Origin of the sequence: Streptomyces sp. NPDC085931 (assembly GCF_044540565.1) — a bacterium.
Lineage (GTDB): Bacteria > Actinomycetota > Actinomycetes > Streptomycetales > Streptomycetaceae > Streptomyces.
In genome coordinates, this window is sequence record NZ_JBITSK010000019.1 from 68,575 (window position 1) to 126,245 (window position 57,671).

Below are 57,671 nucleotides of genomic sequence, written 5' to 3' on the forward strand. Positions count from 1 at the left end.
GTGGCTGTCCAGGGAGTCTTGGTGGCCGTGGCGAGTGTGAGTGCTGGGCTCGGGCCGGGGGTTTGAGCTGCAAGTTGCCGGCTGGCGGGCCATGGGGGGGGGGTCAGGTTGTGTCATCTGCACTGTGCATGTGCATCTCCGGTGATCATTGGTATGTGGCCGCGTTGAGACGAGCCGCCTGGTTCTGGGGCCGGGACACGGTCAGCGGGTGTGGGATTGGGGCTCGCCGGTGTTCAGGTGGCGTCAGGGAATGGGGGCTCGTCCCACGGCCGTGTTCAAGATGATCGTGCGGAGACCGCTGTCGAAGCTGTCCGCGCGACGGCGGAGGCGGGATCGGTCCTGGGCGACGCTCAGGAGTTCGGAGGGCTCCACGTCCTGTTTTGCCGGTGTGCCCGACGGCTGCGTGGTCTGTGGGTGACCGACCTCGACTACGTCCTGCTCGACGGAACACTCGCCGAGTGTGAACGGGCGGCGACAGCCGGGCCGACTTCTCCTGCAAGCACGCCGCCACGGTGTGAAGGTGCAGGTCGTGACCGGTCCCGCGGGCAGGCTGCTGTGGATGTCACCTGCTTTCCCGGCCGTGCCCATGACCACCGCCGCCCGCATCCACGAGATCTTTTGGATGTGTGAACGCTAGGCGTGCTCGTCTTCGCCGACCGCGCCTACGTCGGAGCTGGCCCTCTGGGTGACCACGCGGGTCGGACGCCCACCGCTCGGAGAGCTCACTCCCACACAGCGGACGGTCAGCTGAGCTGTGTCAGCAGGGCGGGCACCAGTCGAACGAGGTGTCGCAGGGCTGAAGTCCTGGCGGATGTTCCGCCGAGCCCGGTGCAGCCGGACTGCTTTTCGTCGATTGCTGCCGCCGTCCTCACTCTGGGGCGTCAGCGCGGAAATGGTTCAGTCCCTGTCGAGTGCCCTCAGGGCATGCCGCGCTGGAGGGAGTTCACGTCAGACGCGGGTCCAGGCCGAGTTGTTCCGGGAGGCCGAGATGGTTGCGCAGTCTCGTGCCCTGGTAGTCGTCGGGGCGTAGGCCGCGCTGACGCAGGACAGGTACGACTTGGCCGACGAAGGCGTCCATCCCGTCGTGCAAATCATCGATGACGATGGTGAAGCCGTCGGCGGCACCTGCCTCCACCCATTCCTGCAGCGTGTCGGCGATCTGTTCGGCGATTCCGACCAGGGAGAGGGCTTGGACGAGCACTCCGTGACCGAGGATTTCGTGCGGTGTCCGTCCTTGGCGGGCGAGTTCGAGGGCGTGGATGGCTTGGGGTGCTGCGGGGTGGGGGCGCAGGGCCGCGATCTGGGCGCAGGTGAGTGGTTTGTCGCGATCGTCTGGGTCCAGGCGCAGTCTGAGGATGGCCGACAGGTGAGCCAAGCGCTTTTCGATCCCAGCGGCTTCCTCCAGCACCCTGCGTCGCTCGACGGCTTCTTGCAGGGTGGTGCCGACGGTGAGGGCGAAGAAGGAGAGGAACATCACCTCGTCCGCTTCTCGGCCGGTTTCCACAGTCATCGGTCGCATCATGGCGCGTTGGGCCTTGGCGTCTTCCATGGAGGAGGCGTGGGCGATGATGCCGTTGGCGTACATGCTGGCGGCCTCCACTCCGAGGCCGCTGGCGAAGGGCATGAAGATCACCGGTTGTCCCTGTTCGGACGGCGGGATCTGCAGTGGTCCGCGTGATCCGACGCGCCGGCCCTGCAATTTGACGGGGCGGATGTGTGAGGTGTCTGCGAACCGTCCGGTGGCCTTGTCGGGGGGCCCGCGGCTCTGCCCCAGCTTCCCCACAGCGCCTGAGTGATCTGGGTGGCTTCGTTGAAGCGTTCGTATTTCTCTGTACGCGACGGAACGGGGCGTCCGTAGTTGGCGAGGGCTTCCGGTTCGTAGCTGGGGATGGCCAGCCGGCGCGGCCATGGCTCATGACGTCCAGCGCCCTGAGTTGGCGGGCGAGTGTGTACGGCTCGACGAACGAGGCCGACAGGGTGGTGACCAGGCCGATTCGTTGTGTGGCGGGGGCGATCGCGGCCAGTGTCAGGGTCGGCTCCATCGTCACGATGGGCGGTCGCGACAGGATGTCCCCTCAGATGAAGACCCGGTCGGGGATGAAGAGGTAGTCCAGTCCGCCGCGTGCGGCGGTCTGAGCGGCGCGCACGAAGGCCGTCACGTCGGTGTAGGCATTCGGATCAGCCGCCGGCGTCCGCCGCGCTCCCGGGTGGTTGCCGTGCATCTCTCCCAGTGCCGCTCCGAGCAGGAGCGACTTCTTACCCATGACAGTCATGTCCTTGCGACGTAGGTGATCGACCCGGGCGGGTCGCGATGGTGAACGTGCGGACGGCCAGTTCGCCGCCTCGCCGATGGTGCGTCCGCTTGGCTGCAGCGGCGGCAAGGATGCGGGTGCTGCCGCTGGCGCCGCCGCGCGGGATCCCGGACAGCGGCGTCTGAGGACCGGCGAGGGCTCACTGCCCCACCCGGTACCGCCGCGGCGGTACCGGGTGGGCGGGGGCCGGGACAGTGCGCCGACCGCGCCGGCCAGGATGATCGCGGCCAGGCGCAGCTGCTTGCGGGGCACCGGTCTACAGCCGTTCGTGGTGGAGTGCGCCGACGTGGCGGTCGTGATACGTCAGCGGAGCGGCTTCGTCGTCGCGTCGGTGGTCGACGACCTCGAACAGGACCAGTTCGTGGTCGCCGGCCGGGATGTGCCGGTAGGGCCTCACGATCAGGGTGGCTGCCCCCCGGGGGAGGGTGCGCGCCTGGGCGGTTGCGCGGTCCAGGGCGATGCCGTCGAGCCGGTCGGGCCCCGATCTGCGCAGTTGTGGCACCAGGGCCGCATGGGGCTCGCCCAGAATCGTGATGCCCAGTTCCTGCGCCTGGCGTAGCTGTGGCCAGGTGGTGGAGGTGTGGGGGAACGCCATGGAGTCCAGCGGCGGGTCGAGCGAGACGCTGGTGAAGGAGTTGGCGAGCATGGCTTCGTCGTGGCCGTCCACCTCGGCGGCGATCAGCGCCAGTCCGGTGGGACAGGCCGCGAAAGTGCGGCGTACGTCGGCGAGCGGTGGGGTCTGCGTGGAGCTTCTCTTCTGGTGCGCGATGGACATCATGAGCGGACCGCGCGGCACGGTTTGAGGACGCGGTGCCGCTGCTGTCTTCTGTGCTGCCCCGGCCGGCAAGAGGGCCGGGGCAGCGGCCGGCCCTCTTGTCGGCCGGGGCAGACGTCACCAGCCGCAGGGCGTGCGTCTGCCGGTGGAGGGGCTACTGCCGGTCGAGGACGCCGGGGGTGTCGTGCAGGACGACGCTCTCGTGCAGCGGGACGCGGCCCGCGCCGACGTTGTGCATGGGGGAGGTGCGGTCGTCGGTGCCGAAGGAGATGCCGAACAACAGCTTGAGGTCCTCGGGCACGCCCAGGGTCTGGCGGACGGTGTCGGCGTACATGCCGAGGATGGTCTGGGGGATGCCGCGGTATCCGCGGGCGGTCAGGAAGAGCAGGAAGTTCTGGGCGTACATGCCGATGTCGCCGGCCGTCCGTACGCCGTCGCCGAACAGTGGCATGAACAGCAGGGCCACGTGGGGGGCGTCGTAGAAGCGCAGGTTCTCGCGGATCACTTCCTTTCTGCCCTCATGGTCCTCGCGCGCTATGCCCCGGGTTCCGTTGAGCTTCGCGCCGAACTGGAAGGCCCGTTCGTAGTGGATGCCCTGGCCGTAGTCGGCGGTGAAGTCGGGGGAGGGTCGGTCTTCCTCGTAGGCCTTGAGCAGTTCCTTGCTCAGGGCGTCTCGCGCCGCGCCGGAGACGACGTGCACCGTCCACGGCTGGGTGTTGCTGTTGGAGGGGGCGCTCTGCGCGTCCTCCAGCACACCGCGGATGTCCGCGGCGGGCAGCGGGGTGGGCAGGAACTGCCGGGGGGAGTACCTGGCGCGCGCAAGGTCGGTGAAGAACGAAGCCGTGGGGGTGGACAAGACATTCCTTTCGAGGGTGTTCACTCGTCCCGGTCGCGGCCTTGCCGCACGGCTGCGGCGTGCAGCGCCAGAGGCTGGGCCGGGGGCCAGTGGTGGATGGGGCGGTTGAGCTTGACCGGCTCGTCCGGCACGGGCACGATCCGGAGGGCGGCGGAATGCTTCATCTGCCGGTCGCGGTGGCGCGGGGCCTCGCCCCGGCCGCTGTCGCGGAGGCCGGTGCCAGGTCCTTCCAGGTCAGCTCGGTGCAGAAGACGGGCGTCATCGGCTGCCGGCACCAGAAATCGGCCGGCACTCCGGCGTCATAAGCGTCAAGGCCTCTATCGTCCACCGGGCGCATGTCCGGCCGTCGTGCTTCCTCACAGTCGGGAACGACCGGGAGCGCGCGACGCGGCCCGGGGGCCGGCGTCACCCCTGTCCTCCTGCTCCGATAACGTAAAGTTTCATGCTTTGTCCCTCCAGGGGGTGCACCGTGTCACGGCGGCAGAGCGGTGAGGTGTGACAACCGGGGCGGGCACACCCGCAGAGGCGGCCAGGACGTACCCGGTGAGGGCGAGTGGTGTCGGCGGGACCGGGCCGCTGGTCTATTCCGCGTCGTCGCGCTGGCGGTATCCGCTTTCGACGAGCCCGCGCAGACGCCCCAGCGACTCCGCATCAGTGCCACCGGTGCCCATCAACCAGGCAACGGAAGACGCCGCGAGAAACAGATCGAAGCCCGTCACCGAGGGGCGTACCTGCCCCGCGCGCTGCGCCGCCCGCACGTACTCATCGGTGGTGGCGATGAGGTGGTCACACGGAAGAGTCAGCGGATTTCCCGGCTCCTGCGCCCTCGCGGCGGCGATGAGCGGTTCCGGCAGACCGTTGAAGGCGCTGAAGTACTCCTCGACGGCCCGCAGCCACTGCCGCAACGCCTCGCCGGCATCGCCGAGCCGGGCGATCTCCTCCCGGCGGGCGACCAGCTCCTCCGAGCGCGTCTGCAGCACGGCCGCCAGTAGAGCCTCCCGGGTGGGGAAGTGCCGGTACAGCGTGCCGGGCCCGACGCCCGCCTCCTTGGCCACCGCCTCCAAAGACGTGCCGACCCCGTACTTCAGGAAGTGGCGCTGCGCCGCTTCGAGAAGGGCCGCCCGGTTGCGCTGAACGTCCGCACGAGGCCTGCGGCCCTGACCCTCGACGCTCATACTCTTCTCCCCGACCACTGCGGCCCCTGGACTCGATCAAAACGGAGGCTACCTCCGTATGTATCCACATTAAAACGGAGGCAGCATCCGGTCAACCCGGCGCCTGAAACACGCAACAACAGACGGCCAGGACGACGTCCCATGGACATGCCCTGACCGACCCGAAGAGCCACGACGATCCTGGCCGCGCCACGCACGCGCACTGGCGCTCGCCGAGGAACGCAGCGCCCGCCGAGCGACCTCAGGGGGTGGCATCCCGACGACGGCCAACCGACAGCCGCGCCGCCTCGAAAGCACGATCAGGCGATCTGTCCACCCCGAGAACCGTCGTCGTCGATCAGGTCCGCGAGGACGCAGTAGTGCCGCTGCCAGTCCAGCGGCCACGAGCAGTTCCAGTCAGGGGCGATTGCTGCCAGCTGCTTGGCGCGCTCCGCCGCCCGCTCCGGGTCCTTCCCAAGGCCCCCCTTCCGGCGCAGGTTGGGCATGTGCTGCCCGACCAGGACTAGCTCACCTTCAGCGTCTCCCCACAGCGTCCTGCCTCGGAGCCAGGTGGCCGTGTGCACGGTGGTACGAGCGCAGCGCCGCCAGCTCGGTCTCCCAGGCTTCCTCGACCGGTTCCCACACCATCCCGGCTTCGTCCAGCAGCTCCTTGCGGTGCAAGTCGAGTTCGCCGGCGCGGTACGCGCGCCGCTGCTGGTGGATCCAGCGCCCCAGGGGAAAAACGGTGACGCCCAGCTCGGTCTCGGTGTCATAGGGAACGGCGCGCAGGCCGGTGATACCGTTCTCCTCCCGCCAGCGGAGCAGGGCTTGGTAGCCCTCCGGCCAGACCAGGGACTCTGGCCGGTAGACCCGGATGTGCAGGAACGCGGTGATGGTACCGGCGTCGCGCGGGCTGGAGAAGTGGAGCAGGGCGGACTTGGCAGCGGCCTGCGTGTCGTCGTGCTCCTGGTCCTCGTCATCGCCGCCGGCCCCGAGGATCCGGCCCTCCTCGTCCCGCTGGACGTGCATCCGTCGCTGCTCACGACCCCGGGACAGGGCGCGCGAGGCGAACTGTTCGATCAGGTGTTCGTCATGACTGCGCAGGCCTTGGAGGACGGCTACCAGGGGTGCGAACGAGACGTTCCCGTGCCGAGCGCGGTGATCTCCCACCTGCCCGCGCGAGCCGCGAGCGTGAACTCGTAGGCCAGCGGCCACCGGCCGTCCTCACCGCGGGCTTCCACCTGCGCCAGGACGCGGGCCTTGGTGCCATCGGCCGGCACAGTCACCGTGGCGGCCGTTTCCTCGACGGCGGAGATCTGCCGCACCGTGACCGCCCGGTAGGGAGCGGGAGTAACCGGGAGCAGCTTCACGCCGGGGGCGAGGTAACGGTCCACCTCTCCGGCACCGGTGAGGTAGGCAGCGAGGAACTCCCCCACGGCGGCGGACAGATCACCTTCCGGCACGCTCACCCGGTACGGCGATGCCGGCACCTCCCTCCGGGCCGGGCCGGCCACCACGCCCGGCGCCCCGGTGACCGTGAACGAGGCGCCCGTGCGGTCGGTGGCCACCGGCACGGCGTAATAGCGCACCGATGCGTCGGCGTACTGCGCAGCCACCGTCACCGACCACACCCCCTGCGCGCGCTGCGCAGTGCGCACCGCCGTCACCACCTGCGGCGCCGGCTGCGCACCGTCGGCCAGCTCGGGCAGATTGACGCCGGGCGCCATCGACTGCGCATGCCGGGTCTGCGCACTGGCCTCGTCGTTGATGCTGCTGCGCAGCCACGCGTGGAGGAACAGCTGCGCATAGCCGGCCGGGTCGGCTGTCACCGGCGTGACGCGTGCGGTGGTCGGCGTGGTCGAGGACGCTGTCTCGACCGTGGTGGAGGTGGAGGTGAGGCTGATGCCGAGGGCGAGGGGGCCGGCCGCGATGACGGTCCACACGGCCAGGCGTGATACGCGCACCCGGCGCCGCATCGCCTCCAGCCGGGCGCCTGCCGCCATCGGAGCAACGGCCTCGCCGCGCGGGACCGGCTTGCCAGGGGACATGGTCGAACTCCCAGGTCAGAACGGACGCTTACGCCCCCGAGACAAGCGAGTGGCCCCGACCCGACCACCGACCACGAGGCCCCGACCACGATCACGATGCGGACACGACATCCGCGGTCACCGTGGTGGACAGCCCGACCACAAGTCCGACCACCGGGCGCGGGCGTGCCGACCACAGCTCACCCGTGCGTCAAAACCGGTCTCCAGCCCTGCGGCGCGGCATGTGACCGGCAGCTGGGTGCGCACGCTGCGTGGCCCTCCTGTCGCGGCGGAGCCTGCGCAGCGGGCTCACGAACTGCGCACCACCAGAGGCGCCCTCGGTAGGTTTGTGCAGCCCTCGACACACACATGCGACTGCGCAGCCCGTTGCGCACGTCGTCCTTCGCCCTTCGTCGCGCCTACCGCGTGCGCGCCGCGTCGACGGGGTGCGTGCCTCGGTCCCGACCATGGGAGCGACCACGCCGGTGTGTCGACGGTGTTGCCCGATCGTGATCCATGGTCGGGAGCGGTGGCCGCCAAGGTGGTCAGGGGCGGCGGTTGGGCTGTCGGCATGGCACCCCTACGCATCTGCAGATCGTGCAGCAGCAGCAGCCTCGCCTTGGCCGGCCGGGTGCGCCGGCGTGAGTGGCGTAGGCGGTCATCGCCGGGGGAGTGGTGGTGAGCCGTTTCGGGGCGGGGATCCGCCGCGGCGTGATGAGCGCGGATCAGTTCACGCAGGTGGCCAATGCGCTCTTTCGCGATGGGCGGTTGTCGTTCAAGGCGAAGGGGATTTTCGGTTACCTCAGCACACATCGCAGCGGCTGGCAGGTAACCGTCGCTGACTTGGTGCGTGTGGGGCCGGACGGGCGTGAAGCGGTCCGCACCGGCCTGCAAGAGCTGGAAAGACACCGGTATCTGATCCGGGAACGTCTGCGGCGCCCCGACGGAACCCTGGGCGAGATCATCTACTGCATCACCGACCGCCCCGCCACGCTGCACCTTGCACCGGCGGCCGAGGCCGGCACGCAGGCCGCCTCCCCGCCCGCCGGTCACGCTGACGGGTGGTGGGCGGGGATCCGCCGTGGGGTGATGGCAGCCGATCAGTTCACTCAGATCGCCAACGCCTTGTTCCGCGACGGCACGTTGAGTTTCAAGGCCAAGGGGTTGTTCGGCTTGCTCTCCACCCACCGGGAGGGCTGGCGCATGACCGTCACCGATATCGCCCGCGCGGGCAGGGACGGCGAATCCGCCGTCAGAAGCGGTCTGAAGGAATTGCACAGCCACGGCTTCCTCGTGAGGGAACGCGAACGCGGCCCGGACGGCACTCTGGGCGCCGCCGCCTACGTCATCACCGACCTGCCCGCTGCGCGATTAAGCAGGTCACAGCCAGAGTCCGGTTATCCACGCGTGGATGACCCTACGTTGGCTGACCGGGCCCTTAAGAACACCAACAGAAAGAAGACCACTCAGCAGAAGACCAGAGCCCTCCCTCCCGCTGCCCGCCCTGCACGATCACGGATTCAAGCACCGCCGCCATCACGGACCGCGCCGGCGCCGGCGGACCTCACACCCGGAGTGCGCCTGCTGCTTCAGATCGGCGCACAGCGTCCCGAACTCCTGCTGACCGGCCGCGCACTGGCGGATCAGGGCGCGGCCGTGTCCGTGATGCTGAAGGCCGGCTGGACTCGCGAGCAGCTCAACCATGTCATCAGTGCTCGCCCTTTGCCGAGCCCGATCCGCACCACGGTCGGCGCGATCGTCGCCGCCCGGCTCCGTACGGCACAGGCGTACCCACCACCGGCCACTGTGGCCGGACACCACGCCACCCCGGCCAGTGACCCGGTGGGAGCACACTCAACCACCTCCGCCGCGGCACGCACGGTGTCCGAAGCACTCGCTTACCGGGCCCTGGTTGAATGCGCCGGCTGCGGCGTCCCCGGCACCGCACCAGGCGAAGACCTCTGCCCGGCCTGCCTCAACTGGCCGCCCTGTCGCACCTGCCCCGGCCCGACACCCCGGCGCGCACACCCGCATAGCGACGGCCGATGCACCACCTGCGCCTCCACCTCCACCCACCCCGAGGCAAGCCCTCCCACCGGCCGCCGAAGAAACGGCCCACCGACCGCACTCCACGCCGCACACACCACCGCTGAAGGGAAGTGACCCATGCCCGAGTCTGAGCCCGAGTTCGGCCCGGCCGCCCGCACCCGCGACGTCTACCTGCTCTTCGCCCACGAGCCGTACTACCCCGGCCCCGACACCCGCGAAATCAACACCACCGTGGTGGCCGCCGACTCACTGCTGCACCCGCACGTACGCCAGCCCGACGGCGTGAAGATCCACGACTTACTCACCCGGGGACGCCAGCCGGCCGAGATCATCCCCCTGGCCACCCTCACCCACGAACTCGACGGGGGCGCCGACTGGCCCAGGATCGGCGACTGGGAAGGTGTCACCACCGACCTGATCCAGCTCGTCCACACCGGCCGATGCGACGCCCTCAGCCTCGGCCTGCCCGAAATCCCGCGCGCCCTGCTCTGCACTGGGCCACACGGTCAGCTACGCGTCCACGACACCGCAGCCGACGGCCTCGTCACCTACGGCCCCGCCGAACGCGCTGCGGCCCTGGACAGGGTCAGCCTGTTTCTGAACAGCATCGCCACTGAGCGGCCTTTCTGGCCTGGCGACAGCCTCCTGCCCCCACTGGGCCGACTCACCCCTGGACGCTGAACGGTGTGGGAGATACGGCAGCGGTCCAATTCAGTCACGTCAACTGCGTATCGTGCGCGTCGTGAAAGATCGCCGTGCGGGCGGCCGAGGCCAGAATGCTCTGCCCGCGCAGGGACAGCCCGAGTCGGTAGCAGTGGAAGATCACGTGATAGTTGAGCACTTGCCTTAGCCCGCGATCGAGAGTGCCTTCCTCGACGGCGCGGTCGAGTATCTGCCCTGTCCTGCGGAACGCGGTGACCCGCTCTGCGAAGGCGGTTCCAGTGCCCGTCAGGGTGGAGCATGGCGTCGCTGTCGGCGAGGAGCAGGGGCCGAATCTCCTTGGCGCGCCCGTTGAGGTGCTCTGCGGGGACGTGGCTGACGGCCGAGCGGTGCTCGTTCGTGATGACCGCCCGTGTGGCGTTGCGCCGTGCGCGGAGTTCCTGCGCTGTCGCTCTACTCGCCGAGGATCGCTTCACGTGCGGCGCAAGACCAGATGGCTTGCTGGCGGACGGTGAAACCCATGCGGTTCCAGTGGAAGAGAACGTGTCGGGCGAGTACAGCGCGGAGCCCGAGCAGGAGGTTGTTGTTCTGCGCGGCGTTCTTGAGCGCCTGCCCTCCGCGTTCCATGCCGGTGACCCAGTCGCGGAGCGGTGAGAGCGGGCCGTCGGCGAGCAAGGGGGCGGTGTCCAGGGTGAGGAGTTGCCTCATCGTGTCCGCCAGGGCACTGATCTTCTCGGTGGGGACGTCGGAGGGCAGCACACGCTTGGCTTCGACCTGCCCCCACACGTCGCCTTGCTCACCCCATTCGAGCCCGGCTGCCCGCAGCAACGAGGTCAGTACGAGCAAGGAGGTGGCCTTGGCTTCCAGCAGCCTGTTTGGCTCCGCGCCGGCGAGCTGGTCGTAGGCGAGGACCCCGAGGCTGTCGGCGTGGAACAGGCGGTGGGTGATGTTCATGCCGGCCAGGCCGCCGAACGCGATGGTCTCCGGCTCGTAGCGGGTCGGCCGCCACTGGCTCACCACGTGCCAGGAGACAGCGGAGTCCAGGGATCGTGCCGTCTCGGTGACCAGATCCGTCATGGAGGTGTCTGGCGCCGGTTGGATGCGTAGTCGCCAGTGGGGGTGCTTGCGGATGAACCACCAGCAGCCGACAGCCTCCTGCCTCAGCTGAGGCAGGAGGTAGGCGCGGAACGCCTCGGGCGCGGTGGGGTAGTCGACGAAGCGGATGTTCGCCTGGAACCACTCCTCGGAGGAGTCGTGGAGCGCGGCGCGGCCGGCGGCGCGGTAGCGCTCGACGGCGGCAGTCAGCCGGGCGGGCGGCATCCCGGCTCGGCTGGCTGCCGCCCCGATCGGTGCGCCGCCGAGGACGGACAGGATCAGGTTTTCGGTGGGCGCGGGATCATGGTGGCGCACGTGGTGGTCTCCTCAGCTCAGCAGCAGGCAGGCGTCCCAGTCCGTGGCCGAGGAGGTGTCCGGCTCGGTGATCTGGAAGGCGAGGCTGGCCCCGGCGGTGCCCTCGAGGAACCCGGACGCCTGCGGTGTCTCGGCGGCGAGGAAGCGTTCGGGGGACCGCTGCAGCCAGTCGTTGAGCGCCTTGACGGCGTGGGGATGGTCCGCGTCTTCGGCAACGCGCTGGACGGTGTGGATCAGGCCGCCGACGCCATGGCAGAGGCCGCGGCCGACGAGGAGGTCGAGTTGCCGGGTGTCCGCCAGGCAGTACAGGAGGGCGCGTTCGGCCATGCGCTTGCGGTCGTCCTCTTTCAGGGCGATCGCGGCGAGCTGCTGGGCGCGGACGATGCCGGGCGTGCCGTAGCACCAGGACGGGGCCGCGGCGTGGGAGGGGGCGGGCCCGGCCAGGCTGACCCATCGGGGCCAGCGGGTCCCGTGGTGGTCGCTTTGCCGTATGCGGTCCAGCCACCGCAGGATCCGCCGGGTGGCTTCGGCGTGACCGCTCACGGTGACGCCGCGGCGTTTGGCCAGGGCGAGCAGGGCGAGGGGGCCGGTGATGCCGTGGGCGAGACCGGCGTTGGCGTGACCGCCAGGGGTCGCTGCCTTGTTGCTCGCGGGGGTATGGCCGACCCACCATCCGGGCCGGGGCTGTCCGTCCGGGCCGGCCACCGGTTCGGTGAGCCGCACCAGATACTCCAGTAAGCGCCGCAGTTCCGGGCTGTCGGGTTGTCGGCGCAGGAGAAGCGCTCCGATGCCGGTCAGGCCGCGGAACAAGTCGTACTCGGCGAAGCTTGTGTAGTGGCCCTGGTCGATGCGAGCGTGCGCGGCCGCCAGCCGGCGTCGTGTGTGCGCTGCCACGGCTGCGTCCAGGGTGTGCAGGGCCCCGGCGTAGCGGTCGCTTCCGGCCGCCGCCATGTGCAGGACGTAGGCCATGGCGGGTGCGCCGAGGAAGAGGTTGGCGTGGTTGCCGTCGATGAGCGGGCCTGAGACGGCGAGTTTGCGGTGTGCGGCGTGGAAGTCGGTGAGGCCGCGATGTGCGCGCTCGATGTCCAGCAGGGCGGTCCCGAGCGGCCCGTGCGCGAGGGACTGCCGGGTCACGGGGTTCGTGTCGAATGAGGCGGTGGTCACCGCGGAGCTCCTTCAGCGCGGGTGGTCCAGGACAGGGCGGCTGCGCGGGCGAGGCGGCGGCAGGTGGCCTCGGCGTCCGGGTCGATGCCTGCGGCCCGGTTGTGGTGCATGTGCAGCAGGGACGGCAGCACGCTGCGCGGGTCCTGCCCGGCGGCTTCGAGGGCCTGCCGGTAATCCACGAGGTGCTGGCGGCGCAGGGCCCACAGGCCCGTCAAGGCCTTGCTTCCGGGAATCTCACGCAGTGCGGCAGCGTCGGCGTGTGGGGCGGTGAGGCGGACGGCCAGGGCTTGCACATCCCGCGGGCAGGGTTTTCCTTCTGCCTTGAGCAGGTGGTCCTTCAGCCACGACCAGCAGGCTGCGGGCGAGCCGAGGAAGGCGGTCGCGATGTCGACCATGCTGGCGGCGGTGATGGCCGGCCGGGCGTGGTCTTTGAGGGGGAGGGTGAGTTGGGCGATGGCGGCAGCCGAGTCGGCGGCGAAGTACCGTTCGGCGGCCTCCAGCAGTGCCCCTGATCCGTAGCGGCCTGTCTCCGGCTCGTCGGTGTCCCACTGCACGCGTTGGAGCAGGCCCTCGCCGCGCAAGTCGGCGGCCCAGACTGCGACCTGCTCGGCGGCCTCGCCGAAGGCCTCCGGGGAAGGGAGGCGGAACCGCAGGCGCAGGTGGTCGTCGGGGTCCGCGTATCGGATGAACCACGCTTGCGGCGTCCCTCCCAGCTTCAGCAGCAGGCGCGGCAGGTGGTGGGTCAGCACTTCCGTTGCCCGGTCGGGGTTGCCGTACAGCTTGGCGTACGGCCGCGTGGTCGCGCCGGGGAGCCGGGCGGTGTCCCGGCTGTAGATGGCTGCTGGCCGGCAGCCGGGGGTGGCCGTGGGCTGGTCTGAGGCGAAGGCGAGAGTGACCTCGTGGGCGCGGCCGGCCCAGCCCAGGAGGTCGTCGGCGGGGGCTTCCTGCACGACCACCGTGCCGTGGCGTCGTAGGTCGGTGCGCAGGAGGTACTGGTGGGCGGGCTCCTCCAGGTTCAGCCGGAGGAGACGGTCATCGGAGCCGAGGGAGACGGTCGCTGGGACGCCGTAGCGGACGCGCCAGTTGAACAGGCTCTTCGTCCAGTCCGGTCCGTCTGCGAGGTCGCCCTGGCGTAGACGCCAGCGGGCCGGGGAAAGGATCGTGGGGCCGACGCGGACTTCAGGAAGAAACGGCAGGCGGGAGGCGGCGCCCCAGTGGAAGGGGAGCAGGGCGGCGCTGTGTGACCGGTGCAGTTCGCTGACGAACCTGGCCATGGGGTGCGTGGCGTTGCTCAGCTCAACTGCGTTCATCACTGAAGGCTCGATGAGCTGTCCGGTCGACAGCGTCACCAGGTACAGGCGCGCTGAGTCGGCCACAACGCCTAAGTCGTCGATGTTGAGGCTGGCGTTCGGGTTGTACTCGCCCACGGGCAGGACATCGGGGACGACGGCCGGGGCGCGGCTGACGTTGTACGTCGGGATCTTCAGCGGCGGCCCGGAGACCTGGGCTCGCGCAGCGCCTTGGGTGAGTGTGGGCAGTGCCGCGTAGATGGCGGCCATGCGAGCCTGGTCGGCCGGGTCCAGGGCGGTGAGGAACCGGCCCGCGGTCGTACCGGCCGCGAGGGACAGTCCCGCCACGGACAGGGTGAACCGTCCCTCGTCCAGGTCCTCAAGGGCCTGCGCGAGCACGGTGAAGCACAGCTCGACGTGAGCGGGCACCTGGGTCGGCTCTCCCACGGTGAGGGCCTGGATGTCCTCTTCGGTGAGGTCGATCTCCAGTTGCCGGTTGAGTGCAGCGTTCTGGGCGAGCGTCAGGAGATGTTCGTCGCGAGGCGTGGTGGCCAGGACCGGGCGCTTGAAGACGGTGCCGCGGTAGCCGACGGGGAAGCCGAGGCCCGTGTCGGGGTCGGTGAGATCGCGCAGGGGCACGACGGTGCCCATGCTGTAGCGCTCCAGGAAGCGCCCGCGGTAGTCCGTCCAGGCCGGTGTGCCGTGCGGGAAAGGGGTGAGGCGTGTGAGGGCCTCCAGGGCGGCAGCGGCCTCCCGGGCGATGGCGCGGGGGAGGACGACGTCGCAGTCGGGCCGGATGTTCACGGCGAGGCTGCGCTCGGCCGTTCCGGTCAGCTCGTTCATGGTTGCGGTCGCCTGGGCCCGCAGCGGCCGCTGCTCGGCGGGGGCCGCCTCATTGTGCCGGCTGAGGGTCTGGTGGATGCTGCGGAGCGTTGCGGCGGTGGGCACCAGAGCAGTGGCACCGGTGACGTCGAGTTCGGCAAGGAGGTGGCCGAGGGGGTCGGTGCTCGTCATGGGCGCGTGGAGGCTGTTTAAGAGAACGCGGTGCCGGACGAGATCGCCCACCATGGTGGTGATCTTCTTGGGCGGGGTGTCCGGGTATTCGACCTGCACCTTGTCCACGATGTCCGCGACGGTGGTGGGGGACTGCGCGAGGGCGAGCACCTTCTCGACGGCCGGCGTGCGGCGCAGGGTCGTCTCGGTGGGCGCCTCGGGGCCCGGCTGGGGCTTGATCTGGATCCGGGAACCACGCAGCGTGCAGGCGGGATTGACCACGACGCGCAGGCACCGGAGTACGTCGACGTCGCTTTCCAGGCGGGTGATGATGTCGTGCAGCCATACGGCGTCGGCGGTGGCGAAAGCGCGGTGATCGGGGCCGAACCGAACATGTGCCCTGTCGCCGATGCGCAGCGGGGCCGGCCCGGCGAACAGGCCGAACGGCGTGGCGCGGTACTGCATCCGCAGCAGGTAGCGCATCAGCGACGCCGTGGTGCGGGTGACCTGTGAGCGGGTGGCCTTACCGGCGAGGGCGCGGGTGACGCCGGCGGCGAGGACCGGTGCGGCGAGTTCGATGGCTCCGGCGCGGTTGTGGTCCGCCCACACCGCTTCGATCCACTGGCGGCAGGCGTCGATGTCGGCCGTGCCGTCGGCGGCCACGGGCGGCGAGGGCAGCGGGGCTTCCAACGGAAACGCCGACGTTCTGATCATGCCGGCGTCAACTGTGTGATACATCGCTCTGCCTCCTCAGTGATCAGGGGGTGCCTGGGAGCGGGCCGGCTGGCTGCTCGGCCCGCTCCCAGGCGATACGTCAGCCGCCGATGCAGGTGCTGTTTGAGCAGGCGGACTGGCAGGACGAGCCGCAGCCGTCACCGGTGTCGTTCCGCAGCGCGCCGGGGACGGCCGCGGAGGTGACCGTCTCGATGCTCAGGTCGAAGTCCGACCCGCCGTCCGCCGCAAGGTCGGTCGCGGCCTTCAGCATGGTGCTGTTCTGCGGTGCCATCTCGTTCTCCTCCAAAAGGAAGGGGTGGATGTGCTGTGCCCACCTGGGCGCGACGCTGTGGGCGTCACGGCCAGGAGATCGTGACCCGCGAGTGCTGCCGGTCGATGACCCGGCCCGCGGGAAGCTGGTCATCCGGCGTCCCGGCCGGGTAAACCTCGATGTGCGCGCGGTCGCCACGGTGCTCGCGGTCCCAGGTCTGCATCTCAGCGGCCAGCCGCTCGGCGACCTGTTGGCCGCGGGGTCCGTGACCCAGCGCGCCCAGTTCGAACCGGTCCGGGTCCTCGGTGCGTCGCACGGTGCGGTACGCGAAGCTGTCGCCGTCCACGAGGGTGGGCACGCCGAGCGGGGAAGCGGAGGCGACCAGGCCGCGCTCGCGGGCCGCGGATTCGGCGGCCATGAGGGGCAGATTGTCCAGGGCCGTCGTCAGCCACAGGTCGAGGTGCTCGTTGGACTCGTCCCCGGCGAGCATCACGCCGGACCATGCCTCGGTGCGCGGCGTGCGCAGAGCCGCTGCCAGGGCCTTGGTGTCCGGCTCGGGGTGGCCGTCCAGACGCAGGCCGACCTCTTCCCCAGGCACGTCGTGGATGAGAACGACCTGCATGCGGTTCTCGCCGGCGCCCTGCATGGGGACGAAGCCGCACAGCTCGACGCCGTCACTGATCAGCCGGTGGTCGTCTCGCACGAAGGCGATCGTGCGGGTCATGCCGCGCATGCGCAGTGGGACGACCAGGCGGCCCTCAGTGGTGAGCTGGTGCAGCCAGGAGGAGGGGATGTCGGCTGCCTGCACGGTGACGACGATCCGGTCGAAGGGCTGGTGGTCGATCGCACCGTTACCGCCGTCATCGCAGATGATGGTGACGTTGCGGTAGCCCGTGTCCTTGATGAAGCCCTTGGCACGTTGGGCGACTTCGGGGTCGATGTCCACGGTGACGACGTTGCCGCGCTCTCCGACGAGCTCAGCGAGGTAGGCCGCGTTCACGCCTCCGGACCCGATCTCGAGGACGTTCATCCCCGGCTTGATGTCGGCCTGCTCGATTTGGATGGCCTGGATGCGGGGAGCCGACACTGAGCTGATGTGCACGCCGCTGCTGTCGGTCTTGGTGATCAGCGGCTCCTCGACGCTGTAGCACTTGGCCATCTCGACACCGGACGCGACCAGGTGCCGGGGCACCTTACGGAACGCGGCGACGACCCTCGCACTGCGCAGGGCCCCCTTCTCGATGAGTTCGCGCACCATGTCGTCACGCAGATCCTGCTCGGTGGCAGGGGCGTTCTTGTGATCGTCGTTCGTCATGCCGGGGACGGTATCCACGTGGGGTCTCCTTCTCGGCGCCCGCGCGCCGAGGGGTCGGTTGCTGATGGTGCGGAGGCCGGCGCGGGCGCCTCGCGGAAAGGGGGGCGAGAGCGCCCGCGCCGGGGTGGAAGACCGCTGGGCGGTGGCTTGGGTCCGAAGACCCTTCGCTCGCACCGCCGGGCGGTCGCTCTAGGCGGCGGGCCGGTGCGGCGCGATGACGCGCCCGTCCGGCAGCAGTTCGCCGGTGTCTTCGAAGACGACGACCCCGTTGCACAGCGCCGCCCACCCCTGGCTGAGGGCGCTCGTGATGACCTTGGCGGCCTCTCGGTCTGGAGCGTCTGCGGCGGGGCAGGGTGGGTGGTGCCGGCACATGGGGCTCGTCCTCTCGGATCGCTGTGCGGAGCTGGGCCCTCTTCGGCTGTCAAAGATCCGCGGGAGCCGAAGAGGGAGTCATGGGGGTGTGGGGGGGCAGGTATTTCTCTATCGCCTCGTCGCTGTAGCCGTAGAAGTGGCCTCGCTCGGCATCGCCGTCCGGGGGATGGCCGCCCCACTCAACTACGTGGCAGGTGTCGCGGTAGGGGGACCAGCGCACGCTCAGCTCGGGGAAGCCGGGCCGACCGTCGAGCACGGCCTTAGCGGCTTGGGCGACCGTGCAGAGGTCGAAGGACATGTAGCCGCCGTGGCGGGGTCCTCCGACGGGCACGGCCAGGAGGGGGGCTCTGAACGCGCGGAGTGCGACGGCGCCCTCCAGGATGCTGGGGTCGGCGAGCCGCTTGAGGAAGTACCCGTAGTCGTACGCCTGCGCCGGCGGAAGTGCGGTGATGGTGAGGGGGGCGGTCCGGGCCGGCGTGGTCAGCACTTGCTCACACCCTCGATGATGCCCATGCTCTCCAGCTGGTCGACCAGTTCGACGGTCACCGCGCCCAGGCGGCGCAGTAGCCCAAGAGCCTGCTGGGCGCCGCCAGGCAGTTCCTCGTCTCGCAGCTCGCGTGCCAGTGCGATCAGCCGGGCTGCTTCCGGGTCGCGGTCGGCGTCGTCGCGCAGACCGCGGTGGACGAGCTGCATGAGGGCGCCGCGGAGGCGCTGCGCCAGTTCTTCGGCGGCGTCGTGGTCGATGTGGGTCGGCTGCGGATGGTCGTCATCGCCGAGGAGGCTGTCCAGGCCGCGGTAGACCTGCTTCCAGTCCACCGGCTCCCACTGACGCGCGCTCTCCAGCACTCGCTGTAGGCGCGCCGCATCGAAGGGCGGCCTCCAAGGCGCGGCACGAACCTGCGGATTGCTGGGCCGGGTCGGGAGAGCTGCCTTGGCTAAGGCGATGGTGCCGTTCACTGGGCCCCCTAGAGGTACCGGGTGTGCTCCGTTGGTGTCCCGGCGGGAGGCACGTGCTGCGCCAGGCCGGTGTCCGTGCCCCTCTGCTGCAGGGGGAGGGGCACGTCACACAGGAAACAACCCAACTACCGACGGTGGACAGGCAATTCTTCGAGGGTTCCGCTGACCCACGACCGGAAATTTTTACCTTTGTGGCTGCTCGGCTTCGCTGGCCGCGGCTACGTTTGGCCCATGACGGGGAACCCGATCCTTGCGGCGCGGCTGGAGAGCGCCGGGCTGACGCAGGGCGAGCTGGCGGACCGCCTTAACAAGCGGATCGGCGATCTGACCGGCCAGCCCGGCAAACTCACCGACCGTCACGTGCGTAACTGGCTGACCGGAAAAACTCGCTGGCCGCAAGGGAGACAGCGCTTTGTCCTCGAAGAAGAATTCGGCACCAGTGCGGAGGAGCTGGGCTTCATACCTCCCGCTGGAAGAGCACGAGTAGCATCGGAGGACCCTGTGCGGCGACGGATATTCACCACGGCGACGGCTTCGCTGACCGCTGCGGCCATCCTGCCGCCTACGCCCTCCAACGGGTCGACACGGCTCGGCATGAGCGATGCCGACAGGCTGGAGCGCAACTTCGCGGACCTGGTGCAGGCCGACAACGAAGGCCAGACCGGCATTCGGCTGGAGACGCGCGCCCTGGCCCATGCGCAGCATGCCCTTGACCTGCAAGCTGTGGGTCAGGCCAGCATGCGTGTACGCCGCCGCCTGTACTACTTGGCAGCAGCGTTCACCGGCACGGCCCTCTGGGCTGCAATTGAGGCCCAGGAGCAACAGCGTGCCCAAGGACATCTCAACAAGGCCATGACGCTGGCTGGTATGGCAGGCAGCAGTGAGTTGCAGATGCGCCTGTGGGGCCACGCTGCGGTCCTGTCCATCCAGCAACGCCACATGCACGATGCATTGGCGGCAGCCGAGGCCGGCAGACGTGCGAATGTGTGCCGCAACGACGCCCTGTTCAGGTCGCTAGCCGGTGCCCGCCTGGCGGGCATCCTGGCTGCGGTTGGCGAGGACTCTGCGGCTCTACGCACCCTGGCTCACGCTGAGAAGACATACGACCGAGCGATCACGGACGAGGGGCGTCCAGCGTGGATGTCCTTCTTCGACCGGGCTGAGTTGAACGGCCTGGCAGCTCTCGTCATGGCGAGACTCGGCCGGCACGCAGAGGCCGAAGCACACCTGCACCGCACCCTGTCGTTGCTGCGTCCCGACTTCCACCGCAATCGCGCCTACTACACCATTCATCTGGCGCTTGCGCAGCTAGCTCAAGGGGAGGCAGACCAGGCAGTGAGCACCGCCCTGCCTTTAGTAGAAGAGGGCGGTGCGCCACTGGCCGAACGTAGCCGGAACCTGCTGCACCAGTTCGACCGTGGGCTTCGCCGGACGGCCTCCGGGGCAGGGTTCGTGAGCGAGTGGCAGGATCGGTTCAACGAAGGAGAACAGAAGCTGTGAGCGTCGATGTGAAGCACTACGTTGCTGCTGACCTACCGGAGATCCGTCAGCACATCCTCGACATTCACGTCGAGGTAAGGCACCGCGACTTCGGGCTCACGGGACCCTTCTACGACGTTGAGCGATTCGATGAGCGACTGACTGCCTACTCCTCGCGCCACGGCTGGACTGCGGTGCTGGGCTTCGAAGACGACGAGCCCGTCGGCTTTTGCTTCGGCACGACCCTCGGGGCCGACACCAAGTGGTGGAATAACATGCTCACGCCCCTGTCCACGGAAGTGACCGCCGAGGATGGGAGGCGCACAGTCGCGCTCAACGAGATCGTGGTGCGCAAACCCTGGCGCGGTCGGAGCGTCGCCTGGCAGCTCCATGAGGCGTGGCTCAGCCACCGCACCGAGCAGCGTGTCACCCTTCTGGTGAACCCGCTGAACGGTGACGGCGCCGTCCAAGCCGTCTACGAAGCGTGGGGTTACCGCAAGATCGGCGACCAGAAGCCCTTCTCGGACTCCCCGGTATTCTCAGTGATGCTGCGCTCCGTCAAGCAGGACTGACAGCCCCTGCGCAGCGTCGTGCTGGGGCCCGCCGATCAGCCGGCGCGGCCTCCTCGGCGCGAGCCCGAGCTACGACGGCTGGCGCGGAGCCGCTGCACAAGGGGACCGCCTTGAACGGGTCGCGCGTGCTCGCGCCGTGGCGCCGGTTGCAGACAGTGTGCGCGCCGTCGGCCCATCACCCGGCGGACGCTTCGTGACCACGATCGCGGGCACGAAGTTGATCGTCACCGCGGACAAGACCGAAGACGGGGCGCCAAGGGCCGTGTCGAGTGGGACACGCGTCGTTCATGACCACCCGCCCGGGCAGTGACTACCCGCCCGGATTGAACGAGGTGTTTGCCTAAGAGCTGTCCCGTAAATGCTCTCCGAGCCACTGCGGGAGTGGGCCGACGTGCGGCCCACTTGCCTATCCGGCGAGGGCGAGGTTGTGCATCCGGGCGATGCCGAGCATGGCGTGATGGACGCCGTCGCCCTTGAGGCGGCAGTCGCGGAGGATCTTTCAGGTCTTCATGCAGGCGAATACGTGCTCGACGCGGGCCCGGGCCTGCTTGTGGGACCTGTTGTGGTCCCTTTTCCAGGCCGGGAGTTCGCTCTGGCCGCGCTCGCCGCGGTGCGGGATGACGAGTCCGGTGCCCGGGTAGCCGCCGTCGGCGATCTTGAGGGTCTTGCCGACACCGGCCTTGGCGCCGGATTCCTCCCATGCCTTGCAGTCGTTGCGATTCCCTGCGAGCGGCCGGCCGACCACGACGACCAGTCGGGTGTCGGCGTCGATGACGACCTGGTGGTTTGTGGAGTACCGGTAGTTCTGCGACCGCTCCGCGATGGTGTGATCGCGGGTGGGGACCAGGGTGCCGTCCACGATGAGCACGGTGTCCTTCGTGAACCGTTTGCGGGGCTGGAGGGCGAGCATCGGCCCGAGATGGTCGATGATCCGGTCCGCCGCCGACTTGGACACCCCGAACAGCGGAGCGAGCTGGCGCATCGTGAGGTTCGTGCGCCAGTACGCCGCGACCAGCAGTGCCCGGTCCTCCAGTGGAAGGCTCCAGGGCCGGCCCTTGCGGACTGCGTCCGCGCCCTCGCGCCGCAGCACCGTCACCAGCTTCCCGATGGCGCGAGGGCTCAGCCCTGAAAACGGGGCTATCCAGGACGGCTCCGACGCCGTGATCGCACCAGCCACACCAAGATCGTTTCATTGAGGGACTGGCGACCGACCTGCCTCTCAGCTGCCGCTCAGCGGAGACGCCCAGTTGGGGTCGTGTCGGGATCTCCTCGTGAGGTGGGCCAGCAGGTGCTCCGCCGCGATGGAGGCGGTGTCTTGCGGCGCGCCGACCACGGCCAAGGCGGCCAAAAGCCTTGCCGACGCTGTTTCCGGCATGTCCGGGTCGGTGAGGAGGGGAAGCAGCAGCAGGAAGCGGATGGCAGTGTCACGGACGCCATCGGCCGCAAAGGACGGGCTGTCAGCAATCCGGATCAGTTCACGCCATGTCAGCCCGGTGCCCGAGAAGTCGACGTCCCAGCTGGCGATCTGCTCGGCGCAGCTTCTGCCGGAATGGGTGAGGAGGTAGTCGGTGCCGTAGTCGCCATCCAGGTTGCGGTAGATCACCACAGCTCCGGGGCCGTTTTCTGCCGGCACCCTGAACACCGGCCAGCGTTCGGGATCGAAGAGGACCTCGGACAGGGCATCGACATCGGCGCCGTCCTCACCGAACCACTCTGGAACCGGCCGCTCAGCACACCCCCCGTCGCTACACATCGAAATAAGGTAGTTCGACCAGAAGCCCGGGCGGGCCAGCAGTGACTCGCCCGCCACCAACGGGCTGACGTCGTATCCCTTGATCAGCACCCGTCGATTCTGGCACCAGCCACCGACACGGTCCGATCCGGGATCGGCAAGGGGGACCCGCCAGTTACGGGACAGCCCTTAGGCACTCGATCAGGAAGGCGAGGAGGTCACACCCAAATGATCACAGAGGGCCTGAGGGCTGGGGCGAGGTGCTGACTGCCGGTATGACCTTTGCACTCACACGGGCGGCGCATCCAGCAAAACACGGAAAGCGCCCCGCGCTGTGTCGATACCACTGGCGCATGGTCAAAACTGTGTTGCGCGGCCTGGCCGCCGCTCTCGTCGTCCTGTCCGCCACCATCACCGCACCCGCACCCGCCCACGCCGCGCCGACCCTGCCGCTGACGGCGGCGGTCGACCGGCTGCCGCTGGGGACGGAGTCCCGCGACGGCTACACCCGTACCAGTTTCCGGCACTGGAACGCCGGCGACGATCCCACCGACGGCTGCCACACCCGCGCCGAGGTCCTCCTCCACGAAGCCGTCGAAGCACCGGCCGTCGGTGCGAGCTGCCGCCTGGAGGGCGGTCGCTGGTTCTCCTACTACGACGCCGTCACGGTGGCAGGGCCCTCCGGTCTGGACATCGACCACATGGTGCCTCTCGCCGAGGCCTGGGACAGCGGGGCCTCGGCCTGGAGCCCGCAGTGCCGCGAGGCCTACGCCAACGACCAGGGCCAGGAAGTCTCCCTGGTCGCGGTCACCGCCCGTTCCAATCGCTCCAAAGCTGACCAGGACCCCGCCCAGTGGCTCCCACCCGCGGCCGAAGCACACTGCCGCTACGCCGCGGAGTGGGTGGCCACCAAGCTGCGCTGGAGCCTGACAGCTGACGAGCCGGAGGTCGCGGCTCTGCAGGACTTGGGGGACAGGTGCCCGCTGCAGGACGTCACCTACGAGCTGGCACCCCTAACCTGCCGGCAGGGTTAGGGCCGGGTCGGAGCGTGGTGAGCGCATCACCGTGGCTTGCCTACAACTCTGGCTTCCCTGGCATTGCGGACACGACCTCAACGCGACCTGGGGGGCTTTCAGATCACTCGATCGCTGGTCCGGTGAAAGCGCTCAATCCCACTGCTGAGTTCAACGAGATCGTGTTATGAGTTTTGAGGGTTCGATGGCTTTTGGTAGCACCGAGAGCTCTGAGGTGAGATCACCATGTTTCGCCTCGGCCCCGGTTCGCGGAGGCGGTATCAAGGCAGCTCAGGGCACTTTCGGACAACTGTACGTGACCTGTGTCACACTGTATTGACGCTTGTGAGTGACACCCCGTTAACTCTGCGCATCCTGTGATCATTGTGTGGCTGGGGTGGGTGGCGTGAAGTTGGGGTGGGGTTCATCGCGCGGGCTGAAGGCGCGAAGAACGCACAGCATGCTGGTGGGCGGGCTGACTGCGTCGTTGATGTTGTCAGCGTTGCCCGTGCTCCCGGCGGCGGCTGCTGCTGCTCCCGCAGCCGCTGCGGGGACGGGGACGGGCGTGGTGGATGAGGCGACCGCGCTGGCTCAGGCGAAGGCGTCCGGAGAGTCTGTGGAGGTGACTGCGGATCGCTCTGAGTACACCACGACTGAAGCCAACCCAGATGGCACCTTCACCCTCACGCAGTCCAGCGCACCCCAGCGTGTGAAGAGGGAAGACGGCAGCTGGGGAGCGGTCGATCCCACACTGGAACGTCGATCCGACGGGCGCGTCGTGCCCAAGGGCGCCGTGGTCGACTTGTCTTTCTCCGGCGGCGGCCCCGGCGTCGACATGCTGCGCCTGGGCAAGGACGGCCGGTCCATCGAGCTCGGCTGGGCTGACACCTTGCCGGAGCCCACCTTGGACGGTGCCACGGCGACCTACCCGAACGTCTTCGACGGGGTGGACCTCCAGCTGACAGCCACCGCTGAGGGTTACCGCGAAGTACTGGTCGTCAAAACACCTGATGCAGCGCAGAATCCCGCGCTGGAGCATGTCGAACTGACCGCCTCTGGCGACGGGCTGACACTCGTTCCGGGCGCCGGCGGTGGTCTCCGCGCGGTCGATGAAGACGGCAACGCGCTCTTCCGCGGCCCTGCGGGACAGATGTGGGACTCCGCAGGCGACCCCGAGACAGGACAGCAAACGCAACTCATAGCCGCCACCGGGGCGAGCAGCAGCGCCGCCCCGGAGGAAGACCCGTCCCACCCCGGCGACGGTGACGCAAGCGCTGTGCTGCCGGTCAAGGTCGACGACAACACCGTGGCCGTACAGCCTGACCTGGACCTACTGCGCGGCGATGACACGGTCTACCCGGTCTACATCGACCCCTCCGTGGGCTTGGGCGCCCAGGAGCGAACGAAGATCTCCTCCGACGGCGACAAGTTCTGGATGTTCGACGGCGACAAGGGTGTCGGCAAGTGCGGCACCGCCGACGGTTACACCTGCGGCGGCGGCTACATCGACCGCATGTATTTCGAGTTCGCGCCGACCAAGCTCGCCGGCAAGTACGTACTGGATGCGACCTTCCGGGCTCGGGAGACCTGGTCGTTCAACTGTGACCCGCACTGGGTCGATCTGGAACGCACCGACAACATCTCAGAAGGCACCCGCTGGCCGGGGCCCTCGCAGCTCGATCAGATGGGTGACCGGTATGTCTCCGCAGGCCGAGGCAGTCTATGTTCTCCGGACCAGCCGGATGCCTGGATCGAGTTCAACGACAATCCTGATGAGTCGGATGAAAACCTGAAAAGCACCGTCCGCTCTTTCGCCGACGGCAAGATCGACCGTCTGACGCTGATGCTTCGGGCCAAGGACGAAGGCGACCCTCGCGCCTGGAAGCGGTTCGACGACAACGCCGAACTTCAAGTCACCTTCGCTTACAAGCCCGGCGTGCCCAGCGACGTCGGCATCATCCCGGGCGACGGCACTACTGCTTACTGCAAGAAGTCTTCGAGTGATCCGCTGATCGTCACCCGCAAGGACCCGATCGCGCAGGCCCGTGTCCAGACGCAGGTCGAGTCAAACAAAGGCACGGAAGAAGGGTCTCTGCAGGCCGAGTATGTTGTGGAGCGCGGAGATGACGCGGCCTGGCACCAAGTCTGGACCGGTCACATGCCCGACACGGGCTGGCACCCTGACGGAACTCTGGAAAAGCTGCGCATGAGCGATCGCGCCGATGGCGGTCTTTACCGCTACAAGGCACGCACGCAGTCCCACTGGTCCTACGCCGGCAAGACCGGTGACCTGTTCTCTTCCTACAGTTCATGGTGCTACTTCAAAATCGACTCATCCGCCCCCAAGGCACCCCGCATCACCGCTGGCTCGCCCTACACCCAGTGTTCAGCGAACCTGTGTGAGGGCCGGGGAGGGCCAGGCGTGCCCGGCTCCTTCACCTTCCAGCCGAACACCGCTGACATCAAGAGCAACGGCACCACCGACGTAACAGCGTACGAGTGGAAGCTGCTGTCCACCCCCGCCAAGCCGGTTTCAGGCGGCCTCAAGATCACGGTCTCCAGCGTCACCCCACCACTGTCGGGCACCCAAATCCTCTCGGTCCGTGCCAAGGACGTCTACAACCGGTGGGGGGCCTATCAGGAGTTCGTGTTCAAGGTGGCTCCCGCCCAGGGCGAGGTGGGCCGCTGGCACCTGGACGGCGTACCAGGTTCGGGCACCATGACTGCCAAGGACACTGCCACCGTCGGTACCCGGCACGACGCAACATTGTTCGGCGTGGACGGTACCGGCTGGTCGACCAGGGCCCGGCGCGGCGAAGCCGATTACGCCCTGCGGCTGAACGACGACACCAGCGACCCGGCCAAGCAGACTGGCTACGCAGCTACCTCCGCACCCGCGGTCAACACCCGAGACTCCTTCACCGTCTCAGCGTGGGTGCAGTTGTCCAACGCCTCCGCCAACCGTGCGGTGCTGTCCGCGCCCGGTGAGGACGGCAGTTCCTTCACGCTTTACTACTCCGCCGCGTACAAGAAGTGGGTCTTCAACCGCACCGACAAGGACGCAGCAAGCCCTGTCTACATCCGTTCACTAGCTGATCAGGAAAATCCTGCGCTCAACGTGTGGACGCACGTGGCCGGCGTGTTCAAGACCGAAGGCGACGACAACCTCCCGGACACCGACCCGGCCAACGACACCATTCAGCTGTTCATCAACGGCCAGCCCCAGGGCCAGCCGGTCCTCCTCGCGAAGACCGCCCCCACATACACGCCGTGGACTGCGACCGGAGGGCTGCAATTCGGTCGCGCCAGAGCAGGCGGCAAGGACGTCGACCATCACTTCGGACTCCTTGACGAGGTCGCAGTGTGGCAGCGGGCGCTGCAACCGGCTGAAGTCGCCGAGGAAGCCAGGGTGCTGCAGGACGGAGTCCCGGCCAACGAGCTGGTGGCGCACTGGGACGCAACCACCGCCAAGGGCACTCAGGTCGCGGAAGCCACTGCATATCCGCTCCCCGCCATGGCTCTGTCCGGCTCGGGCGCCACGCTGAATGAAGAAGACAACGCACTGTTCCTGGACGGCACGGCCGGGTACGCCGCCGCTACAGGCCCGGTGGTCGACGAAACCGGCTCGTTCACGGTGTCGGTGGGCGCCCGCCTTGATTCGGCAGCCCTGAATGCGAAGCCGGTCGGCTACCAGGCGCAGGTCGCGGCGCAGCGGCTGAGCGCAGAGTCCTCGTGGGCTCTGTGGGTGATGAAGCCTGGCGACGGCGCCTATCAGTGGAAGTTCACTCGCACTGCACTGGGCCCGGACGGCAAGGTCACTCAAAGTGCGCAGGTGCCGGCGGCTGACGTGGCCGCTACCGATACGTGGGTCCAGATCACGGGTACCTTCGATGCCCAGGAGACGTGGGAGTGGACCAACCCGACCGACGGCACCACGCAGGACCGCTACGGGAAGATTCATCTCTTCGTCGGCGAGTTCGACCAGCCCTCGGACGAGACACCCGGCTTTACCGCCCCCCAGCAGGGCAGCGGTGAGCTCAGCCTCGGCCGTGGAACAGCGTCGGGCAAGACCGGAAACTATCTGCCCGGCGCACTGCGAGATCTCAGGCTCTGGACCGGCGCCATGACCGCCGACCAGGTCCGCTCCCAGGTACTGGACACCCCTGGCGCTGCATAGGACGCCCCATACCCGGTCTGTCAACGTGCAATGGCCGCGACAGCCCATGGTCACAGCGCAGTGACAGGCCGGGTCTCCTCCGCTTCTTTTCCGCCTCAACGGCCCCCTCTGGCGCGCCATCCGGCGCCGTACAGGAAGACACCCATGACCCCCTTCGGTATACCCGGTCCTGGCCCGGGCCGCAGGAACAAGATCACAAGACGGTGGTCCCGCCGCCTCGCCGCAGTCACCGGCCTGGCCATGCTTCCGGGTTTGCTCACCCCCGCTGCCTTCGCCACAGATCCCGATCCCTTGGGCGCTCCAGACCTCCAAAAGCCCCGGTCGGCCAAGGTCAGCCCGTTCACGGCGAAGGTAAACCAGAAGGCCGCTGCCGCGGTGAAGAAGTCCGAAGACGCGGACAAGGCGGCGATCGCCCGCGCCCGCCGCGACCGCACCAAGCAGACACTGTGGCCCGGGGCCGGGAAAGCGACCCTGGAACTACCTGCCAAGGGCACTGCCAAAGCCACCCCAGGATCCCTGCCCATCAGTCTGACCACATCGGGCACAATCCCGAAAGCTGCATCCGTCACCGTCGAAGTACTCGACCAGAAGGCGGCAGCAAAACTCGGTATCAAGGGTGTCGCCCTGAAGGTCACAGGCCCGAAAAAGGGAGCCAAGGCGCGCTTGGGTCTGAACTACTCGGCCTTCGCAGTTGCCTACGGAGGCGACTGGGCCGGACGCCTGCACCTGACGCGCCTGCCCAACTGCTCGCTCACCGAGCCGACCACAGCGAAATGCCGCAAAGGCGCCCCGCTCGAATCAACCAACCATCGCTCCAAGCAACAGATCTCGGCACCCATCAGCCTGCCCTCTTCCGGCACACCGATGATGCTGGCGCTGACGGCCGGAACGCAGTCCGGAGCCGGCGACTACGCAGCCACCCCCCTGTCGGCATCCTCGACCTGGGAAGCCGGAGGCTCCTCGGGCACCTTCACCTGGTCCTACCCCCTGCGCGTGCCCCCGGCCGCAGCCGGACCGCAGCCCACGCTGTCCATCGCGTACGACTCCGGCGCTGTCGACGGGCGCACCGCGAGCACCAACAATCAGGGCAGCCAGATCGGCGAGGGCTTCGACCTCACGTCGTCCTACATCGAGCGGAAGTACGGCTCCTGCGACGACGACGGCCAAACCGGTAAGTACGATTTGTGCTGGAAGTACGACAACGCCTCCCTCGTCCTCAACGGCCAGGCCACCGAGCTGGTCAAGGACGACACCACCGGCAAGTGGCGGCTGAAGAACGACGACGCCTCCACCGTGACCCGCTCCACCGGTGCCGACAACGGGGACGACAACGGCGAGTACTGGACGGTCATCACCGGCGACGGCACCAAGTACGTCTTCGGCTTGAACAAGCTCGAGGGCGCCGGAGCCGACGACCGCACGCAGTCAGTGTGGACGGTTCCCGTCTTCGGCGACGACGAAGGCGAACCCGGCTACGCCGACGAAACCTCGTTCTCCGGCCGCGCCAAGACCCAGGCCTGGCGGTGGAACCTCGACTACGTCGAGGACACCCACAACAACGCCATGTCCTACTGGTACAAGACCGAGCACAACAACTATGACAAACTTGGCGACGACACCACCGGCACCGACTACGTCCGCGGCGGCTACCTCCAAGAGATCCGCTACGGCCAGCGCGCCGGCGCCCTCTTCTCCGGCTCTCCCGCCGCCTCCAACAAGGTCGTCCTCGACTACGCGGAGCGTTGCCTCGCCGCCGGCACCGGTTGCGACTCGCTGAACGAGGACACCCGGGACAACTGGCCGGACGTACCGTTCGACGCAGTCTGCAAGGACGGCGCCAAGTGCACCGGCAACACCGGCCCGACGTTCTTCACCCGCAAGCGGCTGACCACCCTCACCACCTACGCATGGAACGCAGCGGCCACCACCCCCGCCTTCGACCCGGTGGACGTTTGGTCCCTCAGGCAGAACTACCTCGACCCCGGTGACACAGGAGACTCGACCGATCAGTCGCTGTGGCTTGACGAGATCAAGCACACCGGCAAGCGCGGCACCGACCTGGCGCTGGACCCCGTCAAGTTCACGCACGAGATGCGCGCCAACCGGGTCGACGGCACCGACGACATCCTGCCCCTGCACAAGCCACGCCTGAAGACTGTCACCTCGGAAACTGGCGCGAAGACCATCGTCACCTACCTGGACGCTGACTGCGCCGTCGGCCAGACCATGCCTAAGGTCGACCAGAACACCAAGCGCTGCTACCCGGTCTACTGGTCTCCCAACGGCGAGAAGGAACCCCTCCTCGACTGGTTCCAGAAGTACCCGGTGAGCTCAGTGCAGACCACCGACCCGCGCGGCGGCTCGGAGGCAGTGCAACACGCCTACCAGTACTCCGGCGGCGGGGCATGGCACTACAACGAGGACCCGCTCACCCCGACCAAGGAACGCACCTGGTCCATCTGGCGCGGTTTCGAAAAGGTCACTCACCTCACCGGCATCTCCACGGGCACCCAGAGCAAGTCCGTCACCGTCTACCTGCGCGGCATGCACGGCGACCGCGTCCTAGGGCCGGACGGCAAGGCCCCCGACCCAGACACCCGCAAGACGGCAGAAGTCTCCGGCGTCAAAGCCGGCCCGATCACCGACTCCGACCAGTACGCCGGATTCACCCGCGAGACCGTCACCTACAACGGTACCGCCGAAGTCGGCGGCACGATCAACGATCCCTGGTCAAAGCGCACCGCAACACAGCACAAGTCCTACGCGGACATCGAGGCCTACTACGTCCGCACCGGAGCCAGCCACTCCCGCACCAACATCACCAGCAAGCTCGACCCCTACGACCGCATCCGTACGGTCAAGACCACTTACGACGACTACGGCATGACCGCCACCGTCGAGGACCAAGGCGACACCGCGACCGACGGCGATGAAAAGTGCACCCGTCTCTGGTACGCCCGCAACGACACCAACGGCATCAACTCCCTCGTCTCCCGCACCCGGGTCACCAGCAAGCCCTGCGCCACCACGGAAGACGCCCTGGATCTGCCGGCCGACGCCAGCAGGCCTGGCGACGTCGTCTCCGACACGGCCGTCGCCTACGACTCGACCACCTGGTCCTCGAACCAGAGCCCGACCAAGGGCGAGGCCCAGTGGACCGGCCGCGTCCAGGGATACACAGCGGCCAACAATCCCATCTGGCAGAAGCAGACGACCACGACGTTCGACACACTCGGCCGTCCCCTCACTGTCAAGAACACCAATGACCTGCAAATCTCACGAACGACCTACATCCCAGCAGCGGCGGGTCCGCTGACGGCGACTGCCGTCGAGGACGCCAAGCTGTACAAGTCGACGACCACTGTCGACTTCGCCACGGGTGCCCCGCTGAAGGTGACAGACCCCAACAGCAAGGTCACGGAGACGGAGTACGACAGCCTCGGCCGCCTGACCAAGGTGTGGCTGCCCAACCGGCTCAAAGTCCTGAACAAAACACCGAACTACGTCTACGCCTACAACGTCACCAGCTCGGCCATGTCCTGGGTATCCACCGCAACCCTTAAGGGCGACGGCTCCGGCTACAACACCACCTACACCTTCTACGACTCCCTGCTGCGCACCCGGCAGACCCAGACCCCAACCCCGCAGGGCGGCCGCCTCATCTCGCTGGCCCTCTACGACCCCAGAGGCCTGGCCGTCAGCCAGCAGTCCGACATCTGGGACAGCACCTCAACACCAGCATCCACACCCGTAGAAACCTCCGCCGGCCAGGCACCGATCCAGACGGACACCACCTACGACGGCGCCGGCCGCCCGATCAAGGTAGTCACCAAGACACACGGCACCACCCGCTGGACCACGACCACGTCCTACACAGGCGACACCATCGGCACCAGCGCCCCCAACGGCGGCCAAGCAACCGCCACGGTGACCAACGCCCTCGGCCAGCTCACAGAGCGCCGCGAATACGGCGGCACGCAGCCCACCGGCACCGACTACACCACAACCAGTTACACCTACACACCAGCCGGCCAACAGAAGACAATCACCGGACCCGACCAGACAAAGTGGTCCTACACCTACGACCTGATAGGTCGCCAGGTCACCGCCTCTGACCCGGACAAGGGCAAGAGCACTACCGAGTACAACACCCTCGACCAAGTCATCAGCACCACACCGAACGACGACACGAACAAGAAGCTGCTCTACGAATACGACGATCTTGGCCGCAAGACAGGCATGTGGCAGATCGCCAAGACCGACGCCAACAAGCTCGCGGCCTGGACCTTCGACACCCTGGCCAAAGGCCAGCCGGACAGCTCGATCCGCTACGACGGAGGCCTTACCGGAAAGGCCTACACCCAGAAGGTCACCTCATACGACGCGCTGTACCAAGCAACCGGCAGCCAACTGCTCTTGCCCGACACAGATCCACTGGTGACCGCGGGCGTTCCCAAGACGCTGTCGTTCAGCACTGGCTACAACGTTGACGGTACGACCAGCCAGTACGCCTCACCAGCGGTCGCCGGTCTGCCCGCTGAGACCGTCTCCTATAAGTACGACTCGACCGGCCACCAGATCAGTTCGACCGGCACCACCGGCTACCTGCAAGGTGCGGCATTCTCTCCTCAGGGCGACCTCAACCAACTCGCCCTCGGCATGGAACCTGGAGACTCAGCGAAGAAGGCCTACCTCAACTGGGCATATGAGACAGGCACACGTCGGCTCACTCGAGCCTGGGTCACGGACGACGTGCATGGCTACATGCCACAGGAACTGAAGTTCACGCAGGACGACGCTGGAAACGTCACCTCCATCTTCGACGCCACGACCCAGGGCGGCACCACCAAGGCCGACTACCAGTGCTTCGCCTATGACGGCTACAGCCGCATGACCGAAGCCTGGACGCCGAAGACCGCCGACTGCGCGGTGACGGGACGCGCGACATCCAACATCGACGGCTCCGCCCCCTACTGGACCTCGTACACCTACAGCTCCGCGGGGCAACGCAAAACCGAAACCAAGCACACCTCGACAGGCGACCAAACCACCAACTACACCTACGACGACACGACAAGGGACAACAAGCCCCACACGCTGGACGCCACCAGCGGCGCCCGGACCAGTAGCTACTCCTACGACAGCAGTGGCAACACAACATCCCGCCCCGGCCCCACGACGCAGCAGACGCTGACCTGGAACGCCGAAGGAAAACTGACCAAGCTCACCGAGAGCACGAAGGAAACCACCTACCTCTACGATCCCTCAGGCGAGTTGCTGCTGCGCAGGGCCAAGAGCGACGGTGACACTGTCCTCTACCTGCCAGGCGGCAACGAGGTCCGGCTCACCGTCAAGGGCACAACGAAGACCCTTTCTGGTACCCGCTACTACACCGCCAATGCCCAGACCATCGCGGTGCGCACAGCCGTCTCGGGTACCTCCGGTACGAAGCTCAACTTCTTGGCCGCAGACCACCACGGCACGTCGAGCGTCGCCCTGGACGCGACCACGTATGCGGTCACGAAGCGGTACACGACGCCATTCGGGTCTCCCCGCGGCACTAAGGCGAGTTGGCCTGATGACAAGGCCCTCCTCGGTAAACCAGCGGACGAATCTACCGGTCTCATTCACATCGGTGCCCGCGAGTATGACCCGGCAATCGGCCAGTTCGTCAACGTTGACCCGATCATGGCCCCCGACGACCCACAGACCCTCAACGGCTACAGCTACGCAGGGAACTCGCCCGTCACCCATTCAGATCCCACGGGTTTGTGCAGGGCTGACCAGTGCGGCGTTGGCACCCCCAAGGGCGACGGCTCCGGTGACATCATCCGAGACGGCCCGATCGATCCCGGGAACCCGAGTGCCGGAAGCTGCCACAAGGGATCCTGCGGTCCAATTGACTACATCGATCACGGGACGGCTCCTACCAGCAGTTCGGGTAACACCAGCAGCTCGAGTAACAACAGTAGTGGTCCAAATTACACCTGCACTGGTGCCGGCCTCATTTGCAAGCCAAAAACCGGCCCGGGGGACTCGAGTAGCAACGCAGGAAACTATCTCTCTAGTCTGCTGTCAAACCAAGACTTCTGGTCTGGTCTCCTGGAAACGGTGGGGGGAGGTTTCGGAGGCGCCCTAGGAGGCTCACTTGTTGTTTCCGGGGTTGTGGAATGCGCAGTGGGTGTCCTCTGTGTAGCGGGTGTCCCATCCGTGGCTGGCGGCGCAGGACTTGCCGTAGCCGGCGGCGGGTTGATCGACTCCGGCTCGGATAAAATGGGGCGCGCGTTTCGTGAGGCCGATGGTGCCGCAAGCGGAGGGGTTCGACTTACCGATGAGGAAGGACTCGCCGCAGCGAAGGCGGCGGCGAGGAAGTTCACGCAACCTGGCGGCACTAATGGGGCACTCTATGTGGAAGGATATGATGACACCGTTGCTTTGTCTTCTGGAGCGAATAATCTCCCTAGGGGCTATATAAGACCGCCGGGAGCAAACACGTCAAATTATCACCATGCGGAGGCTCAGGCTGCTGCCCTGATGCGTGACAAGAGCTGGGCAAACGCCCATCTTTACATCGATCAAACGTACATATGTGGACGTTGCTTCGATCATCTTCCGAGGATGCTGCCGAAGGATGCAACACTGCGCGTCACCTGGCGTAATACCTTCGGTGATGTCGAAACTCATTCGTTCATCGGGAAGTAGATAGAAGGGCGCCCAGCGCTTTCTCTGGATCAAGGTGTCTAGGGAAAGCGCTGGGCCTTTTCTTTCTGTGAAATTGAAGTCAGTCAGTACCACTCAGTATCCGGTACATCTTCCAGATAGGTGAGCGCGGAGGCGTTCGTAGCGCCAACCTGAACTTCACTGTATCCAGGCTTGTCTCCCCAGGGCTCATGGTCTTCCATTGCCGGCCCGACGTCTGCAATTACTTTATCACTCATGAAAAGACGATGGCCCGGGCGAGGCCAATGCCATTCTCCAAAGGCCACTTCTGTCAGTGGTGAGATGATTTGGTTCACGTGCTCGTTCTTCACTGACTCGCATGACTTTGTGTGCGGCGCATTAGAGGCAGCTTCGTTGATTGCATTGTGGACCAAAAACTCCGCGAGGGTTTCCGTGAGTCGCTTCCACTCCCCATAGAGTCGTCCCTCGTAAACAGTGTCCGGTCTGATAGGGTCGAAACCCCAAAGTGCATCTCCTGGATCGGTCATGAAGACTACCTTGCCGCCCTTGATGGCCATTTCTCCCGGCGTCAGCAATTTCTTGTTTCGTACCAGGGGTTGGGGCCATCTTGCTTCGAGCGCATGCCACCCTTGCAGTGGTTCCGGTAGAGCCAGGTACTCGCGGGATGTAGTTACTCCTTGGCTGAGGGGTGGCCCGTACCATGCGGCCAGAAATTGATGCAATTCGATACTGGAAGGGTCAATCATGCAATCATTATGGCACAATTGATGGGGTCACTGAGGAAGTCGCCCGGAGTTGCTGCTGACGGCCAAGGCTCTGCCCGATCGGGGCCGTGATGCTGCAAGCAGGCTGGAGTGCGGAGCAGCTCCGCCACGTCATCACCGGGCGGCCACTGCCCGCACCGGTGCGGCTTTCGGCGCGATCATCGCAGCTGGGCTGCGCGCAGTCCAGGCCCACCCGCCGCCCGCCACCGCGACCGGCCACCACACCACCACCCCCCAGCCGCCCGAGCCAGCCCCCGAGCAGCACGCGGAGCGCTCCTTGGAGAACTCCGCGGGCGCCGGCGGCTCCTCGAGCCGTCACAACACCCAGAGCCAGGCGTACGCCGCCGCGAGGATCCAATAGTCGAACGACATGGACGGCAACCCCCGACCCCAAGGATCCCAACCCGATCGTCAAGGTCTACGACACCTACAAGAAGGGCGTTGTCGCGACGTCCGTCCACGGGCAACCAGTGCCAGTGGTTCGAGACCGCCTTCATGGACACTCCGCTGCGCGCCACCAGCAGAACCATGGAGCCCTTCGCGTTCGACCCTCACCATGAATCCCGCGCTGCCGTCAGCCCGGGGACGATGATGCACCAGGTGGCTCAACCCTTTACCCGGCTCGTCATGGGAGACCTGAACGAGTTCATCAACCGGTGGGCCGACTGGCTCGCCCAGGCGGCGACCGGCCCACTTGCCCACCCCAGCCTCATGCCCGAACGTGACCCCCAGGGCTCCTAGAGGTGATGACCGCACGGGGCCGTCTGACGGCTGTCCCGATCGACGCGGACGTGGTTGTACGGAGCGAGTGTGAGCCGGGATGCGAGGGCGACTCGGCAGGAGGGAGACAAGGTCTTGGGCTCTTCGTCGGCCGTGGTCGGTGAGGAGCCCCTCCCTCACCACTAACGCCCCGAGGGGCGTCCACTGCCACCGGGCTGCCGCCCCGGCCGTCCAGACATTAGCGCCAACTGGGCCTGACCACAGTGGAATTGCCTACCTGGAGCGAGGTTTCTCGGCCAGATGTAGGGGCCCGGCAGTGCTGGGTGTTGTACTGGCGGGGTGCGGGCCGGTGGTGGTCTCGTAGCGGGCGCCTGTGTAGGACGGGGTGTCGACGGGGGCGCTGCTGGTGATTCGTGTGCGGTACGGGTCGTAGGCCCAGCGCTGGTGCTGCCGGCGACGTCTACGGGGGGGAGCCGTGATCTGGGTCCGACTGGGCATTGGCGCCCGGGAGGGGAGGCCCAGGGCGGCGGTCGCAGGACAGCCTGCGCGGCCGGTCCGGCGTGACGACGAGTTTCCGGCTGCTCCTGCCGGTGTGCGCATGGGGTGGGGATCCGTGATACGGCTTACGGATCCCCGCGCAACGAACGGCTGATGTGCAGAGGGGCTAGCCTGCGGTGAGATCGCCGGAGAGGCTGATCTCGATGGGGCGCTTAAGCTTGCTGCCGTATTTCCAGTCCAGGACGCCGTCGTGCTGGAGGCGTCCGACGACGATGCCCGGGGCGATGCCGGCCCGGCGGGCGAAGGCTGTGATGTTGGTGAAGGGCATAGGGCGCTGGGCGAGTTGCTTGTAGGCGGCCGCGTGCTCGGGCGGGATGAGGGTTTCCCTGGCGAAGGCGTCTGCTTCGTCCTCGCTGCGGTCTCCTTCGGGGGTCGTGTCGTCGTCGCGGTTTGTGTTGTCGATGAAGGTGAGGCGTTTGCCGTGCAGGAGGACATGGCCGAGCTCGTGGAAGACGGTGAACCAGAAGTGGTCGTCCTTCTTGAACCGGCCGCTGAGGGCGACTCCGACCTTTTCCGGGGTGAGCCATCGGGTGACGCCGGAGACGCGGCTGTTGGGGGGTGCGGCAACGAACACCACCGCGACGCCGGCCTGGGCGCACAGGCGCGGGATTTCGGTGCGCCAGACGGCGGGTTCCTCGACGGTCAGAGCGCGTAGCTGGGGGAGTAGCTCAAGCAGGGCCGCACGGTCGTAGGGTGCGCAGGGGATTTTGCGTGCTCTGAGTTCGGCCTGGCGCAGCCAGACGGCGGTGGCGTAGTCGTCGGGCGTGAGGACGGTGGAGCGTCGGAAGGCGGTCCGGTAGCTGCCCCACACGTTCTCCGCGACCTCGGGGTCGGCGACACCGAAGAACGCCAGCAGACGCTCGAGATTGTCCACCGTCCGTTCTTTGGTCGGCAGGATGCCCCGCTTGACCAGCTCCTGCAGGGAGAAGCGGTCGAGCCAGTCGAGGCGGTGGCTGAGAGCTTCACGGCTCTGGGTGCGGCTGACGTGGGTGCGCCAGGCGGCCTCCATCTGGTTCCACAGCGAAGCCGGGATTCCAACGGTCCGCTCCAGTAGAAGGGCAGTCTCGGGGGTGAGGACGGCGCTGCCCTGGACGATCTGGTTGATGTGCTTGGTCGACAGTCCGGTGCGGCGGGCGAGGTCCGCCTGGGGGATGCCGAGGGCGTCGAGCTGTTCTTTCAGCGTGTCGCCCGGAGGCAGGACTTCATCCGGTGCGAACGGGTGCGGGGCGGAGGGCGGAGTCACGTGAGTGCCTCTCGGTCGGCGAGGCTGCGGGGCGGGCCTGGTGGCGGGGTCAGGGGCGGTGGATCGCTGCAACGATCACAGCGCGTACGGCGTGCTCGTTCAGGGTGCCGTCGTCGAGGGTGTCGGGCGGGTCGTCGCGCGGGCGGACCACGAGATCGCCGTGATCACCAAGCGACACCAGCAGAGTGAAGCAGTCCCCGTTGGCTGCGGGCCGCAGCCGCGCGGCCGCAATGTGCCGCAGGTCAGCCAGGTGGTGGGCGGCCGACATCTGGCCAAGACGCCGGAGCAGGGTGGTCGCTCCGTCGGGGCCTAAACGGTCCCTGCGGGCAGGGCCGCTGTTGCAGACACGGGCGAGCTCGGCGTCCTCGAAGACGATCTCCACCAGCGACCTCAGAATCCTTTTCCGTGTACCTACTGCTTCCATGCTATCCTCCCGATCAAGGTCCACAAAATTTCATGCACCTGCTGGGTAAATGAAACTGTGGAGTAGGGTGTGGCCTGTGTTACCGCCGGCCACCGCTGGAGATCTGGAGGACAGCCCATGGCAGGCAAGAGCAGCGCATCCAACGGCAAGCGGGGCCGCAGCGCCATCACGGGCCGGTTCGTGAAGCAGGCCACCGTGAAGCGGCACCCGAAGACGACGACCAATGAGAGCGCCGGCAAGGGCGGCAGGAAGAAGTAGGCGGCCATGCCCCTCGCAGCCGACCTCGCATTGTCAGTGGTGTGAGGCAAGCTCGGCAGGCCGATGCAGCCACGACCAGGATCGGAGGGCCCGATGGCTCACCTCAAGCAGCAGTTCAAGAATGCGCTGAGCTCCATCGAGCCCGGTGACGATAAGACCAATGCACCCGAGGCGCATCGCCTCGTCCGTGACGCCCTCAAGGCCGACTCCAAGCTGGCCGAGTACGGCGTCAGCCCGATCTTGATTGGCTCTTACAAGCGCAACGTGTCGATCCGCAGGATCAAGGACGTCGACGTGTTCGTGCGCCTGCCGGATGTTCCGAGTGACCTCACGTCGACGGACATCCTCGACAGGTTCTTCAAGGTCCTGCATGCGGAGTTCGGCACCGACGCCGACGGGCACCGGCGCACCAAGCGTCAGGACCGGAGCCTGCAGGTCTCCTTCCCGGAGTACGACCTCTACGTCGACGCGGTGCCCGCCCGCCCCTACGGCGACGGAACGTGGGAGATCCCGCAGAAGGGCGACGCTAACGAGTGGGTGCGCACCAACCCCGACGCTCTGACAGGGCTGTCGAGCACGATGAATGCCGACCACGACGAGTACTACGTACCGACCGTCAAACTGCTCCGCCAGACTCGTCGTGCCCTGCTCGGCACGAAGAAGCCCGGCGGATTCTTCATCGAGATGGCTACCTACCAGGCGTTCGCCTCAGGCGCGGTCTCGGGCAATGACCAGGCGGAGTACTACGTCAGCGCACTCCGGGAAGTCAGCAAGATCATAGATAACTTCGTGACCTACGGCATCGCGGTGACCGACCCGACCCTGCCCGGAAACACCATCCGCATCCGCGCGACCGACGACGAACTGGACACCGCGCGCACGCGGTTCGCCGACGCCGCGACGTTGGCAGAAGCTGCGCTCGCCGAGGAGGACGCGGGCCAGGCCGCGCTGGCGTTCCGGAAACTGCTGGGAGAGAACGGCGATGGAGGCACGGTCTTCCCGATGCCCCCCGGCTTCAACGAGGACGGCAGCAAGAATGCCTCCGCGATCTCGCCCGGCGCCCGCGCCGTGCCTGCCGGCAAGAGGACCTTCGGGTGACCTCTGTCAGCTTCGACGAGTACGTCGCCCACGCACGGCAGCACTTCGAGGAAGGCCTGATCCGCGCCGGGTTCAGGGAGGTCGAAGCAGGATGGGAAGGGCCGGTCCCGCACTCGGCGGTCACCACCCGCGTCGTGATCGACCTGCCGCCCCGCTTTCCATTCCGGCCGCCGAGGGTGGCGCCGGTCGAGCACGATGCAGTGCCCTGGTCCTGGCACCGCGACCTGGACGGCGGTCTGTGCCTGATTGCTGAAGATGATCATGATGGGTTGTGGTGGATGGAGGCCCCGGCGTTCCTCGAACACGTCACAGCGTGGTTCGAGCGCGCGGACACCGGCTGGACGGGTGATCGGCCCGACCTCGACCTCGACCGGTACTTCGAGCCGTCCACGGACCGGCGGCTCTACCTCTACGACGACCTCGGCCAGTACCTCAACCGCCCCGTCCGCTTCAGCCCGTCCAGCAACAACACGATGCGGATCAGGCAAGGCAGCTGCCCCAGGAAGGCCCTCAAGCACAGCAAGGACCGCTTCGGGTACGTAGCCGATCTCGGAGAGGTGGACGTGCCGCCGCGAACCTGGGCAGACATCTCCGCCCGGCTCGGCTCGAACACGGAGCTGGACCGCAGAATGCGTCAGCAGTCGCTCGCAGTCGTCGTGCTGATCTACCGACGAGGCACCCACGAGGGCGCGATCGTGCTGGACATCGCGCCCACGAAAGAGGACGGCACGGCCGTCACACGTCTGCGCTCGGGCGTAGACACCGAGGCCGCCCGGTCCGCTCGCGCAGGCGTCCTCGCCCCCGCACTGCGTGAATCCAGGGTTGCCGTGGTCGGCGTCGGCGCTTTGGGCTCGTTCATCGCCGACATACTGGTGCGCTCCGGTCTCCGTCACCTCACTCTCATCGACGACGATGTCGTCATGCCAGGAAACCTCGTCCGCCACCTCGTGGGCCCCGACACGGTCGGGCTGCCGAAAGTCGAAGCGGTCAAGCGACACCTCGTCAGGCACAACGATGCGCTGGCCAGCGGCATCGGCATCATCAATGGCGCGCTTACCTCGGGCGCCGCCGCGGTTGACCATCTGCGGAACCACGACCTCGTCGTGAACGCCACCGCCGACTTCGCCACCACGGCGCTCCTGCACGTAAGCGCCCGGACAGTAGGCATACGGGTCCTGTCCGCGGCGCTTCAAAACGACGGCAGGACCTATCGCATCGACGTGCTGCCACCGCTCGGCGATGCCGCACCGCTGCCGCCTTCGACGACCAGAGCCGACACCGAGGCACCGCTACTGTTCGAAGCAGGCTGCGGAAGCCCTATCTCCCCAACGCCGCCCCACGCGGTGATCGAGGCAGCAGCGGCAACCGTCCGCCACGCCATCGGCCTCCTCGTGGAGCGTCCTCTCCATCCTGCTGGGGAGACGCGCCACCTCCACTCCGCATCACAAGGGAGCCACCAGTGACCCGGCCGGCGCCACGGATCGAGCTGCGCCAGGAGGCATACGAGGCCATCGCGTCCGCGACCGCCCGGCAGCTGCCGCGGGAAACAGGTGGCATCCTCCTCGGCTACCGGGAAGACGCTAACGTTGCTGTCACTCATGCCCTCGTGGTCGACGGACAAGGAGCGTCCACCCACAGGTACGTGCGCGATGACGTCAGGGCGAACGCGCTCCTCGCAGAGTTCCTTGCAGAGCGAGCGGATGACGATCCAACCGGCTATGTCGGCGAGTGGCACAGCCATCCCGCACCGTCCGGCCCGAGCTCGATAGATGTTGCTGCGATGCAGGCAACTGCCCGGGAGCATGACGGTCCGATCGCACTCCTCGTTTACGCTCCCGGCGGGGCGGATCCCTTCTCCGGACTGATCGCGCGGCGCCAACGATGGGGACGTGTCACCAGCAAGGTAGCAACGGTCCTTCCGCCACCACAGAGATTCGAGGCGCTGGGGCCACTGCCCGAGGATGCGGTTCGGCGTGACGGCGCGGTGTTCATCTCCTACCGGCAGTCGGATGGGTCCCCGCAGGCCGATTCGATCGAGAACTTGCTCAGGGCCGCCGGTCTCGTCGTGTGGAGAGACCGTACCGACCTGCGCCCAGGCACGACGACCGATCGCCTCGAACAAGCCCTGACCACAGGGCTTTCGGCAGCCGTGCTCGTCGTGACACCGGAGATCGTCTACAGCGACATCGTCCGAGAACGTGAGCTGCCTCGGCTGCTTCAACTGGACGAGGACCCCGCCTTCAGCCTGTGCATCGCGAATAAGATCGCCAGAGCGGAAAGCGATGCACAGTGCGACTACGAGGCACCGGACCGGCTCCTGAGACTCGCTCCCTCTCGGACCCTCGCCGACAAGAAGCAAAGCAACATGCTGCAGCCGTCCGGCGAGAGCGAGATCGTGCGGGACCTGCTGATGCACCGAGTCGAACAACGTAAGTCCGCCATCCGCAGCGAGAACCGGGCCTTCACGGTCCGAATACAGACCCGCCCCGCGCCCTTCGCCATGGACGCGGGCGAGGACGACCTGCACATCCGCATCAGATCCGCCGGCGACGGACGTCTGCCCGCACGCGAGGGACTCACGCTCCTGCAGACCACGCTGCCCCTAATCAGCGACGCCGTGTACGCAGCCGATGCGAAAGTGGTACGCGTCTCCGGCGGAGCTCACCTGTCGGTAGCTCTGGCCTTGGGAGCCGCCCTGCCCGAGACCAAGATCGGCAATGTCGAGGTGGTCGATGCCCATGGCGCTCTGTGGACGTCCACAGAAGCTGGTGACGACCCGCTGACCAGCGAACTTCATACGCAACCAGTTGACCTCGAACAAGCGGATACGCGCGACGGCCACGACCGCATCGCGATCTTCGTCAGCCTGACTGCCGCTCCAGATCGGACCGCATTCGAGCAGCTCCTGCACGAGTCCAGCGACGGCTTCGCGGCGGCCGCCGTAGTCTCCGTCGTCGGCGAAGATCGACTCGACCCGCGCGAGGCCGCACGCCTCAGCGCGGCTGCCGCGCAACAGATCAAAGCGCTGGCCGCACGCAGCGGCCGTGCGGAGGTGCATCTCGCTTTCCATGGCCCGTACACGATGGCCCTACTCGTAGGGCGATACCTCAACACGCTGCGTACCGTCGTCTACGAGTGGGACGGCGCGACCCCTGGGAGGCCCCGCTACACCCCAGCTCTCGTGCTTGAGCCAGGTGTGACCGGCGGACCGATCACCCAGGTCTTGCTCGGCCAATAGGGCGCGGCGATACACGTGCAGCGCTGCTGCATTTTGCGGCTCAGGTTCAGCGTGACTGGCACTCCCTTCGTAATGTGAAGACCGTGACTGCAGGGGAAGCCGTGGGGACTGCTCAGCAGCCGGTTGGCCGCGTTTGTTGAGGGCGGGCCCGGTCACGGTCGCCTCCGAAGCATTCACCGGCTACCGGACGCTCGGCTGACCGACACCACCAATACAGACCACGGGCTTTCCCTCGGCCAGCACGGACGGGGGAAGGCCTGTGGCCATCAACAAGTGCGTACTGCGCACTCCGTCAGGGGCACATCCGGTGTGGCTGGCGGGCATCGCGGCGGAGGCCGAGCGTGTGACCGCTGGGTCCTTCACCAGAAAGCTTCATGTGGCGGGAGCAGGCCCACACGTAGCAGGCCCCCGGGATGTCGGCCGTGCGATTGCCCAGGAACGGCCGGAACACAGTCTGCCGTGCGAGGACTGCGGGCCGGACGGCTGGTCGGCCTGTGCGAGGCGTGCGGTCCTGCTCACTGCGACCTGGTTGGCCGACCTGGACGACACCGTGGCTTCATCACTGAGAACCGACAACGCACGCAGGCCGACCACAGACCTCTTGTCCGATTCCGCGAGCGCCGCCACGAGCGGGCATTCCCCCTTGACCGGCTTCGCTACCAGCCGCCGTCAGACCGCGGACAAGGGGTGGGTGTTCATTACGGAAACCACGACTGCCGCCCGGACACGGGGAGGATCCTCCACATAGACGACGGCTCAGCAGCCATGGAGTTGTCGTTGGGTGCGGTACTCGAAGGCATCAGCGGCAGCCACCTGCCACCTCTCCTGACAGACCTCCGTGTGAGGGTGATCTCGCGGACTGCGTAGCGGCAGCTGCGCGAGGGGGCTGCCGTCGGCGAAGAGCCGGTTGCCGCCGTCCACGGAGACGGTGTGGTGGGTGCCGTCGGCGGTGGCGGCGACGTACGGATAGCCGGCCTGGATGTCGCGTACGACCTGGTCTTCAGGCTCCGTGAAGTCCATGGGGATGAAGGAACGGACGGTGATGCCGCAGTAGATCGTCGCCCCGTCGCTGCTGAAGCTATGTACGATGACCCGGCTCTTGCCGAGCGGCGGGGTCTGCTGGGTCCGTCTGCGCACCTCGGCCTCGACCTGAGGACGGCTGGGTTGGTCAGGGTGACGCCGGTCGTAGTCGTGGCTGATGTACTGCTTCAGCGGGAAGTACTCCAGTTGCTCGGTGCCCGGGACGTAGCGGGCCAGGGTGGGGTCACACCGGTGGAAAAACGCGAAGGCGTCCAGAAGTGTCTCGACCACCAAGTGACCGCCGACTGCGGTCCTGTATGCGTCGTGGGCGCCGGGGCGGGTTCCTGTGCTGGTACGGATGGCGTCGGGGAGCTGGTCGTATGGCTGCCAGGAGGGGAACACTCGGACGTGGTTCACACCCCCGACAATGCGGTCCGTCTTGACATCGACGGTGGCTGGCAAGTGGATGTCCGCGTTGCGCAGCAGCACAAGCCCTCGGACGACCTGCCCCTGCGGATCGGACGCGAGAAGACTTCGGTACCGGTCCTGGTCAGCGGGGCTCTGGCTGTTGCAGATCACCTCTAGGTCGAGGGTCCTGATGGCCGCCAGCGCGGGTGCAATCTCCAGAGCGACTCGCTCAGTGTCCACGTCCATGCCGTGCACGTGGCAGAGCCCAGTTGAGGTGGTGGCGGCCGCTTCCCAGACGTGCGAGATGTACAGGGCGAGGCCGTGCATCTTCTGACGCCCCTTGGCGTGACGCGCGGTGTCGGCGACAGGGAACAGGGCCGTTGGCCGTGTAGTCATGGATGAGGCGTACCCCCTTGTGACTCCGCCCGCAGGCGAAGAGAGAAGAGTACCGAAGGCGACTCGGTAGGTGCCGTGGTTTGTAGCACCCGACCTACGGATACACGCGATGTTGGAATGGCTGACGGAATCCTGATGATGGCCCCACAGCAGCCTTATGAAAGGTCCAACTGCGCTACGCAACCTCGAACGGCTGCCGGACGAGAACGCCAAGCTGCGGCGGGCGAACGAGATCTTGAAGGCCGCGTCGGCTTTCTTTGCGGCCGAGCTCGACCGGCCGCTCATAGCGTTCATCGACGAGTACCGCCAGGTGTTCGGGGCCGAGCCGATCTGCCGGGTCCCGACCGACCACGGACTGAAGATCGCAACGAGCCCCTACTACGCCGCCAGGAACCGCGAGCTGAGCGCCCGGTCGGGTTCCTGCCGGCCGCGTCGTGCTTGTCGTAGCCGACGTGATCGGTGATCTCGCCTTCCAGGGCGGACTCCAGCACCCGCTTCGTCAGCTGCTGCAGCAGCCCGCCCTGCCCGGTCAGCTGCAGCCCCTCCGACCGGGTCATCGGTGTCTTTTGGGGGTGGGAAGTCGTTGCCGATTTGGACGGTGGGCCATTCGCGGCCTTTGGCGGTGTGGGCGGTGGAGACGGTCACGTCGGCGTGGGTTTCGTCGGTGAGTTGGTCGACTGCGGCGAAGATGGCGTCGGGGCCGTGGGTGTCGATGAGGTCGACGAAGGGCTGCAGGTCGCGTCCGGCGGGGTCGTGGGCGGCGTATTCCTGCAGCTCTCCCCAGGAGGGGAAGAGCACGAGTTCGGGGTAGGTGGTGCGCCGGCCGTCCTTGAGATCGCGGGTGGCCAGGGCGAGTGCGGCGAGTTGCTGTCCGCCGCGGGTGAGGGCGACGCGGTGACCGGCGGCGAGCAGGCGCAGGACTTCGGCAACGGCGCCGATGTTGGTGCGGCACAGCACCGCATCCGGCCGCTCCAGGCCGCCGACGCCGGTGGTGATGGTGTTGGTGCCGGTCAGGCGGATGGGTGCGTCGGCGAGGGTGAGCCACCGGTTGGCTTCTTCGGCGATCAGGGGGCCGAAGCGGAAGGAGCGGGTCAGGGTGAGGGGGGTGGCGTCGAAGCCGGTCATGACGTCCCGGGCGCCGCGCCAGCCGTAGATGGCCTGGGCGGAGTCGCCGACCATGACGAGCTGGGTGTGCGGGCGCTGGGCGGTGAAGACCGCCTCGAGGACAGGGTTGGTGTCCTGCGCCTCGTCGAGGAGGAGGAAGTCAGCCTCGAGCCGCGGCTCGGTCAGGGCCCACATTTTCAGGTAGTGGTCGTGTTCGAAGCGGACCACCCCGTGGTCGGGATTGTGCAGGTCCGCCCACGCCTTGCGGGCGAACGGCAGGACCTGCTCGGCGAGGTGGGCGTGCTCGCCGGAGGCGGTCAGGCCGCGCAGGTGCGGCACGTGGTGGGAGGCCAGGGCGCGGTCGGCGGAGTGGCAGTAGCGGGTCACGGTGCGCAGGACGGCGTGGGAGAGCACGCGAGCACTGATCTCGTGATCGCCGATGCGCAGGGGGCGGGTGATGCCGAGGGCCTGGCCGGTCTTCCAGGCCGGCTGGCGGGGGCTGTTGAGGCGGCTGGTGTAGCGGTGGCCGACGGCTGCGTAGGCCGTGGCGTGGGCGGTCTTGCACGCCACCGTGCGGGGGAAGCGGGTGGCGGCATCTTGTGCGATGGCCTTGTTGAAGGCGAGGTAGCGGCCACGACGGCGGGTGCTGGCTGCGAGCAGGCCGAGGGTGCTGGTCTTGCCGGTGCCGGCGCCGGCCTGCAGGACGAGATGGTGACCGGCCCGGAAGGCGTCCACGGCGTGGCCTGTTCGTCGGTGGGCGTGTGCAACAGGAGCTCCGCGATAGAGAAGAGAGACCGAAAGGGCAGGGCGGCTGCAGCGGCCTGCGCCGGTGTGCTGCAGGGGCGCGGGTATTACGGCACTGTCGGCTGCCGGCGGTGCTGACGGCTGTGCATGAGGTTGGCCACGCTGGTCAGGACTTCTTCGGGCGTGTGGTGCGCGAGCAGGCCCTCGAGCCGGGCTACCAGGAGTTGGGCGCGGTCCTGTTCGTCCCGGGCAAGAGCCTCGCTCACGCGGCGGCGCAGCACGTCCTGGGGCCGCTGCCCCGTGGCGGCCGCGGCCCGGCGCAGGGCTTGGTCGGCGGCGTGGGGGAGTGCGACATTGAGCAGCACCCGACCGCGCCGGTCCGGGTAGTGTGTGGTCAGGACGTCGATGGGAAGCAGCGCATCCAGTCGGCGCCGCAGCGTGTGGAGGGCGCCGCCGGAGCTGCGCGCGTCGTGGACTGCAATCAGCCGGGTACGGTCCGCGTTCGCCGACACCGGCACACTGCAACGCGCATGCCGGAGCTCGCCGGGGGTGGCGGGCCTGGTCAGAATGATCTCGACAGCGTGCGACATCACCGCCGACCCCCCTGTCGTGCACGGTTTGCAGGCCCGGGGCGCCGGGCGGGGGCCGGCAGACGGGTGTGGATGTGCTCGTGGTGGCGCAGCGGGTCGAAGGGCTCCCACTCGGCTACCGCCAGGTCGGCGGCCGTGGACGAAGTGGCGTGCTGTGGGCAGCGCTGGGCGCGCCAGCGCAATTGCTCGGCGTAGGGGAGGGGGGCCGAGGTCGTAGACGGCCATGAGGTCAGCGGGCAGGGCCAGTTGACCGCTTTGGGCGGTGGCTGGCATGAGCGTCCAGGTGCCGCCCGGGGCGTCGGGGGTGAGCAGGGGGCTGGTGCAGCGGTGGCGGTGCCGGGTCTGGGCGACGCACTGGATCTCGTCCACCGGGCGGGCTGCGAGGTAGCGGACGTACAGCAGCTGCACGGTGGGCCGGGCCGGGCGGCAGAGGACCGATTCAGGTGTCTGGCTGGGCGGTGAGGCCGGGGGAGGGGTGAAGATGCCGGCGTCGATCAGGCGGCGGGAGCGCACGGCCAGCGTCCGGCGCAGCCCCGCCAGCTCAGGAAGAGATGGGGGTGTGTCGCGGGCGGGGCAGAGGATGGCGTGTTGCAGACGGCACCAGCGGCTGCCGTCTCCGGCCGGGTGCGCGATGCCGGAGCTGACGTGCCAGCGGCAGGCTTCGGGCACCTGAGCGGCGGGCAGTTCGTGCGGGTGCAGAGGGACCGGGTGCTGATCGCTGCGGTGGTACCACTCGATCGGGTTGCCGCAGTCGTGGCACCGGCCGCTTTGGCCGCAGCGCAGCAACCGGGTGGTGCTGCCGGGAGTGATCTGCAAGGAGCGGCGCATGCGGTGGGCGGGGACTGGGCTGGTGTCCCGATGACGGGGTGTGGGAGATGGGCAGTGTATGCGCGCGAACCTGCCAGCCGACACGCCGAACCTGTGGCAGCGCTGCCGCCGGATCGCCCACTCGGCCTCACCCAGTGAAACAGCAGTGCGAGTAGGTGACTGCGTGTTCGGGAGGGGCTCGCCGGTTTGGGTGATCTGCGGCAGTCGCCCCGGGCGGGCTGTCAGTCTTCGTTCAGCCCGGGCAGGTCGTGCCCGCGGCACAGCGTCGCGAAGAGCTCGTCGAACGGGGTGCCCAGGGTGTGGGCAAGGGCGTGCCAGGTCTTCAGTGTGCCGACGGTGCGGCCCTGCTCGATCTCGATGACGGTGCGTCTGGCCAGGCCGCTGCGGGCGGCGAGCTCGTCGTAGGTCCACCCGCGCGCGGCTCGCAGACGCGCGAGCTCCAACCGCAGCGCGTCGAGGTCCGGATCGGGCGGCAAGATCGTCACCCGTCCATCTGACGGTGCAGACCCCTGCCCTGTCAGTGTAGACCTCTGCCCTATTTTCCCAGGTGGCAGCAGCCGCGAGAGGGCAGAGGTCTGCACTACGGTGGCGGCCGCACCCGCACCCCAAGCGCGGGAACAGGGCGGAAGCAACCGGAGGAACACGCGTCCATGAGGCTGCGCACAGCATGTCCAGCCACGCCACGCGCCTGGACCGTGGAACTGCGCTCGCACGCCGGCGGGCTCGTTCTCATCTGCCGGCACTGCCCGCACGGCATCACCCCGATCACCGCGGTCTCTGCTCGTTCGGCTGCCCTGGCCCATCTCGCACGGCACGTACGCGGTGACCTGCGTCCCCCGCACCCGCGGATCTGCCAGTGCCACGAACGCGGCTGCCGCTGGCACCCAAGGCACCGCGGCTGCGCCGGCCCTCGGACGGTGTCCGGTACGACGGCGGCCCGTGCTGTCACAGCGGCGCAGGCACTGCAGGCATCGGTGAGCCCCGTGCGCCGCAGCCACCGGCGACCGCTCGGCAGCGCAGACGTCCCAAAGGGCCGGGGGAGCGGATCTGGGTCCGCGAAATGCTCAGCTACCTCGCCGCTGCACTCCCAGAAGAACACCTCGGCTGCCGCACGCCTGCTGGCACTGCAGTGCGCACTGCGGATGAACACCCACATGCGAGTCCAACTGCCCAAGGGCGTGATGCGCAGCCTCCGCCTCGACACCGCCGAGGGCCCGTGGAACGAGCTGGAGCACGCGCGATGGCTGCGGACGGTCCCCGGGAGTGCAGCCAACGAGATCACCGCTGAACTTCTTGATCTCACGCTGCTCGGCCAAGCTCCAGCCCGCCCCGACCGAAGACGTGCCGCGGACTGGGCGCTGCGCGCCAGTTCCTCCTCTGCCGTACGAGCTATCGGGCCGCTGCCCCGGCTGGCCAGCGTGTACCTCGCGGCGCACACGGACCCGGAATCCGGCACTGGCCTGAGCGACCTCGAGCAGATGGCGCGCGCCTGCGGTTCCCAGCCCGCGGAACTGACCGGCGTGCTCGACCCGTTGGCGAAAACAGGATTGCTGGGGTCATGGCAGGCCTGCCCGGACTCGGGGGACCTGCAGTGGACCCTCGCACGCGGCACGGGAATCGGTGTCGACGGTCACAGACGGGAAGCGGTCCGAGGGAACCCCCCTGGGGTGGGCCGGTGGGGCTGAACGTGTCTCGGACGCTGGGACCGGGGGAGGCTCCTGAAGCGCTGTCTCTTCCCGCCCGTCAGGGTCTCGCCGCCGATGGCGGGTCTGGAACTGCGATGGTCCCAATGGAAGTCCGCTTGCCTGTCGCAGAGTCGGGCGAGGGGCAGCAGAGGACGGGGAGCCCCGCCTCCGGGCGCTGCAAGTGCGCCGTGTGTGCTTCTTTCACGCCCTGCGTGCGCTCCAACACTCCCTGCCTAAGGGCGCCTTGGGGTTCGTACGTTGACCTGTTCGCCTCACGCGGGGCGGCTCCGGAGCGAACTGGGCCGGGTTCGGCATCCGAATCAGAAGGGGTGACACGTGGAAGCCATCGTGCGCCACGCCCGCCGGGAGAAAGTGGCCGCTGAGGCACAGCAGTGGGCCGATGCACTGGTCGACTTCGGGCCCTACAACACGTTGTTGCACTTCAAGGACACCAAGACCGCGTCGCTGGATGTGACCGGGGCGAACCCGCAGGCCCTGACCTCGCTCCTGGCGGGACGCAAAACCCGTCTGGCCGGCCTGTTTCCCGGCGCCGACGACCACGGCCCTGCCTGCACCCGGGTACGGAGCCTGCGCCGCAAAATGGTGGAGCTGGATGAAGAGCAGGGCATCGAGGCCGGGCGCCTGGCTCTTGGTCTGTTGCGTGTCGAGCCGCCACCCACGCGCGGCAATGCGCCGGTGCCGGCGCTGCGGGCCCCGCTGCTGCTTCAGCCTCTGGTCATCCAGCCGCGCACCGCGTCCGAGAACGACTTCGTCCTCGAGACAGCCGGCGAGGCGGAGATCAATCCGGTGCTGCTGTACGCGCTCAGCCGTCAGTACGGCATGGACGGCGACATCGAAGTCCTCGCCGACAAGGTGGCCACCGCACTAGAGGAATCCGCAGACCCGGCCGACCGCATCCCCCTCGCCTACGAAATCCTCAAGGCCGTTCTCGTCCGGAGCAACCTGACAGCCGAACTGGAAGAACGCATCGTGGCGGGCGTCTTCAGCTTCGACCGGCTGCCCATGGTCCAGGACCTGCGCAACGCCACCGACCTGCTGGCCGACCATCCGGTCATCGCCGCCCTGGCCGGCGACCGGGAAGCAAACCGCGCTCTGGCCGAGGACACCGGCATCCGCGCCCCAGCCAGCGCCGACGACATCCCGCCCCGCTCGGAATACCTCGTTCTCGACGCGGACGCCTCCCAGCAGAAAGCCATCAGCGCCGCTCTGGCCGGCTCCCACCTGGTCATCGAAGGACCGCCGGGAACAGGCAAGAGCCAGACCATCGCCAACCTGATCGCCACCTTCTCGGCCCTCGGTAAACGCGTCCTGTTCGTCGCGGAGAAACGCGCCGCGATCGAAGCCGTCACCGACAACCTCGCCACCGTTGACCTGGACGGCCTGGTGTTCGACCTCCACGGCAACAAACTCAGCCGCCGCCAGATCGCCCAGCAACTCCACGACGCACTCGAAAGCGCGGGCCAGCAAGCTCCGCCCCGCCCAGCCGACCTCCACACCGGCCTGGCCCACTACCGCGAGGAAACCCTCCGCCACATACAGGAGTTTCACCAGCCGCTTGATCCCTGGCAGGTGAGCCCGCATCAGGCGATCACCCACCTGATGGGCTGCCCATCACCCCACCACACCCGCTTGCGTCTGCGCGGCTCCGCACTGCGACACCTCTACGGCGAGCATCATCGCCAGATAGAGCAGGACCTGCGGACCTTCGTCGCCAAGAAGGGACTGACCATCCGCCGCGGCGAATCCCCTTGGTCCCACACCCAGGCCCGCACCGAGGACGAACTGCGCGCCGTGGTGGCCGGCCTCGACCAGCTCACCGGCACGGCACTGAGCGACACCCGCCGCACCCTTGCGCACCTGGTGGGCACCGCAGGTCTGCGCCCGGCCGACGACCTTGAGGGATGGCAGGCCCTGCTCACCCTGCTGCAGGACGTCACCGCGACGCTGGCCCGCTTCGAAGCGGCCGTCTTCGCCCCCGGCCTGGACGATCTCATCGCCGCCACCGCGAGCCGCGCCTGGCGCAAGGAGCACGACCGGAACATCAGGTGGTGGAACCGCCGGAAACTGATCAAAAAGGCGCGTGGCCTGACCAAGGACGGTCTGCGTGAACGCCCCGCGCTGCACGCCGCCCTTATCCAGGCGGCCGACCAGCACGCCCGCTGGCAGGCCCTGTCCGTGACCGGCAATGCGATCCCCTGGACCGTTCCCGGACTCAACGGCGCCCTGGCCGCCTTCACCGTTCTGCAGAGCCGTCTGGCGGCGATCGCCCTGTGCGTGCGCTGGGACGGCTGGCAGACTGCTCCCGTCGACGACGTAGACAAAACCCTTCAGCGCCTCGACAGCGACCGCGCCACCCTGCTGCGCATGCCCGAACTCAACCAGCTCACCGACCGCCTCGAAGCAGCCCAACTCGGCGGCCTCCTTGACGAGCTGGCACACACGGACGCCGACCCCGACACGGCGGTGGCCACCTTCGACTACCTGTGGTGGTCATCGGTGCTGGAGGAGGCGCACATGCGCTCCGCCTATCTGCGCTCCTTCACCCGCCTCGAACACGACCACGTTGTCGAGCAGTTCCGCCGCAACGACCTCATCCACCGCGACAGCAACCCCGCCCGGGTCCGCTATGAGGTCGCCGTCCGGCTCCGCAAGGTCCGCGACGCCCACCCCGACCAGAACACCCTGGTACGCACCCAGGCCCGCCGCAAGTCCCGGCACCTGCCGCTGCGCAGGCTCGTCGAGAAGGCCCCTGACGTGCTGCTGGCCGCCAAGCCGTGCTGGGCCATGTCGCCCCTCGTCGTCAGCCGCGTCCTGCCCGCCACCCGCCTGTTCGACGTCGTCATCTTCGACGAGGCCAGTCAGGTCCTGCCGCACGACGCGATGACCTCCATCATGCGCGCCCGGCAGGTCATCGTCGCCGGAGACCCCCACCAACTCCCGCCCACCACTTTCTTCCAGCGCGTCCTCAGCGGTACCCAGGAGCACACCGACGACGACCTCGACGACGATGTACCCCCGCCCGACTACGAGTCCTTGCTGGACATGCTCTGCAGCCGCCTGCCCCACGTCCACACCCTGAAATGGCACTACCGCAGCCACGACGAACGCCTGATCGCCTTCTCCAACCACACCATCTACGACGACCGGCTCGTCACCTTCCCCGGCACCACCCTCACCAGCCCCATCCGCCTGGAGACCGTCGACGGCCACGCCCAGCCCGGCCAGAGCGGTTCCGTCTCCGAGGAAGCCGAACGCGTCGTCGAACTGGCCCTCGACCACGCCACCCACACCCCGCATCTCAGCCTCGGCGTCATCACCATGGGGGAACGCCACGCCGACCGCATCAACCTCGCCCTGCGCCACGCACTTCAAGACCGGCCTGAGCTCCAGGAATTCTTCAGCCCCGACGCCGGACCCCGGCGCCGGTTCTTCACCAAGAACCTCGAACAGGTCCAAGGCGACGAACGCGACGCCATCATCCTCAGCATCGGCTACGGCAAAGCCGCAAACGGCCGGCTCTCCCTGTCCTTCGGCCCGCTCAACAACGACGGCGGAGAGCGCCGCCTGAACGTCGCCATCACCCGCGCCCGCCGCACCATGACCGTCGTCAGCTCCTTCACCCACCACGACTTCGACCCCGGCAAACTCAAAAACACCCGCAACCGCGGCCCCGAACTGCTCCGCGCCTTCCTCGAGTACTGCTCGCACGGAGGCGACCTCCAGCGCACCGGAACCGTACGCACCGACTGGAATCTCAACGGCTTCGAACAGCAGGTCCTCGCCACCCTCGAAGCCGCCAACATCCCCGTCACACCGCAGTGGGGCGTGTCCGGCTACCGCATCGACTTCGCCCTCGGCCACCCCGAACGTCCCGGCCAGATGATCCTCGCCGTCGAAACCGACGGCGAGCGCTACCACAGCGCTCCCAGCGCCCGAGACCGCGACCGCCTGCGCCAGGCGCACCTGGAACGACTCGGCTGGCGCTTCCACCGCATCTGGGCCGCCGACTGGTTCACCAACCCCCACACCGAACTCGACCGCCTCCTTGCCACCTGGCGCGACGCCGTACGACAGGCCGACGAGACGCCCGCCGATCCTGCCCCCACGCCCGGCCCGGCAGCAACCTCACCTCCGGCACCGGCCGCCCGCCGCCCTCGCCCCGCCCTGCCCGCGGCGGACCGTATCGGCGACTACTCCGACGCCGACCTGCTGGCCCTGGCGTCCTGGCTGCTGAGCGACGGGTTCCAACTCGACCGCGACACCCGCATCGCCCAGGCCATCACCGAACTCGGCTTCAAAAAACGCGGCCGCGTCATCGTCGAACGCCTCACCCGCGCCTTCGAACAAGCCCAGCACAGGGCAGACAGGGAGACCCAGCAGTGAAACCTTTCGACCCCCTCACCCTCGAACGCGTCGCCCGGCTCATCGTCGACATCGACGGCCCCTTCGAACGCCGCGGCTACCAGCTCACCCAACTCCTCCAACGCGCCGGCTGGCCCCAGCCCGCCGAATACGACGGCTCACCCCGCATCCCCTGGCTCACCGACATCCTCACCAGCACCGACGATCCAGCCACCGTCAGCCGCCTGCTGTGCCGCATCTGCGACCCACTCGAATACGACGACGGCCTCGCCTCCGCCGACCTCGTCCGCCAGACACTCAACAGCCACCTCGCCGCCGAACAACTCACCATCACCTACGTCTCCGGACGCCCCGTCCTAGGCCAACCCGGCACCGACGGCCACACCACCGTCTTCACAGTCCCCGACGACCTCGAAGCCCGCATACGCCCCCTCGTCAGCAGCGAAGCCTTCCTCCAACAGCTCATGGAACGCGTCACCGAAACCCAGATCTGCGAACAGCACGGCGCCTACGGCCTCACCCTCATCGGCATCGGCAGCTTCGCCGAAGCACTGCTCCTGGACGTCCTCACTCACCGCGACCCCACCCTGCTGCAAGGCTTCCCCATGCCAAATGGCAAGCTCGTGCCTCCGGAACGGACCAGCTTCTCCCTGCTGCTCGACACCGCTCGATCCCGCGGCTGGATCCAGATGGACGCCCACGACTTCATGAAGATCGTCCGCGACTACCGAAACTTCGTCCATTTGCGCCAACAACAAGAACGAGGCGTCACACCCGACCGCGACACCGTCGGCATGTGCTGGGGCCCGGTCCTCGCCGTCCTCAACGACCTCGAGACCAGTCGCTAGCGGTGGGGCTGCGTCGGGTGCACCGCTATGCGCCGAGCGATCAGGCGAATGCGGGGGCCTGGCGAACCCGTTCAGGGGTTACTGGCCTCTTGCTTGCGGCGCCGGCGCAGTTCGCGTTGGGCCTGGGCGATTGGGCCTACGCGCCGTCGTGAAAGGCTGACCAACTATGGAGGCCAGGACGGGAGATGAGCTGATGGGTGACGCGGAATCCACAACTAGCGAGACGGGAATCGGACGTAGCGTCCTTGAGCTCGGCGACGACTACTTCTTCAGTGTGCACGGGCGCGTGGAATTCATTGTTTTTGAGTACCGGGTAGCGTCCCTTGCTTGGCTGCGTGACAGGACCGTGCAGAGCGTCGACTCCGAACTGGCCGAACTACGTGCGACACGCGCGAGCGGTGCTCACAGAGTCCCTGGCTGGGGAGGGGAAAGCGACTTGGTCTTCGACAAGTCGCTGGCGGTCCTGGATGAGGACACGCGGCAGATAGGCGCGGGCATCGTCGTCGTGGCCGTGGCCGCTGCCCTCGAGTCGCTAATGCACCAGATGCTGGACCAGCCCTCCGACAGCCGCCTTCACCGGGCTGGACTTGCGCGGAAGGCCGAGGAGTTGGCTGTCCGGTGGCAGACCGCGATCAACGGCACGGAGTTCCTCGAGGATGTTGCATGGCTTAGGAAGCGACGCAACGCGTTCGCACACCGTCTGATCGACGGCGAGCCCGGCACAATGCCCGAGGAAGCCTTCGACGATGACGTAGCGCATGAGGCGCTGGTGAGGACCAGCACGATCGCTTGGATGCTGGAGGAGGGCTGGGAACAGCACCTCACGAGTTAGAACTGGGGAGGGCTACTGGATGACCCGAATCGGCCCGGCGCCACCTGCAGTCAGCGCGGACCTTGGGGCAACCCGGCTGCTGCTGGAGTTGCCGTGGGAACTGGGCGCCGATGCCTCTCTCACCGCGGATGTCGGGTGCGTTCGTCATGTTCGGCGGCCAGGACGTCGTGCTGGCGGGCGTTGGAGTTGTGCCAGTGCAGGCGCGCGAGTGTGAGCCGACGGACGGTTGGACGTGGCTTGGGGGGAACGGCTGCTGCCGCGCTGGGGTGCGGGCGGTCCGTCAGTGATCGCAGGGACCCCTACGGTAGCCGTATTGATCATCAGCACCCGTGCGCTGGGGGTCCGCTACGGTACGAGCGAGTCTCCGCACAGACCAGATGGGATCTCCGTTGGTGAACAGCACTCATGAGGGTGCGCTGCCTGCTTTCCGGTTGACTGTGTCGGGTGGTGGGACCGGTGGGCACACCTACCCGGCGCTGACCGCCATCCGGGCGCTTCGGGACCGGCTCGCGGGGTCCGGGCGGGTGCTGGAGGTGCTGTGGATCGGTGCAAAGAGCGGGCTGGAGGCCCGGGTTGCTCCCGCCCAAGGGATCCCGTTCACCCCGGTCGCCACGGGCAAGATCCGCCGGTCGTCGAATCCGTTGAAGATGCTGTCGGCCGCCAACGTGCGGGACATGGCTCGGGTGCCGTTGGGCGTGGCGCAGGCACGCAAGGCGATCGCGGCATTCCGTCCGGACGTGGTGCTGGCGACCGGGGGCTATGTGGCCGTTCCGGCCGGGCTCGCGGCGCGGATGTGCGGGCGGCCGCTGGTGCTGCACGAGCAGACGGTGCGGCTGGGCCTGGCCAATCGCAAGCTGGCCGGGTCGGCGACGCGGATCGCGGTCTCCTCGGAATCGACGTTGGAGCTGCTGTCCGAGGAAGCACGCTCCATCGCCGTGTTGACCGGGAATCCGGTACGGCCCGAGGTGCTGAGCGGGCACGGGCAGAAGGCGGTCGAGGCACTGGGTCTGCGAGGTTTCGACCGCCGGCGGCCCACCGTGTACGTCACCGGTGGCGCCCAGGGTGCCCAGCAGATCAACACGGTCGTGGCCGAGGTCCTGCCGTGGTTGCTAGAGCACGCCAACGTCATCCACCAGTGCGGGCCCGACCACGTCGAAGGCCTGCGGCAGCGGGCAGCATCCCTCACAGCCCAGAGCGCAGGCCGCTACTACGTGACCGGATTCATCGGACAGGAACTGCCGGACGTCCTGGCCCTCGCGGACGTGGTGATCTCGCGCAGCGGGGCGGGCACGCTCGCCGAGCTGACCGCACTCGGCAAGGCGGCCGTGTTCATCCCGCTGGCCACCTCGGCAGGCAACGAACAGGCCTACAACGCACGCCACTTGCAAGAGGCCGGGGCCGCGGTCGCCCTGGAGGGCGAGGTGACGGCGCAGCGGGTGCAGGACGCACTGGGGCCGCTCCTTGCCGATGCCCGCCTGCGGCAGACGATGGGGGAGCGGGCCCGCGCGCATGGCCGCCCGGATGCAGCCGACCGACTCGTGGACGTGATCCTGTCAGCCGCTGAGGGATCTACGGCGGGTGCCGGGACACACCGCGCTCGATGACCTCGTGACTGCGCTTGCGAAGCGCAGGCCCCCGGGGGGCTTCCTGCACGTTGGCGGTGACGTGGGTGAGGCAGCCCGCCCATTGCTTGGTGGCCGGGGATAGCCGTTCCGCGGCACCTCAGAGGGGTTGAGGGTGGCGGCCACCCCTAGTCCGCCGTACCCAGCGACCAGGGCGCCTGGCAGGCGCAGCGGCGCCAAGAGCCGGGGTGGGGCAGGTACTCGTCCGCTTCCTCGCCCAGCTCGCCGTGATACGTCCCCCAGGGCGAGCGCTCCGTCCTGCGGAAAGCCGGCGACCGGCGCGGGGACCCCGGCCGAGCCGCGCACAACACCTTCGCGCCGTCACAAGCTTCTCTCATAGCCGTCGGGGCGGCTCCCCTTCTAGTGCCTGATCACATAGCCAATGTCCGTGATTCGTACGCGTTTGGTACGTGATTCGTATGCTTCACGCTACGTTTGAGGCACAGGAGGTAGTTCCATGTCCGAGTTGTTCGACCGGATCGACGCGCTGGTCGCATCCCGGTCTCCACTGCCGCCGCCGACCGAGCGCAAGCGGCTGCGTGCCGCACACGGCCTGACCCTGGACGAGGTGGCGGCCGCGCTGGACGTGCGACGGGCGACCGTCAGCGGCTGGGAGTCGGGCAAGACGGAGCCGCGGCCGCCGGAGCGCGAGGCGTACGCACGGGCCGTGGGCGCGGATCTACCGTCCCGCGCAAGGTTCGGAGCGGGCCTGTGTGCAGCTGTGCGTCCCGTCGTGGAACGCGCTGGACACCCGGCACTGGGGCGAGGCCAGGCAGCTTCCGCCGGCGGAACTCGCGCGCGTGCTGAGCATGTACGCGTCCCGGGTCATGACGCCGCGCGGCTCCACGGCCGTCACCGGCCTGGAGCTGATGACCGCGCTGCACCCGCCGACCCGGGCATCCGAGCCCGACGCCGACGGCAAGCGGCACTCCGAAC

At 67.8% G+C, this 57,671-nt stretch carries 40 protein-coding genes and 8 pseudogenes (1 of these 48 running past the window's edge); 20 read left to right on the plus strand and 28 right to left on the minus strand.

Translation table 11 applies throughout. The annotated features are described in order from the left end of the window. Positions 1 to 390 precede the first annotated feature (390 nt). A pseudogene (locus ACIGAN_RS31665) lies at positions 391 to 888 on the plus strand (transposase family protein); the annotation flags it as partial. A gap of 55 nt (positions 889 to 943) precedes the next feature. Here the strand turns inward: ACIGAN_RS31665 and ACIGAN_RS31670 are convergent. The 9 genes and pseudogenes from ACIGAN_RS31670 to ACIGAN_RS31710 form a co-directional block, all read right to left on the minus strand. Beyond that, entirely contained in the window at positions 944 to 1,909 is a 966-nt protein-coding gene (locus tag ACIGAN_RS31670; protein WP_399862734.1) for an LLM class flavin-dependent oxidoreductase, read from the minus strand. Further along, a pseudogene (locus ACIGAN_RS31675) lies at positions 1,905 to 2,042 on the minus strand (nitrilotriacetate monooxygenase); the annotation flags it as partial. The pseudogene ACIGAN_RS31675 and the gene ACIGAN_RS31670, both read right to left, overlap by 5 nt. Before the next feature lie 33 nt (positions 2,043 to 2,075). Then, positions 2,076 to 2,264, minus strand: a complete 189-nt coding sequence (locus ACIGAN_RS31680; RefSeq protein ID WP_365742532.1) for a hypothetical protein — start codon at positions 2,262 to 2,264, stop codon at positions 2,076 to 2,078. Between the two features lie 304 nt (positions 2,265 to 2,568). Continuing rightward, positions 2,569 to 3,090 (minus strand): flavin reductase family protein, encoded by a 522-nt coding sequence (locus ACIGAN_RS31685; RefSeq protein WP_399862736.1) that lies wholly within the window; start codon positions 3,088 to 3,090, stop codon positions 2,569 to 2,571. Positions 3,091 to 3,241: 151 nt separating this feature from the next. Beyond that, positions 3,242 to 3,943, minus strand: coding sequence for a nitroreductase (locus ACIGAN_RS31690; protein WP_399862738.1), 702 nt, complete (start codon positions 3,941 to 3,943; stop codon positions 3,242 to 3,244). Positions 3,944 to 3,963: 20 nt separating this feature from the next. Next, positions 3,964 to 4,107 carry a hypothetical protein gene (locus ACIGAN_RS31695; protein ID WP_399862740.1) on the minus strand — a complete coding sequence of 48 codons (144 nt, stop codon included), beginning with the start codon at positions 4,105 to 4,107 and terminating at the stop codon, positions 3,964 to 3,966. Positions 4,108 to 4,524: 417 nt separating this feature from the next. After that, entirely contained in the window at positions 4,525 to 5,118 is a 594-nt protein-coding gene (locus tag ACIGAN_RS31700; RefSeq protein WP_399862742.1) for a TetR/AcrR family transcriptional regulator, read from the minus strand. 320 nt (positions 5,119 to 5,438) lie between these two features. Beyond that, positions 5,439 to 6,240 (minus strand): annotated as a pseudogene (locus tag ACIGAN_RS31705) (helicase associated domain-containing protein); the annotation flags it as partial. Then, positions 6,216 to 7,145, minus strand: coding sequence for a conjugal transfer protein (locus ACIGAN_RS31710; RefSeq protein ID WP_399862744.1), 930 nt, complete (start codon positions 7,143 to 7,145; stop codon positions 6,216 to 6,218). The gene ACIGAN_RS31710 and the pseudogene ACIGAN_RS31705, both read right to left, overlap by 25 nt. A gap of 657 nt (positions 7,146 to 7,802) precedes the next feature. On the opposite strand from ACIGAN_RS31710, the gene ACIGAN_RS31715 reads away from it, so the two are divergent. Both ACIGAN_RS31715 and ACIGAN_RS31720 read left to right on the plus strand, forming a co-directional pair. Next, the gene (locus ACIGAN_RS31715; RefSeq protein WP_399862745.1) at positions 7,803 to 9,287 is read left to right on the plus strand and encodes a hypothetical protein; all 1,485 of its coding nucleotides are present in this window, start codon (positions 7,803 to 7,805) and stop codon (positions 9,285 to 9,287) included. A gap of 3 nt (positions 9,288 to 9,290) precedes the next feature. Beyond that, positions 9,291 to 9,854 (plus strand): hypothetical protein, encoded by a 564-nt coding sequence (locus tag ACIGAN_RS31720; RefSeq protein WP_399862747.1) that lies wholly within the window; start codon positions 9,291 to 9,293, stop codon positions 9,852 to 9,854. A gap of 432 nt (positions 9,855 to 10,286) precedes the next feature. On the opposite strand, the gene ACIGAN_RS31725 is transcribed toward ACIGAN_RS31720, so the two are convergent. From ACIGAN_RS31725 to ACIGAN_RS31760, 8 genes are all read right to left on the minus strand, one after another. Then, positions 10,287 to 11,243, minus strand: coding sequence for a thiopeptide-type bacteriocin biosynthesis protein (locus ACIGAN_RS31725; protein ID WP_399862749.1), 957 nt, complete (start codon positions 11,241 to 11,243; stop codon positions 10,287 to 10,289). A gap of 12 nt (positions 11,244 to 11,255) precedes the next feature. Next, a complete protein-coding gene (locus ACIGAN_RS31730; RefSeq protein WP_399862751.1) occupies positions 11,256 to 12,407 on the minus strand; it encodes a lanthionine synthetase C family protein in 1,152 nt (383 codons plus the stop codon). Beyond that, entirely contained in the window at positions 12,404 to 15,427 is a 3,024-nt protein-coding gene (locus ACIGAN_RS31735) for a lantibiotic dehydratase (RefSeq protein ID WP_399862753.1), read from the minus strand. The genes ACIGAN_RS31730 and ACIGAN_RS31735 overlap by 4 nt, the downstream gene beginning before the upstream one ends. Positions 15,428 to 15,503: 76 nt before the next feature. After that, the gene (locus ACIGAN_RS31740; protein WP_399862755.1) at positions 15,504 to 15,695 is read right to left on the minus strand and encodes an FxLD family lanthipeptide; all 192 of its coding nucleotides are present in this window, start codon (positions 15,693 to 15,695) and stop codon (positions 15,504 to 15,506) included. A gap of 64 nt (positions 15,696 to 15,759) precedes the next feature. Then, positions 15,760 to 16,989: a methyltransferase, FxLD system gene (gene fxlM, locus ACIGAN_RS31745; RefSeq protein WP_399862757.1), complete on the minus strand. Its 1,230-nt coding sequence runs from the start codon at positions 16,987 to 16,989 to the stop codon at positions 15,760 to 15,762. A 189-nt stretch (positions 16,990 to 17,178) separates the two neighbouring features. After that, on the minus strand, positions 17,179 to 17,361 hold the full coding sequence (locus tag ACIGAN_RS31750) for a DUF5999 family protein (RefSeq protein WP_399862759.1): 183 nt from the start codon (positions 17,359 to 17,361) through the stop codon (positions 17,179 to 17,181). 49 nt (positions 17,362 to 17,410) lie between these two features. Then, positions 17,411 to 17,848 carry a DUF6302 family protein gene (locus tag ACIGAN_RS31755; protein WP_399862761.1) on the minus strand — a complete coding sequence of 146 codons (438 nt, stop codon included), beginning with the start codon at positions 17,846 to 17,848 and terminating at the stop codon, positions 17,411 to 17,413. Further along, entirely contained in the window at positions 17,842 to 18,177 is a 336-nt protein-coding gene (locus ACIGAN_RS31760) for a DUF6415 family natural product biosynthesis protein (protein ID WP_399862763.1), read from the minus strand. The genes ACIGAN_RS31755 and ACIGAN_RS31760 overlap by 7 nt, the downstream gene beginning before the upstream one ends. Before the next feature lie 372 nt (positions 18,178 to 18,549). Here ACIGAN_RS31760 and ACIGAN_RS31765 point away from each other — a divergent pair, with 372 nt between their 5' ends. Together ACIGAN_RS31765 and ACIGAN_RS31770 are read left to right on the plus strand one after the other, a co-directional pair. After that, on the plus strand, positions 18,550 to 19,818 hold the full coding sequence (locus ACIGAN_RS31765; protein WP_399862765.1) for a hypothetical protein: 1,269 nt from the start codon (positions 18,550 to 18,552) through the stop codon (positions 19,816 to 19,818). Continuing rightward, complete coding sequence (locus ACIGAN_RS31770) at positions 19,815 to 20,369, plus strand: N-acetyltransferase (protein ID WP_399862767.1); 555 nt, start codon at positions 19,815 to 19,817, stop codon at positions 20,367 to 20,369. Before ACIGAN_RS31765 ends, ACIGAN_RS31770 begins: the two co-directional genes overlap by 4 nt. 406 nt (positions 20,370 to 20,775) lie before the next feature. On the opposite strand, the pseudogene ACIGAN_RS31775 reads toward ACIGAN_RS31770, so the two are convergent. After that, positions 20,776 to 21,546 (minus strand): annotated as a pseudogene (locus tag ACIGAN_RS31775) (transposase). Positions 21,547 to 21,588: 42 nt separating this feature from the next. Continuing rightward, positions 21,589 to 22,212, minus strand: coding sequence for a hypothetical protein (locus ACIGAN_RS31780; protein WP_399862769.1), 624 nt, complete (start codon positions 22,210 to 22,212; stop codon positions 21,589 to 21,591). Between the two features lie 242 nt (positions 22,213 to 22,454). Between ACIGAN_RS31780 and ACIGAN_RS31785 the strand changes: the two genes are divergently transcribed. The 3 genes from ACIGAN_RS31785 (at position 22,455) to ACIGAN_RS31795 (ending at position 33,993) form a co-directional block, all read left to right on the plus strand. Then, on the plus strand, positions 22,455 to 23,135 hold the full coding sequence (locus ACIGAN_RS31785; protein WP_399862771.1) for an HNH endonuclease family protein: 681 nt from the start codon (positions 22,455 to 22,457) through the stop codon (positions 23,133 to 23,135). A 544-nt stretch (positions 23,136 to 23,679) separates the two neighbouring features. Further along, positions 23,680 to 27,291: a LamG domain-containing protein gene (locus tag ACIGAN_RS31790; protein ID WP_399862773.1), complete on the plus strand. Its 3,612-nt coding sequence runs from the start codon at positions 23,680 to 23,682 to the stop codon at positions 27,289 to 27,291. A 144-nt stretch (positions 27,292 to 27,435) separates the two neighbouring features. After that, positions 27,436 to 33,993, plus strand: a complete 6,558-nt coding sequence (locus tag ACIGAN_RS31795; RefSeq protein ID WP_399862775.1) for an RHS repeat-associated core domain-containing protein — start codon at positions 27,436 to 27,438, stop codon at positions 33,991 to 33,993. 83 nt (positions 33,994 to 34,076) lie between these two features. On the opposite strand, the gene ACIGAN_RS31800 is transcribed toward ACIGAN_RS31795, so the two are convergent. Then, entirely contained in the window at positions 34,077 to 34,718 is a 642-nt protein-coding gene (locus tag ACIGAN_RS31800; protein WP_399862777.1) for a hypothetical protein, read from the minus strand. Between the two features lie 618 nt (positions 34,719 to 35,336). Here ACIGAN_RS31800 and ACIGAN_RS31805 point away from each other — a divergent pair. Further along, on the plus strand, positions 35,337 to 35,477 hold the full coding sequence (locus ACIGAN_RS31805) for a hypothetical protein (RefSeq protein ID WP_399862779.1): 141 nt from the start codon (positions 35,337 to 35,339) through the stop codon (positions 35,475 to 35,477). 643 nt (positions 35,478 to 36,120) lie between these two features. Here ACIGAN_RS31805 and ACIGAN_RS31810 read toward each other — a convergent pair. Beyond that, a complete protein-coding gene (locus ACIGAN_RS31810; protein ID WP_399862781.1) occupies positions 36,121 to 37,257 on the minus strand; it encodes an ImmA/IrrE family metallo-endopeptidase in 1,137 nt (378 codons plus the stop codon). 49 nt (positions 37,258 to 37,306) lie between these two features. Further along, positions 37,307 to 37,639, minus strand: coding sequence for a hypothetical protein (locus ACIGAN_RS31815; protein ID WP_060904947.1), 333 nt, complete (start codon positions 37,637 to 37,639; stop codon positions 37,307 to 37,309). Positions 37,640 to 37,798: 159 nt separating this feature from the next. On the opposite strand from ACIGAN_RS31815, the gene ACIGAN_RS31820 reads away from it, so the two are divergent. From ACIGAN_RS31820 to ACIGAN_RS31835, 4 genes are all read left to right on the plus strand, one after another. Continuing rightward, entirely contained in the window at positions 37,799 to 37,939 is a 141-nt protein-coding gene (locus ACIGAN_RS31820) for a hypothetical protein (RefSeq protein ID WP_165951458.1), read from the plus strand. A 93-nt stretch (positions 37,940 to 38,032) separates the two neighbouring features. Continuing rightward, positions 38,033 to 39,037: an SMODS domain-containing nucleotidyltransferase gene (locus ACIGAN_RS31825; RefSeq protein ID WP_399862783.1), complete on the plus strand. Its 1,005-nt coding sequence runs from the start codon at positions 38,033 to 38,035 to the stop codon at positions 39,035 to 39,037. Continuing rightward, entirely contained in the window at positions 39,034 to 40,500 is a 1,467-nt protein-coding gene (locus ACIGAN_RS31830) for a HesA/MoeB/ThiF family protein (protein ID WP_399862785.1), read from the plus strand. Before ACIGAN_RS31825 ends, ACIGAN_RS31830 begins: the two co-directional genes overlap by 4 nt. Further along, positions 40,497 to 42,275: an SAVED domain-containing protein gene (locus ACIGAN_RS31835; protein ID WP_399862787.1), complete on the plus strand. Its 1,779-nt coding sequence runs from the start codon at positions 40,497 to 40,499 to the stop codon at positions 42,273 to 42,275. The genes ACIGAN_RS31830 and ACIGAN_RS31835 overlap by 4 nt, the downstream gene beginning before the upstream one ends. Positions 42,276 to 43,031: 756 nt before the next feature. Here ACIGAN_RS31835 and ACIGAN_RS31840 read toward each other — a convergent pair. The 6 genes and pseudogenes from ACIGAN_RS31840 to ACIGAN_RS31865 form a co-directional block, all read right to left on the minus strand. Beyond that, positions 43,032 to 44,099, minus strand: coding sequence for a hypothetical protein (locus tag ACIGAN_RS31840; RefSeq protein WP_399862789.1), 1,068 nt, complete (start codon positions 44,097 to 44,099; stop codon positions 43,032 to 43,034). Positions 44,100 to 44,515: 416 nt separating this feature from the next. Next, positions 44,516 to 44,650, minus strand: a pseudogene (locus tag ACIGAN_RS31845) (IS256 family transposase); the annotation flags it as partial. Beyond that, positions 44,631 to 45,970, minus strand: a pseudogene (locus ACIGAN_RS31850) (UvrD-helicase domain-containing protein); the annotation flags it as partial. The pseudogenes ACIGAN_RS31850 and ACIGAN_RS31845, both read right to left, overlap by 20 nt. Before the next feature lie 84 nt (positions 45,971 to 46,054). Further along, positions 46,055 to 46,537 (minus strand): hypothetical protein, encoded by a 483-nt coding sequence (locus tag ACIGAN_RS31855; protein WP_399862840.1) that lies wholly within the window; start codon positions 46,535 to 46,537, stop codon positions 46,055 to 46,057. Between the two features lie 549 nt (positions 46,538 to 47,086). Next, positions 47,087 to 47,365: pseudogene (locus tag ACIGAN_RS31860) on the minus strand (DUF6083 domain-containing protein); the annotation flags it as partial. Positions 47,366 to 47,586: 221 nt separating this feature from the next. Further along, positions 47,587 to 47,850, minus strand: a complete 264-nt coding sequence (locus ACIGAN_RS31865) for a helix-turn-helix transcriptional regulator (protein WP_399862791.1) — start codon at positions 47,848 to 47,850, stop codon at positions 47,587 to 47,589. A 657-nt stretch (positions 47,851 to 48,507) separates the two neighbouring features. Between ACIGAN_RS31865 and ACIGAN_RS31870 the strand changes: the two genes are divergently transcribed. The 7 genes and pseudogenes from ACIGAN_RS31870 to tap form a co-directional block, all read left to right on the plus strand. Then, positions 48,508 to 49,050 carry a hypothetical protein gene (locus ACIGAN_RS31870; RefSeq protein ID WP_399862793.1) on the plus strand — a complete coding sequence of 181 codons (543 nt, stop codon included), beginning with the start codon at positions 48,508 to 48,510 and terminating at the stop codon, positions 49,048 to 49,050. Positions 49,051 to 49,386: 336 nt separating this feature from the next. Further along, positions 49,387 to 53,454: an AAA domain-containing protein gene (locus ACIGAN_RS31875; protein ID WP_399862794.1), complete on the plus strand. Its 4,068-nt coding sequence runs from the start codon at positions 49,387 to 49,389 to the stop codon at positions 53,452 to 53,454. Beyond that, positions 53,451 to 54,281 carry a hypothetical protein gene (locus ACIGAN_RS31880; protein ID WP_399862795.1) on the plus strand — a complete coding sequence of 277 codons (831 nt, stop codon included), beginning with the start codon at positions 53,451 to 53,453 and terminating at the stop codon, positions 54,279 to 54,281. The genes ACIGAN_RS31875 and ACIGAN_RS31880 overlap by 4 nt, the downstream gene beginning before the upstream one ends. Positions 54,282 to 54,447: 166 nt before the next feature. Next, complete coding sequence (locus ACIGAN_RS31885) at positions 54,448 to 55,113, plus strand: hypothetical protein (protein ID WP_399862796.1); 666 nt, start codon at positions 54,448 to 54,450, stop codon at positions 55,111 to 55,113. Between the two features lie 377 nt (positions 55,114 to 55,490). Beyond that, entirely contained in the window at positions 55,491 to 56,717 is a 1,227-nt protein-coding gene (locus tag ACIGAN_RS31890; RefSeq protein WP_399862798.1) for a UDP-N-acetylglucosamine--N-acetylmuramyl-(pentapeptide) pyrophosphoryl-undecaprenol N-acetylglucosamine transferase, read from the plus strand. Between the two features lie 475 nt (positions 56,718 to 57,192). Next, positions 57,193 to 57,372: pseudogene (locus ACIGAN_RS31895) on the plus strand (helix-turn-helix transcriptional regulator); the annotation flags it as partial. 40 nt (positions 57,373 to 57,412) lie between these two features. Next, positions 57,413 to 57,671, plus strand: the start of a protein-coding gene (gene tap, locus ACIGAN_RS31900; RefSeq protein WP_399862842.1) for a telomere-associated protein Tap. 1,115 nt of this gene lie beyond the right edge of the window; the window shows 259 of its 1,374 coding nt (coding positions 1-259); its start codon is at positions 57,413 to 57,415; its stop codon lies beyond the right edge, outside the window.

Excerpts from the sequence above, each read along its gene's own strand:
- ACIGAN_RS31765 (WP_399862765.1), top strand. The coding sequence starts at position 18,550 with ATGACGGGGAACCCGATCCTTGCGGCGCGGCTGGAGAGCGCCGGGCTG.
- ACIGAN_RS31710 (WP_399862744.1), bottom strand. The coding sequence starts at position 7,145 with ATGTCCCCTGGCAAGCCGGTCCCGCGCGGCGAGGCCGTTGCTCCGATG.
- fxlM (WP_399862757.1), bottom strand. The coding sequence starts at position 16,989 with ATGACGAACGACGATCACAAGAACGCCCCTGCCACCGAGCAGGATCTG.
- ACIGAN_RS31885 (WP_399862796.1), top strand. The coding sequence starts at position 54,448 with ATGGAGGCCAGGACGGGAGATGAGCTGATGGGTGACGCGGAATCCACA.
- ACIGAN_RS31800 (WP_399862777.1), bottom strand. The coding sequence starts at position 34,718 with ATGATTGACCCTTCCAGTATCGAATTGCATCAATTTCTGGCCGCATGG.
- ACIGAN_RS31820 (WP_165951458.1), top strand. The coding sequence starts at position 37,799 with ATGGCAGGCAAGAGCAGCGCATCCAACGGCAAGCGGGGCCGCAGCGCC.
- ACIGAN_RS31720 (WP_399862747.1), top strand. The coding sequence starts at position 9,291 with ATGCCCGAGTCTGAGCCCGAGTTCGGCCCGGCCGCCCGCACCCGCGAC.
- ACIGAN_RS31840 (WP_399862789.1), bottom strand. The coding sequence starts at position 44,099 with ATGACTACACGGCCAACGGCCCTGTTCCCTGTCGCCGACACCGCGCGT.
- ACIGAN_RS31695 (WP_399862740.1), bottom strand. The coding sequence starts at position 4,107 with ATGAAGCATTCCGCCGCCCTCCGGATCGTGCCCGTGCCGGACGAGCCG.
- ACIGAN_RS31680 (WP_365742532.1), bottom strand. The coding sequence starts at position 2,264 with ATGGGTAAGAAGTCGCTCCTGCTCGGAGCGGCACTGGGAGAGATGCAC.
- ACIGAN_RS31700 (WP_399862742.1), bottom strand. The coding sequence starts at position 5,118 with ATGAGCGTCGAGGGTCAGGGCCGCAGGCCTCGTGCGGACGTTCAGCGC.
- ACIGAN_RS31785 (WP_399862771.1), top strand. The coding sequence starts at position 22,455 with ATGGTCAAAACTGTGTTGCGCGGCCTGGCCGCCGCTCTCGTCGTCCTG.
- ACIGAN_RS31795 (WP_399862775.1), top strand. The coding sequence starts at position 27,436 with ATGACCCCCTTCGGTATACCCGGTCCTGGCCCGGGCCGCAGGAACAAG.
- ACIGAN_RS31825 (WP_399862783.1), top strand. The coding sequence starts at position 38,033 with ATGGCTCACCTCAAGCAGCAGTTCAAGAATGCGCTGAGCTCCATCGAG.
- ACIGAN_RS31670 (WP_399862734.1), bottom strand. The coding sequence starts at position 1,909 with ATGGCCGCGCCGGCTGGCCATCCCCAGCTACGAACCGGAAGCCCTCGC.
- ACIGAN_RS31750 (WP_399862759.1), bottom strand. The coding sequence starts at position 17,361 with ATGTGCCGGCACCACCCACCCTGCCCCGCCGCAGACGCTCCAGACCGA.
- ACIGAN_RS31870 (WP_399862793.1), top strand. The coding sequence starts at position 48,508 with ATGAACACCCACATGCGAGTCCAACTGCCCAAGGGCGTGATGCGCAGC.
- ACIGAN_RS31890 (WP_399862798.1), top strand. The coding sequence starts at position 55,491 with ATGGGATCTCCGTTGGTGAACAGCACTCATGAGGGTGCGCTGCCTGCT.
- ACIGAN_RS31740 (WP_399862755.1), bottom strand. The coding sequence starts at position 15,695 with ATGGCACCGCAGAACAGCACCATGCTGAAGGCCGCGACCGACCTTGCG.
- ACIGAN_RS31855 (WP_399862840.1), bottom strand. The coding sequence starts at position 46,537 with ATGTCGCACGCTGTCGAGATCATTCTGACCAGGCCCGCCACCCCCGGC.
- ACIGAN_RS31685 (WP_399862736.1), bottom strand. The coding sequence starts at position 3,090 with ATGATGTCCATCGCGCACCAGAAGAGAAGCTCCACGCAGACCCCACCG.
- ACIGAN_RS31735 (WP_399862753.1), bottom strand. The coding sequence starts at position 15,427 with ATGTATCACACAGTTGACGCCGGCATGATCAGAACGTCGGCGTTTCCG.